We start from the raw sequence: 56,231 nt of genomic DNA, 5'->3' as shown, positions 1-56,231 counted from the left end.
GGCGCGAGGAAATGGATTTGCAGGAAACGCGGATCAGGCATCTTGGCTCTCCTCGGTCGGGGCAAAATCAATGCGTTGGTAATAGGCGCGGGCAAGCTCGTTGCGGTCGCGTCCGTAGTTCAGGCGGGCCAGATCAACCACGTTCATTGACGGATGATTGCGCGCCAGCATGCGGATCGCACGTTCCAGCGCGTCGCGCCTAGCGTCTCCCCGCGCAGCCAAGAGCCGCGCGAGGCGCTGTTCGGAAACGAACGGTCTGTTTGGTGGCCTGAGATCGGCCAGCGGGCTGCCCCCGTCTGCAAGAACGGCACCGACTGGACGTTTCGGATCATGGATCGTCTGCCCCGCGCTGGCCGGCGTCAGGATCGCCACCATGCGGGTGAAGCGCAGCCAACCGGCTTCCTGCCAGCGGGGCAGCTTCAGCCGCGCCACCTGCCGCCAGAATATCGGCGCACCGCCCTCGTCCATGCGCCGGGCCTCGGCCTTCTCGCCAGAATCTGCCGCAGCCAATGCGGCGGCGATCGCCACCGCATTGCGGGCCATGTCGTCAGTGGTCTCAGACATCCATCCCCTCCGGTTGCTTGAAATCCTTCATCGCCTTGCGCAGCCCTGCTTCCAGCGCGCGGCGCGCGCGGACCTCGGCGCGCGGGCGCATGAGCGTGGCGCAGGGAATACCCGGCAGCGCGGCGGCGAACTCGGCCCGCGCGACCTTTGCCAGCCCATCCAGAAAGCTCCGACGCAAGCGCCCGATCCCTTGATCCGTGGTTTCTGCCAATCGCACCCAAAGCTCGGCAAAGAAACGGCGGTCGGCCTCGCGCCGCAGCGCCTCGCAGGCAGGTGCGGAATATTTTGAAAGCTTCGCGCGTGAAGCCTGCCCTTTCCGTTCCGTCTTCAGTTTTTCAGGATCCCCTTCAGTCGAAGCCAGTTGGAGACTGTGGGACAGAGCGCCTGATACGGCTTTGACATCTTCAAGTATCCCCTCGGCCAGGTTCCGCGGGCGGGCTCCGAGCATGTGTCCAACCATCGCCTTCGGCACCGGCACGATGCGGGAGCGGAACCCGTCGGTCTTGGAATTGCCCCGCGAGAACGCCTCGGCCACCAGCAACATCGGCGCCGCTTCTTCCTCCTGGCTCGGTTGGGCGAGCAGCGGAACCTGCCAGTCCCCGCGATAGAGCAGATCGACGAGCAACTCGTGGGTCCAGTCGCGCTCGCCCAGCGTCAGGCTCTTGCCCTCGGTCAGATGGATCGGCGCCCAGGGATCGCCGGTATTGCCCCTGGCCTCCTTCGCGGCCACCCGCGGCCCCTTCGAGGTGCTGCGCTCGGCCGCCATTCGCCCGTCGCGGAGGGTCAGCCGGATTCGGCGGCAGACCTCGATGAACAGCGGATCGAGCGTGTAAAGGTCCAGCGACCGTCCCTCGGGCCAGGGGCAGAGCCAGAGCAGCGCCTTGCCGGCAAGCCCCTCGCGCCCCGCCAGCAGGCGGCGCACATCGCGGGCCCACCAGGCCGAGGGGTCGATCTCGGCAGAGCCGGGGCGTGCCGGGGCAAGTCCCAATAGCACGCGAGATGAGTTCCCCTTGTTCATCCTTGCGATGCCGTTGAGCGTCCCGCCGCCACCACCATACCCCTCCATTGTCTGAAGGCTCATCAGGGCGAATACCCAATCTTGGGCTTCAGCCTGATGCGCTATCTCGCGCTTCAGCTCGTGGTTGCGCGAGGTGATCAGCATGTCGAGCGCATCGGGCGTCGCGACGGCGGACCATTTCAGCCCGCCGGGATCGGGCGGCTGCAGAAACGCGGGGCGGCTGCGGTCCTCGCCGATCAACTGCCACGGAGCGTCGTCGGGGAAATCCGACGTCAGCGCACGAAGCGCGGCGCGCCAGCCGTCTTCCGTCTGTCGGGGTTCGCGCTGCCCCGAGGCATCCAGCGCCAGCACCGCGAGTTGCACGAGGAACATGTGCCAGGCGGGGCGCTGGTGCGGGCGCAGCGCCGGGAAGTCCGCCACCTCGCCCCGCACCATCGCCGCCATCAAGCCGGGCAGGCTGTGCCAATCCCGGTCCGTCTGGATCAGCGGATCGTGCAACAGATCATGCGCCATGCTGTTCCCCCAGTTCCTGCATGAGTCCCGCTGGACCGTAGACCATCACCCTGTCAGAAACGGTCACCCTTATCGGCGGCCCCGGATCGATCTGCACCTCTTCCTCCCCGGTCAGCCCGCGTGACCAGTGCGCCGGCAGCGCCAGCCGGGTGATCGGCGTCCCGAAGGCCCCCCGCGTGCCCTCGGGCAGGGTCAGAATGACGCCGTCCTCGCCCAGCCGCGTTCTTATCCTTTCGTCATCGGGAAAGCTCCGGGGCAGCGGCGCCGTCCGGTCCAGCAGCACCAGACCGGCCGCCCCCATCTCGGCGAGGGCCTTGCCGGTGACGCGCTGGCGGTAGGGTTGCCAGCCCTGCGCCGCAGCAATCCGGTCGAGCGCCTCGGGATGCGTGGCGGCTTCGACCAGAGCGCGGTTCATCGCCGGAATCTTCCAGACCGGGCGCGCCTCGATCTCGGCCAGGGTCGCGGCCAACCCCGGAACATCGACATAGACCCCCGACAGGCTGGGCCCGTTCGCATATGCGCCCAGCCCGTTTTCCGCAGTGCGGGTCAGCGGGTCGAGCCCGTCAGGCGGGCACAGGACGATGGCGCGCGCCGCCTCGAACCCCGGCGGCCGGGGCCGACGATGCCGGTGCAGCCGCCCGATCCGTTGCAGCAGCACATCCATCGGACACAGGTCGGCGATCAGCAGGTCGGCGCAGAGGTCGAGCGATTGTTCGAGTGTCTGCGTTCCGATCACGATGCGCCCGCCGATTGGGCTGTCCTTGCCGATGGCGTCCTCGACCGCGATGTCGAGCAGCGCCCGATCCTCGGCCGCGAACCGGCTGTGATGCAGGGTCGGTTGCCCCTCGACCGCCAGCAGCAGATCGGGTCGGGCGGCATGGCAGGCTGCAAAGGTTTCCTGCGCCCGGATCACCGTATTGCGGATCACCAGCACCCGCGCGCCCCGGTCCGCGGCCTCGAGCGCCAGGCGTGCGGCCTCGTCTCCTGTCCAGCCCCGATGCGCCTCGACATGCACGGCCTTGCCGGAATCGCGATCCGGCGCGACAGCTTGCGGCCCGCGGCTCGTCCATACCGCCGGATAGGGCCGCGCGGTATCGGCGGCCAGATCGGCCGACGCCTCGCTCAACCACCTGCGCCGCGCTGCCGCCCCGAGCGTCGCAGACATCAGCATCGCATGACCGCCGAGCGCCAGATGGCTGCGCACCATCGCAAGCTGCACCTCGGTCATGTAGGCATCCGACGCATGGACCTCGTCGATCACCAGGAGCGCCCGCGACAGCGCGCTTCCGCGCAGATGCGCATATTTCACGCGCAAGCCCCCGAGAGCCACCTGATCGACCGTCCCCACGGCCACCTGCGCGGCGAGATATCGCGCGGCATGTTCGGCTGCCCAACGGGCTGGCCGGGACGCGGTGTCGTCCCAGAGCACCTCGAAACCGGGCAGCCGTCGGCCCGCCGCCTCTCCGGCCAGAAGCTGCCCCGGCACTGCCAGAACGGCCTCGGGCGCGGCATCGAACATCCGTTTCAGCGCCGTGTTGACCCGTCGATGCAGTTGCCGCGCCGCGGCGCGCGTAGGAACGGCGAAATAGAGGGCGTCAACTTCTTCGGCAGCCAACAGCGTGGCAAAGCGCCAAAGCGCAGCCTCTGTCTTGCCCGACCCGGTTTCCGCCTCCAGCAGGACAAGGCGCTCGGTTGCAGGCACGGAGCCGACGGCCTGCTGCGCCGGGCGCGGGGACGGATGGTCCGAGATCAGCGCCCAGCCGGGCGCGCCGCACAGGCGCAGGCTACCCCCGGCGAGCCCGATCGCGGCCACTCTGTCTGCCGCACGCGTTCTGGCGGTCTCCCAGTAATCTCTCCGGAAGGTAGACTCGAACGGAAAGGCCCTCCGATCCGATCCGATCCAGTCGGCAAGCGTCAATAGCCCGCAAAAGAAGTGCACAAGTGGCGGAACGGGCTCCGGTGCCGAGGACGTCATGATCTCGGGAAACCAGTCCAGTAGCGCCCTGCCCATGACGGCCTCTTGAGCCTTCCAATCGTAACCCGCGACCTTTCCCGATGGGAAGGCGACTCTGGCCGTTCCCGGGCTGGGCTTCGGCACCGGCCGACCATGGTGGGCGAACAGCGCGCCAAACCAGTCTTCCAGGCCCGGTGCATTTGACCAACGCAACATATGCGCGATGTTGCCGCCCAATGACTCCGGTGATCCCTGTGTGAGCCATAGCCAGCCGCACTCGAGATGTCCTCGCGGGGTTACGTCGGCCCCCTCTGGCCATCCCTTCGCCTGAAACCCCGGTGCCAGCTTGCCGATGTCATGAAGAAAGACCAGGGCGGCAAGGCAGCGCAACTCCTCCTTGCCAAGAGGCTGCCCGCACGCCGCATTGGCCCGTGCTCGCAAATGAGGCTGTTCGATCAGTTCAAGGAAGACCGCGGCAACATCCGCTGAATGGTGCGCCAGATGATGGAATTCGCATGTGGCATTGTTGCATTTTCCCCAAGCACTTGATCCTTTTTGTGAAAAAATCAAATAGACCCTCACATGCTCTAAATTCACATGCTCCAATTCCACGGGTATTCCTTCAGCATGACAAGGCATTTTTATTGACGGGAGGACGCAGGTGAAGCCTTTCTGACTTCGATACTGCCTCGGGTCGGACCCTGAACCACGCCGGGTTTGGGGGAGCCCCCAGATCTCGAGCAGGTGGAAAATCATGGCGTTGTTGCGCAGCTCACGCCTGAGGCGTGACTTCCCCTTTCCCGTTGATTTCAGGCCACAGGAATGATCTCGGCCGCTCCGAGGACCGAGAAGCGGTTCAGCAATGCTATGCGGATCTGGATTTCGGCGGTCTGGCGGTCGGGGTCTCTTGCCGCGATGCGGTTTCGGACGTGGTATCCCGTCCATCGCTTCCAGAAGGCCCTGCCGTAGTGCCGGGTGGCGCGCAAGGTTTCGTTTCGGGCGATTGCGCCGGGGCAGCCCTCTTGCCACGGTCGGCCGTTCTTGCGGATCGGGATGATCGCGACGGCTTGGCGCTTGATGATGGCGGTGTGGCCGCGGCGCGTGTCACAGGCACCGTCCGCGGTCACGGTCCCGATGTCTTCGCCCTCGGGGATCTGGTCCAGCAGGTCCGGCAAGACCGGACTGTCGCCATCGCTGCTGGGAGTGAATTCCACTGCCCGGATGTCAGACGTGGCGGTATCCATCGCCAGATGGAGCTTGCGCCACTGGCGCCGACCCTGGGCGCCGTGCTTTCTGGCCTGCCATCCGCCGTCACCGAGGAACTTGATCCCGGTGCTGTCGACCAGCAGGGTCAGCGGGCCGTCGACGCGCCGATACGGGATCTGAACGGCGAGCGTCTTCTGGCGTCGACACAAGGTGGTGTAGTCGGGCACCGCCCAGTCCATACATGCGCTGCGGCGTCGCTCTTCATCGAATGACCTGCCACCGGAAAGCTGAGCCATTCATTCGGAGAGTTTGTTCTTGTAGTGTTCGCAGCAACGAGGAGAACAGACGATGCGCAAGGCACGCTTTACCGAAGAACAGATCGTGGGGGTTCTGCAGGAGTATGCGGCCGGGGCGAAGGTCTCGGAGCTGTGCCGCAAGTACGTCATGTCGGACGCCACGCTCTACAAGTGTAAGGCCAGGTATGGCGGCATGACGGTGTCTGACCTACGGCGGCTGAAGGATCTGGAAGCCGAGAATGCCGAGTTGAGGCGTCTCCTGGCCGATGCCATGCCGGACAACGCCGGTCTCAAGGGGCTGCTGGCAGAAAACTCCTGACGCCTGCACACCGCCGGGCGGCAGTGAGGAAACTGATGGAGAAGCATAAGTTCACGGAAAGGCGGGCGTGCAGGCTGGTGGGGATTTCACGGTCGAGCCTCGCCTATCCGCCACGCGCTGCTGAGAGAGAGCGCCTGATCATCTTGTAAGGCAAACACAGGAGGTATGACTATCGCATGTCGGTGATGCCCGAGCCCGGAAAGACGATCAGCCCGATCGGCAGCACGCGGCGATCCGTTCGGCTCCGCGCGGGGCGCCGCCGCACAGCAGCACCATGTCGGCATGCTTGGCGCGCAGCAATGTCTCCATTCCCGACCGATCACCGCTTTGCCGGACCGCCGACCTGCCACGCTGGCTTGACTGGCTCAACAGATCCAGACCACGCTCCACCCTCAACGGGCTCTCACCCCTCTCAAGGGTGAACAAAATCATGAGAACTCACAGCTATCCCAGCAGCGAACAGATGCGCTGCACGGCAAGGGCGTAGCCCTCGACCCCGCAACCCGCGATCACCCCGTCGGCCCGGAGCGAGACATAGGAGTGGTGGCGAAAGCTTTCGCGCTTGTGGATGTTCGAGATGTGAACCTCGATCACCGGCCCGTCAAAGCTGTTCAGCGCGTCGAGAATCGCGACCGATGTGTGGCTGTAGGCGGCGGGGTTGATGACGATGGCCGCCGCGTCCCGGCGTGCCGCGTGGATCTGATCTACGATTTCGCCCTCGTGGTTGGACTGGAACAGCCGCACAGCATGCCCCTGCTCGGCCGCGACCGCGGCGCAGGCCACCTCGATATCGGCCAGCGTGTCATGGCCGTAAATCTCGGGCTGACGCTGTCCAAGCAGGTTCAGGTTCGGCCCGTTCAGGATGTGGATCGTCTTGCCCATCGGAATCTCCTCGGGGCGCATCTTTCCATGCGATGGGGCCAAGCGACAGCCCCAAAAACGCGCGCGCCGCCCGCGGCCCCAAGGCGCGAATTGACAGCGCCGCGCGGCCGGTTAGGCTTTGGCTGCGGTCGGCAGAAGACCGGCCCCGGCCAACAGGGAGAGAAACGATGTGCGATGTCTGCGTGATGAACCGCATCAAGGACCGGATGCTGTCGCGGCGCGGCTTTTTCCGGGCGGCGGCCGGGGCTGGCGTGGCGGCCGCCGCCGGTGTGACGGCTTCGGCCCCCGCGGCGCTGGCGCAGGGTCATGGCGGCGTCACCGACATGACCCATGAACTGCACGAGGGCTTTGCCACCTATTTCGGCGAACAGCAGTTCTTCCCCGAGCAGAAGTTCACCTTTGCCGAACATGGCTTCAACCTGTCGGAATTCCGGGTGAACGAGCATACCGGCACCCATATCGACGCGCCCCTGCATTTCTCGGCCGATGGCGCGGCGGTGAACGAGATCGCGGTGGGTAGCCTGGTCGCACCTCTTTGCGTGATCGACATCGCGGCGCGTGCGGCCGGGGATGCCGATGCCCAGGTCACGCCCGATGACATCCGTGCCTGGATCGCCGCGCATGGCGAGATCCCCGACAATGCCTGCGTGGCGATGCATTCGGGCTGGGCCGCCCATGTCGACGGGCCGAAATTCCGTGGCGCCGATGCCGAGGGCAAGCAGCATTACCCGGGCTTCCATGTCGAGGCCGCGCAGATGCTTCTGGAGGAAACCCGCGCGGGCTCGATCGGGGTGGACACGCTTTCGCTGGATCATGGGCCGTCGGCCGATTTCGCCACCCATTACGCCTGGCTGCCCGCGGGACGCTTCGGCATCGAATGCCTGGCCAATCTGGACAAGGTGCCCGCCGCGGGGGCGACGCTGGTGATCGGCGCGCCCAAGCATCGCGGCGGCACCGGCGGGCCCGCCCGCATCTTTGCGCTGGTCTGATCCGGCGCACCATCCGCAACGAAGGAGGGCCCATGGCCACGGTCAGGATATGGAGCGACGCCGAGGCCGAGGCGGACGCGCACGTCAAGGCGGTGTTCGACGACATCCGCGCCACCCGCAAGACCGATTTCGTGAACAATGTCTGGCGCGCGCTTGCGAACCAGCCCGCGGTTCTGGAATCGACCTGGGCGCAGGTGAAACAGGTGATGACGCGGCCCGGCGCGCTTGACCCGGTCACGCGCGAGATGATCTACATGGCGGTCTCGATCGCGAATGGCTGCGAATATTGCGTGCATTCCCACACGGCGGGCGCGCGGGCCAAGGGCATGACCGACGAGATGCTTGGCGAATTGCTGGCCATCGTCGGCCTTGCCGCGCAGACCAACGCGCTGGTCACGGCGCTTCAGGTTCCCGTTGACCCGGAATTCAAGGCGTAACCCATGGAAAAGGCGATCATCGCGCGCGAGCCGGGCGGCCCCGAGGTGCTGGACTGGGTGGACTGGCCGATGCACGCCCCCGAGGAGGGCGAGGTCCTGGTCCGGCACCGGGCTGTCGGGCTGAATTTCATCGACACCTATTTCCGCTCGGGCCTTTACCCCTGGCCCGGCGACATCCTGATCCCCGGCGGCGAGGCCGCAGGCGTGATCGAGGCGCTGGGGCCGGGCGTCACGGGCTTCGCAATCGGCGACCGGGTGGCCTATACCACGCCGAACGGCGCCTGCTGCACGGCGCGGGCCATGCCAGCCGACCGGCTGGTGCGGCTGCCCGACGCAATCCCCGACGAGATCGCGGCCAGCGTGATGCTCAAGGGGCTGACGGCGCATTACCTGATCCATGACAGCTTTGCGGTGCGCGAAGGCCAGAGCGTTCTGGTCCATGCCGCGGCGGGGGGCGTGGGGCTGCTGCTTGGCCAGTGGCTGGCCGCAAAGGGCGTGCGCGCCATCGGCACGGCGGGCGGGCCGGACAAGGTGGCGATGGCGCATGACCATGGCTATGAGACGGTGATCGACTACAGCGTCGGCGATTTCGTCCCGGCGGTGATGGCGGCCACCGATGGTGCGGGGGTCGATGCTGTCTATGACAGCGTCGGGCGCGACACCTGGCGCGGCTCTCTAGCCTGCCTGAAGAAACGCGGCATGTTCGTCAGTTTCGGCCAGTCCTCAGGCACCCTCGACGAGTTTCGTCTGTCGGATCTTGCCAGGGGCAGCCTGTCGGCCACGCGCCCCGTGCTGTTCGATTTCATCGCCGATCCGCAGGAGCTGCGCCGCCGCGCCGCCGATCTTTTCGCCGCCATCGCAGGCGGCACGCTGACCCCGCAGATCGGCCAGACCTGGCCGCTGGCCGACACCGCCACGGCGCACCACGCGCTGGAGGCGCGGCAGACCACCGGCGCGAGCGTCTTGCTTCCCTGAACCGCCCCCCCGGCGCGCCGCAGGGTGCGGGCGGCCTCCCTGCACGCCCGCCTGCCCGCTCAGAGACAGGCTTCGAACAGCGCGCGCGTGTTGGCCGCGTTCATCTCGACCGGGTTGCCACCCACCGACGGATCGGCCAGCGCCGAGGCCACCAGCACGTCGAGATCCGGATCCGTGACCCCCAGCGCGGTCAGGTTCACTGGAATGCCAAGCTCGGCATTCAGCGCGCCGACGAAGTCGTGGAACCCCTCAAAGCCCCCCGGAATGCCCAGATAGGCCGCCGCAAGACCAAGCCTTTCCTCGACCGCCGGGCGGTTGAAGCGCAGGACGGGCTGCATCACCACCGCATTCGTCGTGCCGTGATGCGTGCCGTAATGCGCCCCGATCGGGTGGGACAGCGCATGGATGGCGCCCAGCCCCTTCTGGAACGCCACCGCCCCCATGGCGGCAGCCGCCATCATCTGCGCGCGGGCCTCAAGGTCCGTGCCGTCGCGACAGGCGCGCGGAAGATACTCCTTGACCAGCCGCATCCCTTCCAGTGCGATGCCCTGGCTCATCGGATGAAAGAAGGGCGAGCAATAGGCCTCGAGGCAATGGGCAAAGGCATCCATCCCCGTCCCGGCGGTGATCGCGCGCGGCATGCCGACGGTCAGTTCCGGGTCGCAGATCGTGACGGCGGGCAGCATCTTGGGATGGAAGATGATCTTCTTCTCATGCGTCAAGCTGTTGGTCAGCACGCCCGCCCGCCCCACTTCGGAGCCCGTCCCGGCGGTCGTCGGCACCGCCACGATGGGCGCGATGCCTGCCGGATCGGCACGGGTCCACCAGTCGCCCACATCCTCGAACTCCCACACGGGACGCGTCTGCCCGGCCATGAAGGCCACGCATTTCCCCAGGTCCAACCCCGATCCGCCGCCGAAGGCCACCACCCCATCATGGCCGCCAGCGCGATAGGCGGCCAGCCCGGCATCCAGGTTCCTCTCGTTCGGGTTCGGGTCCACCTCGGCAAAGATCCCGCGGCCTAGCCCCGCCGCGTCCAGAATGTCCAGCGCCTGCCCCGTGATCGGCAGCGCGGCCAGCCCCCGGTCGGTGACCAGAAGCGGCCGCTTCATGCCCGCAGCGGCGCAGGCATCGGGCAATTCCTTCAGGCGCCCCGCGCCAAAACGGATTGCGGTGGGGTAGGACCAGTTGGCGGTCAGGCTCATGGGTCAGGCTTTCTTGAGGTGGTAGGATTTCGGACGGGTCAGCGCGTGGTAGCCCAGCACCGACAGCCCCGCGCCGCGGCCGGTGTTCTTGCAGCCGGTCCAGCAGAGCGCCGGGTCGAGGTAGTCGCAGCGGTTCATGAACACCGTGCCGGTCTCGATCGCGTCGCCCACGCGGGCCGCGCGATCCGCGTCGCGGGTCCAGAGCGAGGCTGTCAGGCCGAACTCGGAATCGTTCATCATCGCAATGGCTTCCGCATCACCCTTCACGCGCATGATGCCGACCACGGGGCCAAAGCTCTCCTCGCGCATGACGCGCATGGAATGGTCCACGTCCACCAGGATCTGCGGCATCAGGTAGGCGCCGCCATCGGTCGGGAACAGCGCCCGGTCGATCAGCGGTTTCGCCCCGGCAGCCACGGCCTCGTCGGTCTGGGCCCGGACCAGATCGGCGAAGCGGACCTGCGCCATCGGCCCCATCGTCGTCTCGGGGTCGAGCGGGTTGCCCAGCCGGGCCTTGGACACGATCTCGACGCATTTTTCCAGGAACGGCTCATAGACCGACTCGTGGACATAGATCCGCTCGATCCCGCAGCAGCACTGGCCCGAGTTGAACATCGCCCCGTCCATCAGCCCGTCGGCGGCGGCGTCCAGATCGGCATCCTCCATGACATAGCCCGGGTCCTTGCCGCCAAGCTCCAGCCCGAGGCCCGTGAAGGTGCCCGCCGCGGCGCGCTCGATCGCCTTGCCGCCGCCGACCGAGCCGGTGAAGTTGACGAACTGGAAAGCGCCCGCGCCGATCAGCGCGGACGTCGTGTCGTGGGACAGGAAGACGTTCTGCGCCACGTCGCCGGGCACGCCCGCGTCGCGCAGCGCGCAGATGATCCGTTCGCCCACCAGCGGCGTCTGGCTGGCGTGCTTCAGCATCACCGCATTGCCCGCGATCAGCGCGGGCGCGATGGTGTTGATCGCGGTCATGTAGGGGTAGTTCCAGGGCGCGACCACCAGCACGAGGCCATGCGGCACGCGCCGGATATAGCGGGAAAACGCCGCGCTGTCCTCGATCCGGAGATCGGCCAGCGCGTCGGCGGAGATGTCGGCCATGTAGTGCGCGCGTTCCTGAAAACCGCGGAACTCACCGCCATAGCGCACCGGGCGGCCCATCTGCCAGGCCAGTTCCGGCACGATCTCGTCATTCGCCTCGCCGATCAGCGCGACGGCGCGGCGCACGATCTCGGCGCGTTCGGCGATGGGCCGCGCGGCCCAGGCCGGTTGCGCGGCGCGGGCGCGGGCGACGGCGGCGCGCGCCTCGTCCAGCGGCATCAGCGCACGTTCGGCATAGACGCTCCCGTCGACGGGAGAGAGGCATTTCAACGTCTCGGTCATGGGGTCAGGCCCTTTCGAAACCGCGGCGCAGTTCCCAGTCGGTCACGCGGCGGTCGTATTGCGTCTGCTCCCAGCGGGCGGCGTGGACGTAGTGGTCCACCACCTCGTCGCCCAGAGCCGCGCGGAGCATGGCGGATTCGTCGGCGGCCGCAAGGGCATCCCGCAGCGTCCTGGGGATCTCGCGCACGCCCTCGGTGGTGTAGGCGTCGCCCCGGAACTCGTGTTCAAGCTCCAGCCCCTCGTCGATGCCTGCAAGACCGGCCGCGATCTGCACCGCATAGGCGAGATAGGGGTTCAGATCCGCCCCGCCGACCCGGTTCTCGATCCGCACGCCCTTGGTGCCCTCGCCCACCAGCCGGTAGCCCGCGGTGCGGTTGTCGCGCGACCAGACCGCCTTGGTCGGCGCAAAGGTGCCCGCGACGTAACGCTTGTAGCTGTTGATGTTGGGAGCCAGGAACAGCGTGAAGTCACTGGCGTATTTCAACAGCCCGGCCACATAGGCGCGCATCATCGCCGACATGCCATAGGGCTCGTCGGGTTCGAGGAAAAGCGGCGCCCCCTCGAGCGACCACAGCGACTGGTGGACATGGCAGGACGACCCCGCCGGCGCATCGGCATATTTCGCCATGAAGGTCACCGCATGGCCCTGGGCCAGCGCAATCTCCTTGACCACATGCTTGGTGATCGTGTGCGTGTCGGCGGCGGTCAGCGCATCGGCATAGCGCACATTGATCTCGTGCTGCCCGGCCCAAGCCTCGCCCTTGGAGTTTTCCACTGCGATTCCAGAATCGTAGAGGCCGTTCCTGACAGCCCGCATCAACCCTTCCTCGCGGGCGGTGGTCAGAAGATGGTAATCCTCGTTATAGGGGCTGGTGGGCGTCAGCGCACGATAGCCGCTGTCATGCACCTGGTCGAAGCTTTCGCGGAAGACGTAGAATTCCAGTTCTGACGCCATCATCGCCGCCATGCCGCGTTCGGCCAGCCGGTCGATCTGGGCCTTGAGGATCGCGCGGGGGGCGACGGAAATGTCGCGATGGCCCAGATGATCCAGCGTGTCGCAGATCACCAGCGCCGATCCCGGCGCCCAGGGGGCCAGTCGCAGCGTGGCAAGGTCGGGCTTCATCATGTAGTCGCCATACCCCTTTTCCCAGCTTGCGGACTTGAAGCCCGGCACCGGCTCCATTTCCTGATCCACCGTCAGCAGATAGTTGCAGGAATGGGTCTCGTGCACGCCATGCTCCAGGAAATGGCGGGCGTGGAAGCGTTTGCCCATCAACCGGCCCTGCATGTCGATCTGGGCCAGGGTGACGGTGTCGATCTCGCCCGCATCGACCAGCATGGCGAGGGTGTCGAGGGTCAGGGTGCCGGGCATTCGGGCCTCTGTCGGTTGCGCACGGGGAAAGCGGGCGCCCCGGGCGGGGCGCCCCACGGGTCAGCGGCGGGGTTCAGCCGTAGCGATAGGGCCGCCCGGCCTTCTGCATGTCGGAATTGTATCGCTTGAAGATCTCGACAACCTTCGCCTTGGTCTCGGATTCGGCTGCGATCTCGTCCCAGAACGCCTGTGCGGCCGCCTCGACCTGATCCCATTCCTCGTCGGGGATCGAGGTCAGTTGCAGCTTGTCGCCATGCACGCGCAGCGCCGCCTCGCCGCCCCAGTACCACCATTGACGATAGTAATGGGACTGCTCGAAACAGACCTTCATCAGTTCCTGAAGCCGTTCCGGCACCTCGTTCCAGCGATCCTGATTGGCGAAGAAATGGCCGATCCAGGCGCCCGAGATATTGTTGGTCAGAAAATAGTTGGTCACGTCGGCCCAGCCGACCGTGTAATCCTCGGTGATGCCCGACCAGGCGATGCCGTCAAGCTCGCCCGTCTGCACCGCGACCTCGATATCCTCCCAGGGCAGGGTCACGGGGACGACGCCGAACTGCGCGAGGAACCGGCCAGCCGTGGGGAAGGTGAAGACGCGCTTGCCGCGCAGATCGGCCAGGCTGTTGATCGGATCCTTGGTCGCGAAATGACAGGGATCCCAGGCGCCCGCCGAGATGTGCTTGACGCCGACCTTGGAATATTCCTCGGCCCAGATCTCGTTCAGCCCGTACTGGTTGAACAGCACCGGCACATCCAGCGAATAGCGGCTGGCGAAGGGGAAATAGCCGCCGAACACCGTCACCTCGGTCGGCGACGCCATCGAGTCATCATCCGATTGCACCGCGTCGATCGTGCCGCGCTGCATCGCGCGAAAGAGTTCCCCCGTGGGCACAAGCTGATCGGCATAGTAAAGTTCGATCTGCATCTCGTCGCCGGCGATCTTGTTGAAGCTGTCGATGGCGGGCTTGACCACATGCTCGGCCAGCGCGCCGCCCGCATAGGTCTGCATCCGCCAGCGGATCGTCGATTGCGCATGGACGGCGGGCGCGGCCAGGCTTGCCGCGGCACCGACGCCCGCGGTGGTCAGGAACTTGCGTCTCGTGGTCATGTCTTTCTCTCCTTGTTGGCGGGGTATCCCCCGGTTTTGCGTCCCCTTTGCGGGGCTCTGGTTAGAGGCCGTAGACATAATGCGGCAGCCACAGCGCAATGCCGGGGAAGGCCATGATGATCCCCAAGGCCAGCAGCATCACCCCGACAAAGGGCACGATGGACCGGTAAATGTCGCCCAGCCCCACCTCCTTGGGCGCCATCGCCTTCATCAGGAACAGGTTATAGCCGAAGGGCGGCGTCATGTAGGCGATCTGCGTGGTGATGGTGTAGAGCACCCCGTACCAGATCAGATCGAAGCCCAGTGCCTTGACCAGCGGCACATAAAGCGGCGCGACGATCACCAGCATAGCGGTATCGTCGAGGAACGTGCCCATGATGAGAAAGCTCAACTGCATCAGGATCAGGATCGTCCAGGGCGACAGGTGCAGTTGCTGGGTGAACAGGTTGTCGATCGCGCGCACCGCGCCCAGCCCGTCGAACACCGCGCCGAAGGCCATCGCGGCCAGGATGATCCACATGAACATGCAGGAAATCGCCAGGGTCTGCCGCACGGAGTTCTCGAAAACCTCATGCGTCATCCGGCGCTTGGCCAGCGCGGCCAGGAAGGCGGCGATGGCGCCGATGGCCGAGCTTTCGACCAGCGAGGTCCAGCCATTGACGAAGGGCACCATCATCGCGGCAAAGATGCCGACGGGCAGAAGCCCGGCACGCAACAGCCGCATCTTCTCGGCGAAACCGATCTCGGCCCGCTCCTCGGGGGCCAGTGCGGGGCCGAGCGCGGGGTTCATGCGGCAGCGGATGTAGATATAGATGATGAACATCGCCGCCATCATCAGGCCGGGGATCATGCCGGCGAGCCAAAGCTGCCCCACCGGCTGGCGCGCGATCATGGCATAAAGCACCAGCACCACCGAGGGCGGCACAAGGATGCCCAGCGAGGATCCGGCCTGGATCACGCCGGTCACCATCTTCTTGTCATAGCCGCGTTTCAGCAATTCGGGCAGCGCGATGGTCGCCCCGATCGCCATGCCCGCCACCGACAACCCGTTCATCGCGGATATCAGCACCATCAGCGCGATGGTCCCGATGGCCAGCCCCCCCGGCACCGGCCCCATCCAGACATGGAACATCCGGTAAAGATCGTCCGCGATCCGGCTTTCGGACAGCACATAGCCCATGAAGATGAACATCGGCAGCGTCAGCAGCGGATACCAGTTCATCAGCTTGATCGCCGCCGAGAACGGGATGACCGACCCCCCCGTTCCCCACAGCGCCAGCGCCGCGATCCCCGCCACCGCCCCGATCGCGCCAAACACGCGCTGGCCCGTGAACAGCATCATCATCATCGAGGCGAACATCAGAAGGGCGATCAGTTCATAGGACATGGCTCAGATCTCGATGTCCCGAAGATGCGCGATGTCCTTGATCAGTTCAGAGACCGCCTGCAGCAGCATCAGCACCAGGCCCACGCACATCACCGTCTTGATCGGCCAGAGCAGAGGGCGCCAGGCGGTCGGGCTGCGTTCGTTGTATTGCAGGCTGTACAGCAGGCTGTCGATGCCGCCATAGATCAGCAGGCCCAGGAAGAAGATCAGGAACAGCACGGTCACGCTGTCCACCCAGGCGCGCGTCGTCACCGACCAGCGGCCGTAGAACAGGTCCATCCGGACATTGGCGCCCAGTTGCATCGCATAGCCGCCACCCAGCATGTAATAGGCCACCAGCGAAAACTGGGCCATCTCCAGCGTCCAGAGCGAGGGCAGGAAGAAGGTCTTGGAGATCGAGGACCATAGCAGGATCCCCATCATCACGAAGATCCCGTACATCACCACGCGGCCGATGTGATAATTCACCCCGTCGACGATCCGGACATAGGCGCGCATCAGGGCGGTCATGGCGCTGCCCCCTGCCCCATGACGACCAGCGCCTCGGACAGAAGCCCCGCCAGCAGGGTTCCCATCCTCACCTGTGCCGCGTCATCGGCGATCAGGTCGTTGCGAATTTCCAGCATGACATTGACCAGCCCCCTGCCGACCCCGTGCAGCCTGAGTGTATGGGTCACACCATCAACCGGTCCATAGGGTTCGTTCCGGGCCACCACATGACCGGTATGAAAGGGCGCGAGCGCCAGCATCGCCTCGGCCAGTCGCGCATCGCTGTCATGCAGGATGCCGATCTCGACAGCCCGCGGCAGCCCATGCCAGACCGGCGTGAAACTGTGCACGGTGACCAGCGCGGGCGGCACAGGCCGGGCGGCGATGGTGCCGGAAAGGACCGCATGAAAGGGCGCATGGACCAGCCGCGCGCGGTCGTCCCGGTCGGACGCGGACAGATCCGCATTGCCGGGAATGGCGATCACCTCGGTCTTCACCGGCATCGCCTCCGGCGCTCCCGCAGGCCGGTTGCAATCATGCACCAGTCGCGAGACGGTCGCGGCCACCAGTGGCGCGTCCAGAACCGACGCCATCGCCCGCGCCACGCCCAGCGCGCCCGGATCCCAGGCGGCGTGGCTCCACTCGTCACCCGGGGCAAGCCCCAGCCCGCCGAACCGCGCCGGGATCGCGTTCGAGGCGTGCTCGCAGACAAGCACCACGGGCGCATTTCCGGCCGCGTTCTCGACCTGCGGCCGGTAGTCCGGCGCCCCTTCCCTTGCCTCGATCATGCTGACTCCCTGTCGCATGTGAACAGGTTTCTTCACCACCCCCGAAGCTGTCAATTCCTTTCCTGAAACTTTCTCTTCAGAGGCGATCCACCTGACGCTATATTGTGCAGATGGAGGCCAGGCTCGATGTCCGATCCCCAGCAGACCATCGCCGAACGGCTGCATGCCCGGCTCGACGATCTGACCCGCGCCGAGCGGCAGCTTGCGGATTCGATCCTCGAGGCCTACCCGGTTTCCGGGCTTGGCTCGATCACCCAGGTCGCCCAGGCGGCCGAGGTCTCGACGCCGACCGTGGCACGCATGGTGCAGAAGCTGGGGTTCAAGGGCTATGCCGAGTTCCAGGCCGCGCTGCGCGCCGAGCTCGAGGCCAAGATCTCGGGCCCCGTCGCCCGGCGCGAGACCTGGGCCGAGGGCGCGCCCGGCGCGCATATCCTGAACCGCTTCACCGAGGCCGTGATCGGAAATATCCGCCACAGCCTGGGCCAGGTTGACCCCGGCCAATTCGACGCGGTCTGCGACCTGATCGCGGATCCGGCCCGGCGTATCCATGTCGTGGGCGGGCGGATCACCCGGACGCTGGCGGAATACCTCGCGCTGCATCTCCAGATGGTCCGCCCCGGCGTCGTGCCGTTCCAGGGGGAACAGAACGCCTGGGCCCATCCGCTGCTCGACCTCGCGCCGGGCGACGTGCTGGTGATCTTCGATGTCCGCCGCTACGAGAACGCGACGCTCAGGCTGGCCGAGATGGCTGCCGAGCGGGGGGCCGAGATCGTCCTTTTCACCGACCAGTGGCGCTCGCCCGTGCAAAGGCTGGCGCGCGCGGCACTGGTCAGCCGCACGGTGGTGCCATCAGCGTGGGATTCCGCGGTCACGACGCTTCTGCTGGTGGAAACTGTGATCGCGGCGGTGCAGGAACGCCGCTGGCCCGACACCCGCGCCCGGATGGAGGCGCTGGACGAGATGTTCAACCGCACCGGCTTCTTCCGCAAGTTCACCTGACGGTCGGGCGCCCTACCCGCGAAACCCCATCGCCACGACGAATTTCTCGGAACTGTCCGACCGGCTGGCCGGCGGCTTGACATTCGCGACCTTCTCGAAGCGCTGCTTGAGGATCTTCTGCAACTCGCCCTCGGCGCCGCCGGCCAGAACCTTGGCGACAAAGCTGCCGCCCTCTTCCAGAACGTCGAAGGCCAGTTGCGCCGCCGCCTCGCACAGCGCGACGATCCGCAGGTGATCCGTCTGCTTGTGCCCGGAACTCGCCGCCGCCATGTCGCTCATCACCACGTCGGCCTTGCCGCCCAGCCAACCCTTCACCTTGTCGTCTGCCCCATCCTCCAGGAAATCCAGTTGGTGGATCTCGGCCCCCGGCACCGGCTCCACATCCTGAAGGTCGATCCCCAGCACGCGGCCCACCGGTTTGCCGGATTTCTCGCCCAGCGCGTTCACCCGCTTGACCGCCACCTGGCACCAGCCGCCCGGCGCGCAGCCCAGATCGACAACCCGCGCCCCCGGCACCAGGAAGCGGAAGCGGTCATCCAGTTCGAGGATCTTGAACGCCGCACGCCCGCGATAGCCCTCGGCCTTCGCGCGCTTGACATAAGGATCGTTCAATTGTCGCTCCAGCCAGCGCGTCGAGGACAGCCGCCGCCCCTTGGCCGATTTCACCCGCACCTTCAAATCGCGCTGCCCGCGCCCGCTCGATCCCCGCTTTTCCGTCATACCCGCCGCCCGCGCGCCCCCTGTCTTCTTCTTGGTTCAAATACCCGATTGCGACGCCAGCCGCCCCGACCGCGCTGCGGGCAGCGCGCCTCAGAACGGGCCATCCTCCAGCACGCCATCGGCCGACATCTGCGCGTATAACAGCCCCTCGCGCAAGCCCCGGTCGGCCACCGACAGCCGGTCGGTCGGCCAGATCCGCATCAGCGCCTGAAGAATCGCCGCCCCCGACATGATCAGCGCATGCCGGTCGCGCCCGATCCGCGGATCCGTCCGCCGACCCTCTGGCCCGAGATACAGATAGGTGCGGATCACCTGGTCGATCTGCGCGGAAGTCATGCGCAAACCATCGACCTTGGTCCGGTCATAACGCTTCAGCCCCAGATGGCTTGCTGCCACCGTGGTCACGGTGCCGGAGGTGCCGATGATCTGGAACCCCTCCTTCGCCTGCTCGGCGGCATAGGGCGAGAAATCGGCCAGGTTCTCCTCGAAGAACCAGCTCATCAGCGCGAAACGCGCGTGGTCGTCCTCGACATCGTCGAACTGTTCCTTCAGCGTCGCCACCCCCAGCGGCACCGAGATCCAGTCCACCACCCGCGCGGCCGGGAACGGGCTGTCGGCCGGGTGGAACCCGCCATGCAGGCGCATGATCGCCCGCGGCCGGTCATGGCGCGGCACCGCCGACAGGTCGATCCAGACCAGTTCGGTCGAGCCCCCGCCGATATCGACCACCAGCAATTGTTCGGTCCGGGTCGAGACCAGCGGCGCGCAGGACACGACGGCCAGCCGCGCCTCCTCCTCGGGCTTTATGATCTCCAGGTCCAGACCGGTTTCGTGCCGGACATAGGCGATGAACTCGCGCGCATTGCTCGCCCTGCGGCATGCCTCGGTCGCGACCAGCCGCATCCGCACGACCCGGTGCTTTTCCAGCTTGCCCTTGCAGATCCGCAGCGCCTGCACCGTGCGCGCCATGGACGCCCGGCTCAATCGGCCAGACGATTCCAGACCGGTGCCCAGTTGCACCGATTTCGAGAAGCTGTCCACCACATGGAACTGGCTGCCCTTGGGTTGGGCCACCAGCATGCGGCAACTGTTGGTGCCGAGATCCAGCGCCGCATAAAGCGAGGCCGGATCCGGCGGAGCAGGCACGGGGGTCGCCACCGCCTTGGGGAACGCGCCCGCACCCTTCGGACGCCTGGGCGCCATTTGACCGCCCTCCAGATCGAGTTGACCGAAAGGTAGCGATCCGCCCCCCCGGGCGCAATGCCGCAGATGGCCCGGCCGGGCCGGAAACGCGGGCGAGGTCGCAAGCCGGGTCAATCATGTCGAAATCCGGCGCCGCTGCGGCATTTCGCCGGATTACAAGCGGACCAGGCAACAAGGGGAATCGGATGCCGGAACTGACCATCCTCTACTGGCGCGACATCCCTGCCCAGGTGATCGTGGGCAAGGGGCGCAGGGCCGAAAAGCGCATTCTGCCCCCTCGTTTCGAACAGGCCATCGACCGCTGCGCCATGAAGGTGGGCGCGCGCGACAGCGACGCCTACCTCGCCGAGTGGCGGCGCGCGGGTCCGACCCCGCAGGAGGGCGACCCCGCCATGCTGGCCGCGGCCGAAGCGGCGCGGATCGAGGCGGCCTATGACGCTGCGCGGCTTGGCGCGCTGATCGAGGCCGGGGGATGGGAACAGGCGTGAACAGGCTTTGGGAGACGGCAATGGGACTATTTCAGTTCGGCAGACAGGAAACGGCCCGGCCAGCGAGCGGAACGCTGGCAGCGTTCCTGCGCGGCTACTCGATCGAGGTGATGCCGCGGACGCTGGCCGCGCTGCCGGACTTCCGCACACTTCTGCCCAGGGGCACCCGGGTCTATATCGCGCATCTGGACGGCACCGAGATCGCCGACATGATCGGCGCGGCGGCGCGGCTGCGGACCTGGGGCTTCGAGCCGATGCCGCACATCCCCGCCCGCTCGATCCCCGACCGTGCCGCCTTTGCCGATCTTCTGGCGCGCTATCGGGGCGAGGCGGGCGTGCGCGAGGCGCTGGTGATCGCGGGCGGCCGCGCAAACCCGCTGGGTGAATTCCATTCCTCGATGCAGCTACTTGAAACCGGGCTCTTCGACCGCGCGGGGTTCACCCGGCTGCATGTGGCAGGCCATCCCGAAGGCTCGCGCGATATCGACCCCGACGGGTCCGACCGGCTGGTGGCCGAGGCGCTGGCCTGGAAACAGGCGTTTTCCGAACGCACCGATGCGGCCATGGGCATCGTGACGCAATTCGCCTTCGAGGCCGCACCGGTGATCGCCTGGGCCGACCGGCTGCGCGCCGAGGGCATCGCCCTGCCGATCCATCTGGGCGTGGCGGGGCCTGCCAAGCTGCAAACGCTGGTGAAATTCGCCGTGGCCTGCGGCGTCGGCCCCTCGCTCAAGGTGCTGCAACGGCGCGCGCGCGATGTCTCCAAGCTGGTGCTGCCCTTCACGCCGGACGCGTTCCTGACCGACCTCGCCGCCGCCGCCGCCCGTCGCCCCGGGGATTTCCCCATCGCGGGGGTTCATTTCTTCCCGCTGGGCGGGATCGCGACTAATGCCGCCTGGCTGGCCGAGCGCGGCCTTGCCCCCACGCCCGAAAACTGAGGCCCCCATGACCCGCACCGTCCTCGAGTCGAAATCCCGCACCGTCGTCATCGGCTTCGACGAGCCCTTTTGCGTGATCGGCGAGCGCATCAACCCCACCGGCCGCAAGAAGCTTGCCGCCGAACTTGAGGCGGGCGATTTCTCGACCGTCGAGCGCGACGCGCTGGAACAGGTCGCCTGCGGGGCGATGGTGCTCGATGTGAATGCGGGCGTCGTCTACAACTCGAACCCCGATCCGAACCAGACCGAACCGCCGCTGATGCGCCGCATGGTCGAACTGGTGCAGGGGCTGGTCGATGTGCCGCTCTGCATCGACAGTTCCGTGCCCGGCGCGCTGGAGGCCGGCCTTGCCGCCGCCGAGGGGCGTCCGCTGCTCAATTCGGTCACGGGCGAGGAGGAACGGCTGGAGCGGGTGCTGCCTCTGGTCCGGAAATACAACGTCCCCGTGGTGGCGATCTCGAACGACGATACCGGCATTTCCGAGGACCCGGACGTGCGCTTTGCCGTGGCGAAGAAGATCGTCCAGCGCGCCGCCGATTTCGGCATCCCGGCCTGCGATATCGTGGTCGATCCGCTGGTGATGCCGGTGGGCGCGATGGCATCGGCGGGCCAGCAGGTCTTTGCGCTGGTGCGCCGGTTGCGCGACGAGCTGGGCGTGAACACCACCTGCGGGGCGTCGAACATCTCGTTCGGACTGCCGCACCGGCACGGGATCAACGCCGCCTTCCTGCCCATGGCAATCGGGGCGGGCATGACATCCGCGATCATGAACCCGATCCGCCCGGTCGAGATGGAGGCGGTGCGCGCCGCGAATTTCCTGATGAACCACGACCCGAATGGCGGCGAGTGGATCCGCTTTTCCCGCGTGCTGGACCAGGTCGCCGAGGGCACGCCCTTTGCCGACGCCTCGCAAGCCGCCGCCGAGGCGGGCGCAGGCCGTGGCGGGCGGCGCCGACGGCGGGGCTGACGACATGCGCAGGAAACCGGGACGGATCGGCCGATAAAGAGACAGGCATCGGGGACATGAACGACTGCGAACCGCTGGCGATCTTCACCCCCTCGGGCAAACGCGGTCGCGTGCCCGCCGGAACCACCGTACTGGACGCCGCCCGTGCGCTGGGCGTCGATCTCGACTCGGTCTGCGGCGGGCGCGGCATCTGCTCGAAATGCCAATGCGCGCCGCTTTACGGCGCCTTTCCAAAGCACGGCGTCACCGTCGCGCCGGACGCGCTGTCGCCGGTGAACGCGGTCGAGACGCGCTATGACGAAAAGCGTGGGCTGAAACCGGGGCGGCGGCTGGGGTGCCAGGCGCGGATCCTGGGCGATGTCGTGATCGACGTGCCGCCCGAAAGCCAGCTTCACCGCCAGGTCGTGCGCAAGGCCGCCGAGGCACGCGCGGTCGAGATGGACCCGGCCACGCGGCTTCTGCTGGTCGAGGTCGCCTCGCCCGACCTGCACGCGCCCTCGGGCGATCTGGAACGGCTGAACGCCGCGCTCGCCGCGCAATGGGGGCTGCCGCCCGCGCGCCCCTCCCTGCCGGTGCTGGCCCGGCTGCAAGCGGCGCTGCGCAAGGGCGGCTGGCAGGTCACCGTCGCGCTGCACCGGGATCGCGACGATGCGGCCGCGCGCATTCTCGACCTTTGGCCCGGCTTCTTCGAGGGGCCGCTTTACGGGCTGGCGATCGACCTGGGCTCGACCACCATCGCGGCGCATCTGACCGATCTGGCCACCGGCGAGGTGCACGCCTCGGCGGGCGCGATGAACCCCCAGATCCGCTTTGGCGAGGACCTGATGAGCCGGGTGTCCCACGCGATGCTGAACCCCGGCGGCGCGGCTGCGATGACGGCGGCGGTGCGCGTCGCACTGAACGATCTGGCCGACGGGCTGGCGGTTCAGGCTGGCGTCGATCCCCGCCAGATCGTCGAGGCCACGCTGGTCTGCAACCCGGTGATGCACCATCTTGCGCTGGGCATCGACCCGGTGGAACTGGGCCAGGCGCCCTTTGCGCTGGCCAGCTCCGACGCGCTGGACATCGCCGCGGCCGATCTGGGGCTGGTCTCGATCAATCCCGCCGCGCGCGCCTATGTGCTGCCGCTGATCGCGGGCCATGTGGGCGCGGATGCGGCGGCCGTCGCGCTGTCCGAGGCGCCCGAGCAATCCGACGACCTGGTGCTGATCGTCGATGTCGGCACCAATGCCGAGATCATCCTTGGAAATCGCGCCCGGGTGCTGGCCTGCTCGTCCCCCACCGGCCCCGCCTTCGAGGGGGCCGAGATCAGTTCGGGCCAGCGCGCCGCACCCGGCGCGATCGAGCGCGTGCGGATCGACCCCGCGACCGGCGAACCGCGCTTCCGGGTGATCGGCTGCGATCTGTGGTCGGACGCGCCGGGCTTTGCCGAGGCCACAGGCGCGACCGGTGTGACCGGCATCTGCGGTTCGGGCATCATCGAGGCGGTGGCCGAGATGCGGATGGCGGGGCTTCTGGACGGCTCGGGCCTGATCGGCTCGGCCGAGGCGACGGGCTGCGCCCGGATCATCCCCGAGGGGCGGACACATGCCTATGTGCTGCATGACGGGCGCGCGGCGGGCGGGCCGCTGATCGCGGTCACACAGGGCGATGTGCGGGCCATTCAACTTGCGAAATCGGCGCTTTACGCGGGCGCGCGGCTGTTGATGGACCGGATCGGGGTTGATCGGGTGGATCGCGTCGTGCTGGCCGGGGCCTTCGGCGCCCATGTCAGCCCGCTGCACGCGATGGTGCTGGGCATGATCCCCGATGTGCCGCTCGACAAGGTACGCTCGGCCGGGAACGCGGCGGGAACGGGGGCGCGGATCGCGCTGTGCTCGCGCGCCGCGCGGCGGCTGATCGAGGGCAATGTGCGCCGGATCGAAAAGGTCGAGACCGCGGTCGAGCCCCGCTTTCAGGAGCATTTCGTGGCCGCCAACGCCCTGCCCCATGCCACCGATCCGTTCCCCGAACTGGCCCGCGTGGTGCAACTGCCCGAACTGGCGTTCAATGCAGGCCCCGGCGAAGGCGGGCGGCGGCGCAGGCGGGGCTGAGGGGGCTTTCCGCCCCTCTTGGCCTGAAGGCCAATTCACCCCCGAGGGTATTTGGACCACGAAGAAGCCCGCGGCGCGTGGGGCGTGGGGCTTGACGCAGGCCGGGTCTTTGGCTACCTCACGCTGGCCCGGGCGGGTGTAGCTCAATGGTAGAGCAGAAGCTTCCCAAGCTTACGACGAGGGTTCGATTCCCTTCACCCGCTCCATTTCATTCGTGCAGGGCCGGGGACGGAAGATGACCGAGAAACGTGTCTATCTGAACCCGCTCAGTGCCGCCTCCCCCTTGACCCGGGCCCTGGCACCATTCTTTCCCCGTTATCGCTCATTGCTGGCGCTGGAGGCGTATCCCGAACATCTGAGGGGACCGCTGCGCAATCTGGTCATGAGCACTGACCGCAGGATTCTGTTCCTGCGCAACCTGAAATGCGCCTGCACCTCGGTTGCGCAACTCCTTTATTACTATTCCGAGGGGCGGTTCTACCCGCGCTCGATCCACCGGGCGACCCGGGGCGTCTATCTGGCGCGCTACTGGTGGTCGGAGATCGAGCCGGTCTATCAGGCGCATTCGGCCTTCTTGTTCACGCTGACGCGGAGTCCCCAGGCGCGGGCATGGTCGGGATTCACCAATTTCTTCGTGGATGCCAGCAATATCGCCCGGCACAATCACATGGGACCGATGCGTGACCATGGTTACGATCCGGCCCACGGCGAAAGCTACAATTTCGATGTGTTCCTCGATTACATCGAGCACAGCCTTGCGATCGACCCGTTGCAGACCAGCGCCCATTTTCGTCCGCAGGTCTTCAACATCGCCTTTGGCGAGATCCCGTATGACCACATCGGCAAGGTCGAGACGCTGGCCGACGATCTGCGCGTCATCTTCGAACGGGCCGGCGCGCCCGGTTTCCCTCCCAAGGAGTTGATCGAACAGAGGTTCAACCGCTCCGAAGCGCCGCGAACCCCGCTGACCCCTGCGCAGCGACGCAGGGTGCGAACGATCTTCGCGCGGGATTACGAGGCTTTCGGATATGACGACTGAACTGCATCTGGGCCCCGCGCCCGATCGGTTGCGGCCGGTGCGCAGCCCTGCCCCCTCAGCCCTGCCCGGTGCCGGTGTCGCGTTTCCAGACCGCAGCGGCGATCTCTTCACGGCTCAGGCCCTTTTCTTCCAGCGCCTTGATGTCCTGGAACATCTGCTCCGCCTCGAGGACCAGCGCGCAATTCTCGCACAAGGCGCCGGATTTCGATCCGAACAGTCCCAGGGACTTTCCACATTCTCGACAATTTGCCATATGTTTCAGACTCCGCAATCGTCCCGCAGCCTAGGCCAAACTGATTAACGAAGCCTTCCCTCTCTCTCGGAACTCTCTGCCTGCCCGGCGACGAATGCGACAAGGGCGCGCGTCGAGCCATCAAGCCCCCCGCCCGCACATTCGCCTGCAAGCACGGGCGCCAGCGCGGTCGCCAGTTCCTTGCCAAGCTCCACCCCCCACTGGTCGAAGGAATTGATCCCGAGGATCACGCCCTCGACGAAGACCCGATGCTCGTAAAGCGCCACGATCCCTCCCAGCATCTGCGGGGTCAGTTGCGGATAGATCAGCGTGGTCGAAGGCCGGTTGCCCGGAAAGACACGGTGATGGGCCTGGCGGTCCAGTTCCGCGCCGGTGAAACCAGCCCGCGCCGCGATGGCGCGCGCCTCGTCAAGGCTGCGCCCGCGCATCAGCGCGGCGGATTGCGCCAGCGCATTGGCCAGCAGCAGGCGATGATGATGCGCCAGTTCGGGTTCGTGCCCGCGCGCGGCGACAAGAAACTCGCAGGGCACGACCTGCATGCCCTGATGCAGCAACTGGTAAAACGCGTGCTGGCCGTTGGTGCCGGGCTCGCCCCAGACCACGGGGCCGGTGGGGCGCAGGGGGCTTGTGCCCTCCATCGTCACGCCCTTGCCGTTGGATTCCATTTCCAGCTGTTGCAGATAGGCGGGCAGCCGCGCCAGGCGCTGGTCATAGGGCAGCACCGCGCGGGTGGGATGGCCCAGCACCTGCGCATGCCAGATCCCGACCAGCGCCAGCAGGACGGGCAGGTTCCCGCCCGGCGGCGCGCTGCGGAAATGGGCATCCATCGCCGCACCGCCCGACAGGAAATCGTCGAAGCGATCGGGCCCGATGGCCAGCATCAGCGACAGCCCGATCGGCCCCCAGACCGAATAGCGCCCGCCCACCCAATCCTCGAAGCCGAAGACCCGCTCGGCCGGGATGCCGAATGCCGCCGTCCGCTCCTGCGCCGAGGACAGCGCGACGAATTGCGCGGCCGGATCGGCCACGCGCCCCGCCATCCAGTCCCGCGCGGTCGCGGCATTGGTCATCGTCTCGATGGTCGTGAAGGTCTTGGAGGCGACGATCACCAGCGTCGTTTCCGGGTTCAGGCCCTTCAGCGTGTCGGCGACATGCGCGCCGTCCACGTTCGAGACGAAATGACAGCGCGGCCCGTCATGGTAGGGCGCCAGCGCCTGCACCGCCATGGCCGGGCCCAGATCGGACCCGCCGATGCCGATATTGACCACATCCGTTATCGCGCCGCCCTGCCCCGCGAATTGCCCGCCGCGGACCATTTCGGCAAAGGCGCGCATCCGCACCAGCGTCGCGCGCAGCTCCGGCATCACGTCGCGCCCATCGACCTGAACCGACCCGGCGGGGTTTCGCAGCGCCGTGTGCAGCACCGCCCTGCCCTCGGTCTCGTTGATCTTCGCACCGGTGAACATCGCCTCGCGGCGGGCCGCAAGGCCGACGGCTTCGGCAAGGTTCAGCAGCAAGTCCAGCGTCTCGGCGTCGATATTCGTCTTGGAATAGTCGAACAGCATGTCGCCCTCGCGCGCCGAAAAGGCGGCGGCACGGCCGGGATCGTCGAACAGCGCCGAAATCGGCCGGTCGGCCACCGCGCGCGCCCTGACGTCAAGCGCCTCCCAGATCCTGTCCATGTCCATCCTTGGTTATTCCGCCCAGTGGATCGTGGCCGACCCCAGCACCGCACAAACCGGCGCCAGCAGCGGATCGTCGATCTCGACCGCCCGTTCCAGCGCCGCGCGCTTGGCGGTCCCCGTGATCAGGATATGCACGACAGTCGCCCCGCGCAGCGCCGGGCCGGTCAGGCTCACGCGCGGTTCGGACTGGCCCGGGGCGGTGATCTGCATCACCGGGGGGGCATCCGGGCGAAGCGCGTCCTCAAGCTCGGGCGCGCCCGGAAACAGCGAGGCCACATGCATGTCCGCCCCCATCCCCAGCACGAGAATATCCAGCGGCAGCGCGCGCCGCACCCGCTCGGTCAGACCGGCCATGCCGTCGGCACCGGGGCGCAACCCGATCATCCGCGCCTCGGCCGCCACCCCGGTCAGCAGCCGGGACCGGATCATCCCCTCGTTCGAGCGGGGATGATCCGGCGGCACCAGCCGTTCATCGGTCGGCAGCACCCGCACCCGGTTCCAGTCCAGCGAACTGGCGCAGAGCGCGTCGTAAAGCGGCCCCGGCGTGGTGCCGCCCGGCAATGCGATGCTGGCCTGCTCGGCATGGAACAGCACGGTGTTCAACTCCCCGGCCAGCGTGTTGGCAAGGTCGATCATCATCATCTCGGAATCGGGATAGCTCATCAGTTTCATGGCCGTATCTCCCGCCATCGCCGCCCGTCGCGATGCATCAGCATCAGCGCATCCTCTGGTCCCGAACTGCCCGGATCATAGGGCTGAGGCCGGTCGCCGCGCGTCTGCCAGGCGGCGATGACGGGATCGGTCCAGGCCCAGGCGGCCTCGACCTCGTCGCCCCGCATGAACAGCGTCTGGTTGCCCCGGATCACATCCATGACCAGCCGCTCATAGGCATCCGCGATATCCTCCGCCCCCGGTCCCAGCGCCTGGGCGAAGGACATGTCCAGCGGCACCTCGATCAGCCGCATTCCGCCCGGCCCCGGCTCCTTGATCGTCACCTTCAGCTTGATCCCCTCGTTCGGTTGCAGCCGGATCACCAGCACGTTCGATTTCTGCCCCTCCTGCTCGCCGAAGATCGAATGCGGCGGATCCTTGAAGGTGATCGCGATTTCCGAAGTCCGCGCGCGCAGCCGCTTGCCGGTGCGCAGGTAGAACGGCGTGCCCTTCCAGCGCCAGTTCGACACATGCGCCTTGAGCGCGATGAAGGTTTCGGTGGCGCTCTCGGGCGTCTCGACATCGTCGAGATAGCCCGCCTGCCCGTTGCCCGCGATATACTGCCCGCGCACGATGTCGCCCGGTTCGACCGCGTCGAGCGCGCGGATCACCTTGAGCTTCTCGTCCCGAACCGCGTCCGGTTCAAAGGCATAGGGCGGCTCCATCGCGATCAGGCACAGAAGCTGCATCATGTGGTTCTGCACCATGTCGCGCATGGCACCCGCCTTGTCGTAATAGCCCCCCCGCCCGGCCACGCCCACGGTTTCGGCCACGGTGATCTGGATGTGATCGACATATTGCGCGTTCCACAAGGGCTCGAACAGCATGTTGCCGAAGCGCACGGCCATCAGGTTCTGGACCGTCTCCTTGCCGAGGTAATGGTCGATCCGGTAGATCTGCTGCTCGTCGAAATGGGCGGCCAGCGTGGCGTTCAGCGCCCGCGCGCTGGCAAGATCGTGGCCGAAGGGCTTTTCCACGACGATCCGGCAACCCTCGCGGTTCATGCCGTGGCGATGCAAGCCGCGCGCCAGATCGCCGAACAAGCCCGGCCCGACCGAGAAATAATAGGCCTGCACCGCGTCCGGGCGGATCCTCGCGGCCAGTTCCGACCAGCCGTCCTCGGCCGTGGCATCCAGCCGGACATGGCAGAGCCGCGCAAGAAACCGGTCAAGCGCCGGGCCGTCGATCCGGTCGGCGGGCACATGATCCAGGATCGTTCGCCGGATGTCCGCCCGCCAGGCGTCGTCGTCGATCGCCGAGCGTGCAACGCCGATGACCTGCGCGGCGTCGGGCAATTGCCCGGCCAGGTCGCGCCGATACAGCGCGGGAAGGATCTTGCGCCGCGCCAGATCGCCGGTCGCACCGAAGATGACGAGGTCGAAAGGGTCGACCGGAATCACGCGTGAGACCATCTGAAACCTCGCCGGAACGCTAACGGGGGCGCACCATATCGGCATCCGCGCACCCCACCCTCTCTAGCATGCCACGTCCCTCATTGTAGAGCGAACCATAGTTTCCACATTTCAGGCCCACAAATCACTGAAATCCTTATCCTTCCCCGCGGCCCCTCTGATCCGGCAAGCATCGTTTTCACCGGATGGAACAATCGGTTTGGTCGGATACGCGCGAATGTGCCATTTCTGTAGTGGAATCGGCCGTTTTCGTGCCCTTGAGCGCACGTCGCGCGGGCCTGTCGCCACCCCGAAACGGTCCCCGTTGCGTGCGATGCAATCCTCACATCCGGGCGACGGACGCCGAGCGCGGCGGGATCCCGAACGGACCGAGGGCAAGGTCTACCGCACCCGCGATTCCGCCCGCGCCGATGGTCTTGGAGTCCCACAGCGCCTTCATCTCCGAGAAGGACACTCCGGGCAGCACCCCGATCAGCGCGTCGGGCTGGCCCGCGCGGTCGGACACATATTTCACAAAGAGCAGGGTAAGGACATAGTCCTTGCAGAGCGAGGCATCCATCCCGCCCCGGAACTGGTCGCAGCTTTCCCAAAGGGACCGGTAGATGTCGCTTTTCCTGATCGCCATTTGCTGTCCTGCACCGCCGAATGTTCTGATTTGGCCAGGCACCAGGGGGGTGGCCCCAAGGGAACAAGCGCGAAACCATTGGGAGTTCAATGGCTCTCAGGACGACGCAAATCGTTGTAATCGCGCGCCTGGCGAAACCGATTCTTCCATCAGGGAAGCACAATCGCGCGTTCTGTGAAAACTGTGGCTCCCTCTGCACTCATGCAACGGGCCTGCATCTCAGGCTTCCAGTTCGGCATCCCAGTAGAGAAAGTCGATCCAGGTCTCGTGCAGCAGGTTCGGTGGGAACTTGCGCCCGATGTCACGCAGTTCTTCCGCGCCCGGCCGACGCGGGGCGCGGCACAGGCTCATCCCCGCCTGTCGCAGGCTTTTCGAACCTTTCTTCAGGTTGCAGCGCGAACAGGCGGCGACGACATTCTCCCAGCTTGTGATCCCGCCGCGGGCCCGCGGCACGACATGGTCGAAGGTCAGATCGCCCCGGGTGCCGCAATACTGGCAGGAAAACTCGTCCCTCAGAAAAAGATTGAAGCGCGTGAAGGCCACGCGCTTCTGGGGTTTGACGAAATCCTTGAGAACCACGACCGAGGGTATTCGGATCTCCCGCGAGGGGCTGCGCACCACCTTGTCGTATTCTGCCACGACATCGACCCGGTCAAGCACCGCCGCCTTGATCGCCTCCTGCCAAGGCCAGAGCGACAGCGGATAGTAGGAAAGCGGACGGTAATCGGCGTTCAGCACCAGCGCAGGATGATTTCTTAAACTGCCAGGTTCGCGAACGAAACTACTTCTGAAATCCCCGTCCATCTGCGACTCGGCCTCCGCCCCGACTGCCTGCCCGGCTGCGGAGCGGGACGCGCCCGCCCCTGCCTGTATGTGACTATATATGGCGTTTCCCGCCTGACAAGCCCCGCAACATGAAGTGGCCCGCCATGGACTGCCTAGCGCCATCGGGTAACGGCGATGTGACGCCATCCGCCACCCTGCCCGCGCCCCCCCAACCACCCCGGCGCCAGCACCGCGGCTTTCCGATTGCAGCCGTCGCCCCGCGCCGCTATATCCCGTGGCGAAGCACCCGTAGCTCAGCTGGATAGAGCGCTGCCCTCCGAAGGCAGAGGTCACAGGTTCGAATCCTGTCGGGTGCGCCACCCAGAAATCCCATGGACACCGACATATTGGCCCGCGTCAGGGTGGCTTTCCCCCTTTGGAAACCGGCCTGTCACGTTCTGGTCACGGCAACGGGTTTTCGATCTGGCCACCATGCAGGAATCGGAACCGGAAATGGCAGACACGACGACGACGCGCTATGCGCATCGCATCCGGCCGCCCCGAGGTCGCCGCCGTGGGACTATGACCGCCTGAGCACCAGAAGGGCAATCAGCGCCGCCAACCCCAGCCCGGCCGTCAGCCAGATTGCCGAAAGCCCCCAGGCCGTCAGCGCCGCCCCGAAGATCAGCGGTGCCGCCGCCTGAAGGATGCGGGCCGGGGCGTTCAGCCAGCCAAGCCGCTGGCCATACCCGGCCGCCCCGAACAGCGCCAGCGGCAGCGTGCCCTTGGCGATGGTCAGGATCCCGTTGCCCGCCCCGTGCAGCAGAGCGAAGACATAGGCGGCCGGGCCGCCGAAGGTCACCAGCGCCACGGCGGCGACCGGATGGGCCGCCGCGGCCATGCGGGTGGAGAAAAGCGGGTGGAACCGGCGCAGCAGGCCGAACTCCAGCAGCCGCGCCGCCACCTGCGCCGGGCCGATCAGCGCCCCGGCCGCGATGGCAACCGCAGTGCTGGCCCCGGCGGCCTGCAACAGCCCCGGCAGATGCGCGGCCATGGCGGTTGAGTTGAACCAGGTCACGGCAAAGACGAAGGCCAGCAGCACAAGCGCCAGGCGCGACGGCGGCGGCCCGGCCTCGGTGGGGGCGGTCGCGCCGGTGAAGGACCCGGTCCCTTTCGGCAGCAGGGCGTTCAGCGGCAACGCAAGGCACAGATGGATCAGCGCCCAGCCCAGACATGCCTCGCGCCACCCCCACAGCGCCAGCATCAGCCCCGACAGCGGCCAGCCGACGGTGCTGGCGAAGCCCGCGATCAGCGTGATGCCGGTGATCGGCCCGCGGGCCTCCTTGCCATAAATGCCCGCCAGCGTGGCAAAGCCCGCCTCGTAAAGACCGATGCCCATGCCCAGCCCGATGATCGCCCAGCCCGCGAACAGCAGGACGGGCGAGGGCGCCACGGCCAGCAGCACCAGCCCGGCGGCAAAGATCAGGTTCGATGCCATCAGCACGCCGCGCCCGCCCGCGCCGTCGATCCGCGCCCCGGCCCAGGGCCCGACCATGGCCGAGACCACCATCGCCATGGAAAAGGCACCGAAGACCCAGACCGGCGACAGGCCAAGGCTGTCGGCCATCGGCACCGCCAGAACCGCGGGGATGTAGTAGCTCGACGCCCAACTGACCGTCAGAGATGTGCCAAGCGCCGCTACGATCAGGCCACGCCGTTCGGGCGGGAGCCTCGATATCATGCGGATGTCCGCCGGTGGCGCGGCGCGGCGAAACGGCGCCCCTTCATGGCATGACCCGGAACTGAAACAGCGGCCCCGGGGATCGGCCCCGAAGCAACCCGGACCCGCGGGGTCCGCCAGTCCCGGCAACGGATCCGGCAAAGGCCGACATGGACGGGGCAATCCACATGGTTGAACACTTCGTGGCCCAGCCTGTCCTGACGGACAAGGCGCGCATTTTGGCCAGGGGCGGCAGGCGCGCGGGCCTGCGGACAGGGCGTGATCATGCCACAAATATAACCATTAAACCGGTTTTGTAAATTATTCGTGGGCATCGGTGGCGCCTGCCGTCCGGGTTCGGCACGAGGCTCCGGCAAGGCCGACCAGGACGGCCGGAGCCCCGAAACTCCCCCACCCGGTCGGCGCCCGCGGTGACCTCGCGTTCGAGCGCCGTCAGGTGCAACCTGGAGCTGGCGAACGACCGCCCGCAGCGGTGGGCTGAGAGCCGACGCGAAACCCTGCCCCGGCCAATCCCTTCCGGGTCCGACGCCACGCGAACCGCTTTCATCGGTGCAGCGGCTATGGCAGTGTGCGCCCGCCGTCCTCTCCGACCCTGCCCCCGCGATGCCCCGTGATTCCTCTCCCCTGTCGCCGCGCCGTTCCGTTGGACGGACTCTGCCGTGCATCCTCATCTGATCCGTCGCTGGCTGCGCGAAGACTGGCTTCTGGTCCTTCTGCTCGCCTTGCTGCCTGTGCTGCTGGTCATGGTGCCCGTGGCGCCGACCCGGCTCGCGGCGCTCGTGGACTGGAAGACGATCGCGGCGCTGGCGGGGCTGATGGTGCTCAGCCGCGGGCTGGAGGTCAGCGGGCTTGTCGACCGGGCCGGGCGGGCGCTGATCATCCGGCTGCGCACGGAGCGGCGGCTGGCCGCGGCGCTGGTGGTGTTCGCGGCGCTCCTGTCTGCGGTCGTGACGAATGACGTGGCGCTTTTCGTCACGGTGCCGCTGACGCTGGGATTGGCCCGGGCGACGGCGCTGCCGGTGGGGCGGCTGGTGATCTTCCAGGCGCTTGCGGTCAACGCGGGCTCGGCGGCCTCGCCGGCGGGCAACCCGCAGAACCTGTTCCTGTGGCAGGTCTCGGGTGCAGGCTTCGGTGAATTCTTGCTGGCGATGCTGCCGCTGGCGGTCGCGATGCTGGCGATCCTGCTGGCGCTGGTGCCGCTGGGCTTTTCCGCCCGGCCCGTCACGGTGTCGCGCACGGACAGCCCGCTGCCCCTGCAACAGGCGCTCGGGACAGTCTCGCTGGTGGCCTATCCGGTGTTTCTGGGGCTGGTGAACGCGGGATTTGCGGTTGCGGCGGCGGTCGTCCTGCTCGGGCTGTTCGCGCTCGCCTTCCGGCAGGTGCTGCGGGGCCTCGACTGGCCGCTTCTGCTCATCTTCGTGCTGATGTTCGTCGATCTGGGCCTGCTCGCGCATCTTCCGGCCATCGCCACCGCGGTGCCCGCGGCGCTGGAACTGCCGGGTGGCGCCTACATGCTGGGCGCGGTCCTGTCGCAGATCATGTCCAACGTCCCCGCCGCGATCTTCCTCGCTCCCTTCACCGACGACTGGCGTGCGCTGGCCTGGGGTGTCAGCGTCGGCGGCTTCGGCCTTGCCATCGGGTCGCTCGCCAATCTCATCGCCCTGCGGCTCGCCCGCCAGAAAGGTCTCTGGATACGGTTCCATCTTTGGTCTCTGCCAATGCTGGCCCTCGCCTTCGCCGCCGGGGCGTTGCTGCGCGCATCCTGATCGCCACCGCCCCCAGGAGTCGCCCGACCCCGGCGCGATCTCGGCAATGCTGGCATGGCCGCTGGAACCTGACACCTCGCCGCGATGCAGAAACGAATCAGGCCTTGCCCCGCCCCGAGACCAGACCTGCCCGCAAGGTGCCCATGGGCATGAACCGCCCGACCGTGACGCGACGGATTCGCCGGACCGCGCGTTGCACATCGACATTAAGCGCACAACTGCGTCAGCCCGGCGCGATTTCTCTGGCCAGCGTGCCCCGTCCTGCGGCAGCCTTCCGGGCGGGAGAACGACGAAACGGGAGGAAACACATGCTTGATTCAACCACGACGGATTCCACGCGCGCGGTCCTGTCGGCCTTTGGCGAGGCGCTGGAACAGGGCGATATCGACCGCGCGGTGGGGATGTTCGCCGATGAATGCTACTGGCGCGATCTTGTGACATTCACATGGAACATCAAGACCGTAGAGGGCAAGGAACAGGTCGCCGACATGCTGCGCCACCAGCTTGCGACGACCAGGCCGCGCGGCTGGGACCTGGCCGAGCACGAGATCCCGACCGAAGCGGACGGCATCACCACCGCCTGGATCACCTTCGAGACCGATCTTGCGCGCGGCTATGGCCTGATGCGGCTGAAGGACGGCCGGATCTGGACGCTGCTGACCAGCATGGTCGAACTCAAGGGCCATGAGGAACCCAGGGGCTTTGCCCGGCCGCTGGGGGCCAGGCATGGCGCGGGCAAGCACCGCACCACCTGGAAGGAGGAGCGCGAGGCCGAGGAACGCGACCTTGGCTATACGAAACAGCCCTATGTGCTGATCGTGGGCGGCGGGCAGGGCGGCATCGCGCTTGGCGCGCGGCTGCGCCAGCTGGGCGTGCCCACCATCATCGTCGAGAAGAACGACCGCCCCGGCGACAGCTGGCGCAACCGCTACAAGTCGCTCTGCCTGCATGACCCGGTCTGGTACGACCACCTGCCCTACATCAAGTTCCCCGAGAACTGGCCCGTCTTCAGCCCCAAGGACAAGATCGGCGACTGGCTGGAAATGTATACCAAGGTGATGGAGCTGAACTACTGGACGCGCACCACCTGCAAATCCGCCAGGTATGACGAGGCCGCCAAGGAATGGACCGTCGTCGTGGACCGCGACGGGCAGGAAGTCACGCTGAAGCCGAAGCAGCTGGTGCTGGCCACCGGCATGTCGGGCAAGCCGAACATGCCCGCCTTTCCGGGGATGGAGAAGTTCCGCGGCGACCAGCACCATTCCAGCAAGCATCCCGGCCCCGATGCCTATCGCGGCAAGAAATGCGTGATCGTCGGCTCGAACAACTCGGCCCATGACATCGCCGCGGCGCTGTGGGAGCATGATGCCGATGTGACGATGGTGCAGCGGTCCTCGACCCATATCGTGCGCTCGGACACGCTGATGGAGATCGGGCTGGGCGGGCTTTATTCCGAGGAAGCCGTGCAGAACGGCATGACCACGGAAAAGGCCGACCTGATCTTTGCCTCGATCCCCTATGCGATCCTGCACGAATTCCAGATCCCGCTCTACGAGCAGATGAAGGAACGCGACAAGGCCTTCTACGACGGGCTGGAAAAGGCCGGGTTCCAGCTGGACTGGGGCGCCGATGGCTCGGGGCTGTTCATGAAATACCTGCGCCGCGGCTCGGGCTATTACATCGACATCGGGGCGAGCCAGCTTATCATCGACGGTCAGATCAAGCTGGCCCATGGCCAGGTGCGCGAGGTGGTCGAGGACGGGCTGATCCTGGAGGACGGCACGAAGCTTGAGGCCGATCTGATCGTCTATGCCACGGGCTACGGCTCGATGAACGGCTGGGCGGCGGACCTGATCGGGCAGGACGTGGCCGACAAGGTGGGCAAATGCTGGGGCCTTGGGTCCGACACGCCCAAGGATCCCGGCCCGTGGGAAGGCGAGCAGCGCAACATGTGGAAGCCGACCCAACAGGAAGGGCTGTGGTTCCATGGCGGCAACCTGCACCAGTCGCGCCATTACTCGCAGTTCCTTGCGCTGCAACTCAAGGCCCGGATGGAGGGGCTGCCGGTCGAGGTCTACGGGCTTCAGACGGTGCATCACCTCGGCTGACACGAGGCGCGCCCGGGTCCCTGCGACCCGGGCCGACCCATCGGAAAGGAGACAGAGATGACCGACAAGACCATGCGCGCCGCCGTCTGGTACAAGGCCCGCGATCTGCGCGTCGAGGACGTGCCCATCCCCGCGCTGACCGATCCGCATGCGGTGCGCGTCAAGGTGGCCGCCTGCGGCATCTGCGGCAGCGACCTGCACGAATATGCCGCCGGGCCCATCTTCATCCCCGTCGATGCCCCGCATCCGATCAGCGGCCAGCAGGCGCCCATCGTCATGGGCCACGAATTCGCCGGAGAGGTGGTCGAGGTGGGCAGCAAGGTGACCCGCGTCAAGCCGGGCGACCGGGTGGCGATCGAGCCGATCCTGTCGCCCAACCGCGACGGCGCCTATCTGATGGAGCGCTACAACCTGAGCCCGCTTCTGGGCTTTCACGGGCTGTCGGGCGGCGGTGGCGGGTTTTCGCAATTCACGGTGGTCGGCGAGCACATGCTGCACCTGATGCCGGACGATCTGTCCTGGGAACAGGGCGCGCTGGTGGAACCGGCCGCCGTCGCGCTGCATGCGGTGCGCCAGAGCGGGCTGAAGGCGGGCGACAGCGCCGCGGTCTTCGGCACGGGGCCGATCGGGCTGATGGTGATCGAGGCGCTCAAGGCCGCCGGGGCGGCCAGCATCCATGCCGTCGAAACCTCGGACGTGCGGCGCGCCAAGGCGCAGGATCTGGGCGCGACGGTGCACACCCCGGCCGATGGCGACGTGGTCGAGGCGATCCACGCGGCCTCGTCGGGCGGGGTCGATTTCGCCTTCGAGGTGACGGGCGTTCCGTCGGTGCTGTCGCAATGCATCGACGCGACCCATCCCGGCGGCGAGGTCGTGATCGTCAGCATCTGGGAAAGCAACGCGTCCTTCCAGCCCAACACGCTGGTCATCAAGGAACGCACGATGCGCGGGATCATCGCCTATCGCCATGTCTACCCGGCGGTCATGGCCCTGATGCAGCGGGGCTATTTCCGGGCCGAGGATCTGGTGACCGACCGGATCGCGCTGGATGACGTGGTCGAAAAAGGGTTCGAGAAGCTGCTGAACGACAAGTCCCAGATCAAGATCATGGTTACGCCGCCGGACTGAAGGCGCCGACCACCGCGCCGCCCCCGCCGGTCATGCGATGGCGGCGCGCCCGGGTCAGGGGGGGACCGACACGGCGCGCAGGTCGGATCGACGCCGGGTCGCAACCGGGCGTCACCACGCCCGAATGGCCGCCATCACGCCTCCCGTCTGGCCTTGCCGTTCCGGGCGAGCGCAGCCGGATCAACCCAGAGATGCAAGCCCCGGGAAGGTTTCAAGCAGCCAGTAGCTGAACGCGCTGAACGCCCCTGTCACCAAGGCCAGACCGACCACCAGCAGCAGCGCTCCCATCGACCTTTCGATCAGCTTCATATGGCGCTTGAGCCGGTTCATCAGGCCCATGGATCGTTCGATGAACAGCGCGGCCAGGATGAAGGGCACGCCCAGCCCCGCCGCATAAACCCCCAGCAACAGCGTGCCCCGGGCCACATCCGCCTCGGAGGCGGCAAGCGACAGGATCGCGCCCAGTTGCGGGCCGATGCAGGGCGTCCAGCCAAAGGCGAAGGCGAGCCCCAGAAGATAGGCCCCCAGGGCAGAACCGCCCCGGTCGCCCGCATCCAGCCGCGCCTCGCGGTCGAGGATGGGGATTCGGAAAACGCCCAGGAAATGCAAGCCGAACACGATGACCATCACGCCCGCCGCGCGCGCGAACCAGTCCTGGTTCTGCAGGAAGAACGCGCCAAAGGCCGAGGCGGTGAAACCCAGCAGCAGAAAGACCGTGGACAGCCCCATAACGAAGAACAGCGCGGGCGCCAGCGCACTGCGCCGTGTCCCGGTCCGGCCGGTCAGTTCGCCCATGCTGATCCCGCCCATATAGGCGAGATATGGCGGCACGATGGGCAGCACGCAGGGGCTGACAAAGCTCAGAACGCCAGCGGCCAGCGCCACCAGGATCGCGGGCAGAAGCCCAGCGTCGATAAGCTCGATTCCGAACATCCCGCCTCCTTGTCCGGTTCGGGCTTACCCCAAACCGGATCATTGGTCACGCCACCCGGCCTCACAAAGCCGTGGACAGGACGCCGCAAGCGTCTTACGCACGCGAAGATGGTGGTAGCACTTGAGATAGACGCGCTGGGGTTGCGTTGCCCTCTGCCCGTGCTGAAGGCGCGCAAGGCGCTTGCGCAGATAGCCCCCGGCGGGGTGTTGCGACTTTGGGCCGACGATCCCATCGCGATGATCGACATCCCGCATTTCTGCCGCGAGGCGGGACATGAATTCATCGCCATGGAAGAACGCGATGGCGCGCAGCTTTACCTGATCCGGAGAGGCTAGAAAGCCCGGCCCCCAAGGGGGGACCGAGCCATTTCTGTTGTCCTTACCGGCCCAGCGACCACCAGCCGCGCTTGCGCGACGCAGGCTCCGCCTTGGCGGAATCGTCCCCTTGCTCGACCAGTTCGGGCGCCGGTGCGGGCTGCACCTCTGCCTCGACCTCGGGCAGGGCCTCGGCTTCGGTCTCGGGCCGAATGTCGGATGCAGCCTCTGCCGCCTCTGGCTCCGGCATCGCCGCGGCCCCGGCCTGAACGTCGGACGCGGCCTGCGCCGACTCCGGCTCGGGCATCGCCTCGGCCTCGGCATCCTCCGCCATGGGCTCGGCTGCGGGCTCTGGTTTGCTTGCCCGGGACCCGCGCGAACGTCGGCTGCGGCCTTTCTTGGGCGCTGTCTCGGTCTCACCCGCGTCCTCAGCCGCATCCGCCAGCGGCACAGCCTCAGCCTCGTCGGCCGCCGCCTCTTCCAGCCGCGCCTCCTCGTCGGTCTGCCCGGGCTTCTTGCGCCGACGGCGGCGGCGGCGCTTCTTGGGCTTGTCCTCTTCCCCGGCAACCGTCACGGCCGCGGGCGCGGCCTCGGCTTCGGCTGTCTCGACCTCCTCGGCCAGATCGGGCATGTCGGAGGTATCGACCGAGATGACCGGCGCGCTGACCTCGGGCACCGCCCTTGTGGCCGTCTTGAACCGCTCGATCGAGAAATCGGGCGAGATCAGGAACGGATCGGCCTCGACCCGCACCGACAGGCCATAGCGCGCCTCGATCTGGGCGATATGCTCGCGCTTCTGGTTCATCAGGTAGTTGACGATGCCGATCGGCGCCTTCAGCAGCACCTCGCGCGAGCGGGCGCGCACGCCTTCCTCCTCAAGCTGGCGCAGGATCGCCAGCGCAAGGTTGTCGTCGGACCGGATCAGCCCGGTGCCGTGGCAATGCGGACAGGGCTGGGTCGTCGCCTCGATCATGCCGGGGCGCAGCCGCTGGCGGCTCATCTCCAGAAGGCCGAAGCCCGAGATCCGGCCGATCTGGATGCGGGCGCGGTCGCTCTTCAGCTTGTCCTTCAGGCGCTTCTCGACGGCGGCGTTGTTTTTGCGCTCTTCCATGTCGATGAAGTCGATGACGATCAGCCCGGCAAGGTCGCGCAAGCGCAACTGCCGCGCCACTTCCTCGGCGGCCTCCAGGTTGGTCTTGAGCGCGGTTTCCTCGATCGAGCCCTCTTTCGTCGCCCGCCCCGAGTTCACGTCGATCGCCACCAGCGCCTCGGTCACCCCGATCACGATATAGCCGCCCGATTTCAACTGGACCGTCGGGTTGAACATCGAGGACAGGTAGCTTTCCACCTGGAAGCGCGCGAAAAGCGGCATCTGCTCGGTGTAATGGCGCACGTTCTTGGCGTGGGACGGCATGATCATCTTCATGAAGTCCTTGGCCACGCGGTAGCCGCGCTCGCCCTCGACCAGCACCTCGTCGATCTCGCGCGAGTAAAGATCGCGGATCGAGCGCTTGATCAGGTCGCCTTCCTCGTAGATCGGCGCGGGCGCGATGGATTTCAGCGTCAGCTCGCGGATCTGTTCCCACAGCCGTTGCAGGTATTCGTAGTCGCGCCGGATCTCGGACTTGGTCCGCTGCGACCCCGCCGTGCGGATGATGAGGCCGGCGCCCTCGGGCACCTCAAGTTCGGCCGCGATTTCCTTCAGCTTCTTGCGATCCGCGGCATTGGTGATCTTGCGCGAGATGCCGCCACCGCGGGCGGTGTTGGGCATCAGCACGCAGTAGCGGCCCGCAAGGCTCAGATAGGTCGTGAGCGCCGCGCCCTTGTTGCCGCGCTCTTCCTTGACCACCTGGACCAGCATGATCTGCCGGACCTTGATGACCTCCTGGATCTTGTAGCGCCGCAGTCGTGGCTTGGGTCGGCGGATCTCCTCGGCCACATCCTCCTCGGCGATCGACTCGATCTGGTCATCGCGCTCTACAAGGTCGGTGCTGTTATCCTCGCCCTCCTCGCCCGCCGTCTCGGACGGTGAGGCGTCGGTATCTGCCGCGGCCTCGCCCGATTTGCGCGCGGGCTTGCGCCGACGCCGACTCGGACGGCGGGGCTTGGCCGGATCGGCGGCATCCTCGACCGGCGGGGCGGCCACGTCTTCCTCGCCCAGATCGACGACATCCATACCGGGAATGCTGGCGGGTTCGCGGGTTTCGACCGGATCGTCACTGCGGGCCGAAGCCGCCATCGTGGCGGACGGCTTAGTGTCGTCCCCGGTCTCTGCCTCGGGCTCCGGCGAATCGCCTTCCGGTTGCACCTCCGCATCGGCCTCGGAGGCGGACTCGACCTCCACCGCCTCGTCCTTCTGCGAACGGCGCGACCGGCTGCGCCGCTTGGGACGGGGCTTGTCGCCGCCCTCGTCCTCGTCCATCGCCTCGGCGAGCGCGCGTTCCTCGGCCAGCAGCGCCTCGCGGTCGGCCACCGGGATCTGGTAATAATCCGGATGGATCTCCGAGAAAGCCAGGAAACCGTGGCGGTTGCCGCCGTAATCCACGAAAGCCGCCTGAAGCGAGGGCTCGACCCGGGTGACTTTCGCTAGGTAGATATTGCCGGCGAGTTGCCGCTTGTTGACGCTTTCGAAGTCGAAATCGTCAACCCTGGTTCCGTCCACCACCACCACGCGGGTTTCTTCCGCGTGGGTGGCGTCGATGAGCATTTTCTTTGCCATATCAATTCTTTGCACCACGGCGGGCCGCCTGCCCCCGGGGGGGCCAGACGGTGCGGTGGGTGTCTTGTTGGGGCGTGGGCGCGCACACCGGGTCGGCGGGCGGCATCTGGCCTGCCCGTCCCGTGCCCTGACTGTTCGGCGCACTCCATCGCGGTTCGTCTCCGATGCCGCATGGGATCGCGGCACCCGTTGGTTAAACCCGGCGCCCCTCGCGGGCCCGGGGATGCGGTGGGTTCTTGCCGAACCCGATCGGCCTGTTTCGTGCTGGTCCAGGACATATCGCCGCGGGACGCGCGAAAAACAGCGAAACTCATTCCTCGCTCGGGCACGTCCCTCCGGACGGGCCGACGCCCGGCGACATTAGCGGCACTTGACCGCCAAACACAATGCCTTTTTCCGCCGCAATCCGCCTCAGAGATAGTCGGACCGGCTGAGTCCGTACTTGGCCATCTTCTCGTTCAGCGTGCGCCGGGGCAGGCAAAGCTCTTCCATCACGCCCGCGATCGAACCCTTGTGGCGGCGCATGGTGTTGTCGATCAACATGCGCTCGAACGCCTCGACATACTCCTTAAGCGGCTTGCCTTCGGTCGTCATCACCGGCCGCGTCGCCTCGTTGTCGGCCATCAGGAGGCTGGCGATCGTCCCCGATCCGCGGCGGCTTTGCAGCACCGCGCGTTCGGCGATGTTGATGAGCTGGCGGATATTGCCGGGCCAGGGCGCCTGCATCAGTTGCGCCGCCTCCTGGGCACTGACCTCGGGCGCGTCGCAGCCATATTCCTCGGCGAACTGCTCGGAAAGCCGGGTGAACAGCGTCAGGACATCCTCGCCCCGGGCCCGCAGGGGCGGCAGGGTGATCTTCATCGCCGCAAGGCGGTAATAGAGATCCGGGCGAAGGACATCCTCGACGGTCTTGTCCTGTTCCTGAAGGTTCGAAACCGCGATGATGCGCGTCTCCGCCGGGTTGCCCTGATCGTTGATGAAGGTCAGAAGACGCGCCTGCAAGGACGGCGACAACGCCTCGACATCCTCCAGACAGAGCGTGCCGCCACGCGCGTCCTCGACCGCGGGCAGCGCACCGCCCTCCTCGACCGGACCGAACAGCCGGGCCGACAGCGCGTCGGGGTCGCAGGCAGCGCAGGCGATCTGCACGAATCTCTTGCCCGCCCGCGGCCCGACCGCATGCAGCGCATGCGCCACCAGCGTCTTGCCGGTGCCGGTCTCGCCGTCGATCAGCACATGACCGTCGGCCTGGCCCAGATCCAGGATATCCTCGCGCAGCCGCTCCATCACGGGGGACGAGCCCATCAGCTTCTTGACCAGCACCGAGCCGTCGCCCAGTTCGCGGCGCAGCGCCCGGTTGTCCAGCGTCAACCTGCGCGACTGGCTCGCCCGCTTGGCCAGTTCCGTCATCCGGTCGGGATTGAACGGCTTCTCCATGAAGTCATAAGCGCCGATCCGCATCGCCTCGACCGCCATCGGCACATCGCCATGGCCTGTGATCATGATAACGGGCAGCGTGGAATCGAGGCTCATCAGCTTTTTCAGGAACGATATCCCGTCCATGCCCGGCATCTTGATGTCGGTCACGACGACACCCGGGAAATCTGGGCCGATCTCCTTCAGCGCATCCTCGGCGCGCGCAAAGGTGGCGGTCTCGAACCCGCTCAGCGCCAGCCACTGGCTGATCGACTGGCGCATGTCCTGTTCATCGTCGACAATGGCGATCTTCATGGCCTGGGGCATCGTTCCTCGCTACTCCGCAGCTTCCATGTCCTGGCTCAATATGGGAAGCTGGACCTCGAATACAGCCCCGCCCTCGTGCCCGTTGCGTGCCGTAAGCCGCCCGCCGAGGTCGTTCACGATCCCCGACGAGATCGCTAGGCCCAGCCCGACGCCGTCGCCGGGCTGCTTGGTGGTGTAAAACGGTTCGAAGAGCCGGTCCGGATCCTCGATCCCGTGGCCGTTGTCGCGCACCGTCAGCATCGCCGTCTCTCCCGCCGAAAGGATCACGTCGATCTGCGGTTCCGCCGTCTCGCGCGTGGCGTCCAGCGCGTTGCGCAGCAGGTTGATGATCACCTGCTCCAGCCGCACCCGGTCGGCCATCACCGTCACAGGCTGGCGCGGCATGGTCCGGGTGATCGTGACCTTGCGGCGCTTGAGCTGCGGCTCCATCATCGACAGCGCACCCGACACGCAGGACCGCACATCCAGCGGCTCGAACGCGTCGCCGCCCTTGCGCGCATAGCTCTTGAGCTGGCGCGTGATCGCGCCCATCCGATCGATCAGATCGTCGATGCGCTGGAACGAGGACAACGCCTCCTCGGGACGCTTGCGCTGCAGCAGGAGTCGCGCGCCCGCCAGATAGGTCTTCATCGCGGCCAGCGGCTGGTTCAGTTCGTGGCTGACCGAGGCGGACATCTCGCCCAGCGCGGCAAGCTTGGAGCTTTGCGCCAACGTCTGCTCGACAACCTCCAGGTTCTTCTCGGCGCGCTCGCGTTCGGCGATCTCGCGCTGAAGGCGCGCGTTCAGCGCGCGCAGTTCCGCGGTCTCGCGCTGGAACACCCGCGAGCGCGACTGTGCCCGGCGCGACAACAGGTAGAAGGTGCCCGCCAGCAGGATGGCGAAGCCCATGATCTCCAGAGCAAGCACCGCGTTCACCCGCTCGCGCACCGAGACATAGGTCGTGAAGGACAGGATCCGCCAGCCGCGGAACGGGATGCGTGCCTCGTTGCGCATCACCGCCTCGCCCATCAGATAGGCATCGGGCGGCAGCGCGCCCCAATCGGCCGTCGCCTGCAACGCGCGCCGAATCGCCGAGGGCGGCGAGCGCACCGCCAACGCCTCATCCACCGTGCGCCCGCGCCAGCGCGGCTCGGTCGACAGGATGATCTGTCCCTCGCTGTCGGTGACGATGATCGCGTCCGCAATGCCCGCCCAGCTCTTCTCGAACTTGGCCAGATCGACGCCCACCACGATCACGCCCGCCCTGCGGCGGTCTGCGGTGATCGCGCGCGAATAGGTGAAGGCAAAGCCCCCCGGCTCGGTGCGCGAGGTGATGAAGACGGTCTCGTTCGAGCGTTGCGCCTCGACGAAGAAAGGCGCACTGCGCAGATTGGTGCCGATCTGTGCGCGATCCGTCGCCGCCACCACCCGTCCGGAATTGTCCAGAAGCATCAGCGAGGCCGCGCCGATCTCGTCCACATAGGAAATCAGCCGCTGCGAGCTTTGCGAGAAATCGCCGCTGTCGAGCGCCTGGATCAGCAGCGGATCGCGCGACAGCAACAACGGCACGACCGAGGCGCGCTGCAGCTCGCTGACCACGCTGCCCGAATACAGCGCCAGCCGGACCTGCGCGCGGTTGCGGGTGTTCTCGGTAAACCGCTCGGTCAGCCAGGTATTGGTGACCCAGACCGTCGCCACGGCAACCGCCACCAGCAGCAGCAGCGCGAAGCGCTTGCCCCATTCGCCCGTCCCTCGCGGGCGGACGATCCTCGACTGGCGAAAGGTGCCCAGCATGGCAACAGGTTACGCCCTGGCGCGGGCGCGCTCAAGCGCGCCCCGCTCAGGCCAGCGCCAGCGCGCCGACAAGCGAGCGGAAAAGCGCCGCCCCGTCCGTGCCGCCATGGGCAGGCTCGGCGGCGCGTTCAGGATGCGGCATCAACCCGAGAACCCTACGATTTTCCGACAGGATCCCGGCGATGTCGGCGACCGATCCGTTCGGATTGTCACGATAGGTGAACGTGATCCGGTCTTCGTCCCGCAACCGCGCCACCAGATCGGCATCGGCGACGTAATTTCCGTCGTGATGGGCGATGGGAATGGTGATCCCCTGCCCCTTGGCATAGCCTGCGGTAAAGGCGCTATCGACGGTTTCCACTGTCAGGTCAACGGGTTTGCAGACGAATTTCAACCCGGCATTGCGCATCAGCGCGCCGGGCAGGATGCCGGTCTCGGTCAGAACCTGAAAACCGTTGCAGATGCCCAGCGCATAGCCGCCCCGATGCGTGTGCTCGATCACCGCCCGCGTGATCGGCGAACGCGCGGCGATCGCCCCGCAGCGCAGGTAATCCCCGAAGGAGAACCCGCCGGGGATGCCGACGACATCGACGCCCTCAGGCAGCGCGTCGTCCTTGTGCCAGACCATGCTGACCTCGGCGCCCGCGTTGCGGAAGGCCACCGCCAGGTCGCGGTCGCAGTTCGATCCCGGGAAGACGAGAACGGCAGCTTTCATGGCGGTCTCCCTCGGCCTCAGCCGATCTCGATGTCGTAGCGTTCGATCACCGTGTTCGCGAGCAGCTTCTCGCACATCTCGCGCACCTGCGCCTCGGCCGCGGCGCGGTCGGTCCCGGCAAGGTCCAGGTCGATCACCTTGCCCTGGCGCACCTCGCCCACCCCCTCGAAGCCCAGCGCGCCCAGCGCATGGGCCACGGCCTGCCCCTGCGGGTCGAGAACGCCGTCCTTGAGCATCACATGAACGCGGGCCTTCATCTGTCGTCCTTCCCTGGCTGGACCGGGCCCCGGGCGGCACAGCCGCCGCGGGTCCGTCGGTTCGGATCATCTGCGCCTGTTCTTGCCGCGGGCGCCGTCGCGTGTGGGATCATGTCCGGGGCGGGTTTGTGATGACACAAGCCGGACACGCTTTCCCTTTCAATTTATGAGGGTAGGCTTCGTCGCATGGGTGACATTGGTGGGCAACACCCCAAGCCGCTTGGCAACCTCGGTATAGGCGTCGGTCAGACTGCCCAGGTCGCGGCGGAACACGTCCTTGTCCAGATGCTGGCCGGTCTTGATGTCCCACAGCCGACAACTGTCAGGGCTGATCTCGTCGGCGACGACAAGGCGCATGAAATCGCCATCCCAAATCCGGCCGATCTCGATCTTGAAATCCACCAGCTTGATCCCGACCGCCATCATCACGCCCGACAGGAAATCGTTCACCCGCAGCGCCAGCGCCACCATGTCGTCCAGATCCTGCTGGCTGGCCCAGCCGAAGGCGATGATATGTTCCTCGGTCACCAGCGGATCGCCCAGCGCATCGTCCTTGAAGTAGAACTCGACGATCGGACGGGGCAGCGGCGTGCCCTCGTCTATGCCCAGCCGCTTGGACATCGACCCGGCCGCGGTGTTGCGCACCACAACTTCCAGAGGGATGATCTCGACCTGACGGACAAGCTGCTCGCGCATGTTGAGCCGCTTGATGAAATGGGTCGGCACGCCGATCGCGTTCAGCCCGGACATGAAGAATTCGGACAGGCGATTGTTCAGAACCCCCTTGCCCTCGATCACGTCATGCTTCTCGGCGTTGAAGGCGGTGGCATCGTCCTTGAAATACTGCACCAGCGTCCCGGGTTCCGGGCCCTCGTACAGGATCTTCGCCTTGCCCTCGTAGATCTTCTTGCGCCTTGCCATGGATACTCCGAATCCGGACGGCGCGGGAGACGGCCGCCCCGCGCACTTGTGCTGCGCTTTTAGGGCAAGCGCAGGCATGCCGCAAGGCGGCGCTGGGCAGGCCTTGCGCACCGTCCGGCGCCGCAACAGGGCAACGACACATTCCAGCAACATCCGGGCAAGACTTTCGTATGCATTGACCTCTGCCGCCACAGGAGCCAAAAACACGCAAGGGTAGAATGATGATCGCCCAATAACTACCGAGGCGTGCCTTTTCAAGGTCTTCTGCAGGCCGGAAGGAAACCGATGGACCGGTCCGTGATAGACCACGCCGCCCCTGTGCGCACCATCGCGCGCGAGAGCATCCCGGCCAGCCCGGAACGGGTGTGGCACACGCTCACCGATTTCGAACGCTGGCCGAACTGGAATACTGCCTTTCGCCGCGTCAGTACCGATGGTCCGCTTGCGGATGGCACCGCATTGATCTGTACCAACGCGCATGGGCTGATGCTGCGCGCCCGGATTGCCCGGCTGGAACACTACACCAGCATCGGCTGGATTGCACAGGCGGGCGCGGTGCAGGCCGGGTATCTGCTGACACTGGTGCCGCACGGCGGCATGACCCTTGCCACCGTCGAGGCCTCCGTGGCCTCGGGCCTCGCAAGGCTGATGCCCGGATTCACCGAACGCGCGCTCAATGCCGGATTGCGCCGCGGGCTGGCAGCGCTGCATTGCGAGACCGTGCGGCCGGCCCGGTGATCGGGCCACGCGATCTGGCCCGGTCAGGGCGAAGAACCGCGCCCGAAAGGCAGGCTGCCCCTAGGCACAGGATCGTTCTTCCCTTAAATGGCTTTCGAAAGCGGAATCCCAGGAGGGCCAGACCCCAATGACCACCTTCGAAGATCGCGAGAATGCCTTCGAGAACAAGTTCGCCCATGACTCCGAACTTCAGTTCAGGGCCGAGGCCCGGCGCAACAAGCTTCTGGGCCTCTGGGCGGCGGAGTTGATGGGGATGTCGAACGATGCCGCGCTCGACTACGCGCGAGAGGTGGTCAAGGCCGATTTCGAGGAACCCGGCGACGAGGACGTCTATCGCAAGCTGGCCGGTGACCTTGGGACAAGGGCGGACGAGGCCACGATCCGCGCCAAGATGGCCGAACTGATGGCGGTCGCGAAAGAGCAGATCATGACGGAAAGCTGAGGCGCCGGAGCCTCGGCGGACGGCCGACGCCGCAGGTGGGCGCCCGTCCCTTCGATCGCGACAGGCGGCCCCTTCCGGCGGGCCGTCTCACCGTTTCCAGAAGGACGTGACCCATGACCGACCCGCTTTCCCGGCTGCTGGCTTCGCGCGACTGGCTGATGGCGGACGGCGCCACGGGAACCAACCTGTTCAACATGGGACTTTCCTCGGGCGAGGCGCCAGAGCTCTGGAACGCCGACCGGCCCGATGCGATTCGCGCGCTCTATCGCGGCGCGGTTCAGGCGGGATCGGACATCTTCCTGACCAATTCCTTCGGTGGCAACGCCGCACGGCTGAAACTGCATGACGCGCAGGGACGGGTGGGCGAGTTGAACCGCATTGCCGCCGAACTGGGCCGCGAGGTGGCGGATGCCGCGGGCCGGACGGTCGCCGTCGCGGGGTCGATGGGGCCGACCGGCGAGATCATGGAACCGATGGGGCCGCTGTCCTTCGCCTCGGCGGTCGAGATCTTCCACGAGCAGGCCGAGGCGCTCAAGGCGGGCGGCGCCGATATCCTCTGGGTCGAGACGATCAGCGCGGCCGACGAGTACAAGGCCGCCGCCGAGGCCGCAAGGCTGGCAGAGATGCCCTGGTGCGGCACGATGAGCTTCGACACCGCGGGCCGCACCATGATGGGCCTGACCGCAGCCGATCTGGTCGAACTGGTGGAGCGGCTCGCCTGGAAACCCGTTGCCTTCGGTGCGAATTGCGGCGTCGGCGCGTCGGATCTGCTGCGCACGGTGCTGGGCTTTGCCGCGGCCGGATCGGAACGGCCGATCGTCGCCAAGGGCAATGCGGGCATCCCGAAATACCATGACGGGCATATCCATTACGACGGCACGCCCGAACTGATGGCCGATTACGCGGTGCTCGCGCGCGATTGCGGGGCACGGATCATCGGCGGCTGCTGCGGCACCACGCCCGACCACCTGCGGGCCATGCGCGCCGCGCTGGAAACCCGTCCGCCCGGCCCGCGTCCCACGCTGGATGAGATCACCGCGCGGATGGGCGGCTTTTCCTCGGCCTCGGACGGTTCGGGCGAGACCGACGCCCCCGACCGTCCCCGGCGGCGCAGGCGGGGCTGACGGGTAGCCCGTCGCCCCCGCCGGACACGCCTGGACGCGATCGGGCCGGGCGAGAGCGGCAACCGCCGGACCGTCCCGCGACCCCGTGGCGGACGGTGCCTGCCCATCCGCCCGCCGCCGCCCTAGAACAGCGCCACCACCAGGCCGACCCCAACCAGCGCAAGCACCAACGCGCTGCTCGGGGGCTCGGTCCGGTCGTGCTTCCAGAAGGCGGCCATGGCGCCAAGCGCCCCCAGCACGCAAAGATCGGTGGCGAGCGCGAAACTCATTGCGTCGACCTCCAGGCGTCGAGCGCAGGGTTCGACCCCGCCACAGGCCCCGGGTTCGACACCGGTGCCGGACCCGGATCGACCGGTGCCGCAGCGGTGGCGGGCGCAGCGGGCTGCCGCGGCGCTGCGGTTGCGGATTTTCCAAGCTGGTCCAGAGCGCGCAGGTTCTCCAGAACCGTGGGGCTACGCGCCATGGTCTCGGCGATCGAGCGCTGGAACTCCTGCCCCTTGGCCTGGTAGCGCGAGCCGAAATAAAAGCTGATGATCGCTCCCAGAAGCCACCACAGCGGCTCGGGCACCAGCGCGATCCCCTGCATCCGCGACGAGAACCAGATCGGATCGACCATCGCCGAGACCAGCAGGAACACCGTCCCCAGCGCCAGGAACGGGCGCGGCAACCGGTTCATGCCATCCACCAGCCGGTCGAACAGGCAGCGCTGGGGATGGGCGAATTCATGGCCGAACTGCTCCAGCGCGGCACGCTGCAGATCCGCCGCGCGCTGGTCGGCGGCCTCGGCATTCACGCGAAAGACCTCGGCCGTCTCGGTGATGACGTTGCGCCCGACCCCGAACAGCATGTTGGCCAGCCCGAATTTCAGCCCCATTTCGACGTCCTTTCCCGGTGTTCGGCCTCGCTCAGGTGATAGCGGACCGAGATGAATTCCTCTGCACGGACGATCCAGCCGCCCTTGCCGCCATCGCGGCGCCGGGCGAACTTGCGGCTGGCGGGCCGATTATCGGCGATGGCGTAGTAGTAATTGCGCCGGGCGATGCCATAGGCGTCCACGATATGCTCGGGGGCTGCGGCGGCGGCGGTTTCGGCGGCGCGCGCGGTCTGCGGCCCGATCACGCCATCGACGGCGATCCGCTGGCCCATGTCGTTGAACAGCCGTTGCAGGATCTTCACCGCGTTTCCGCCCGCGTTCACATACATGTCGAAGACGGACGCATGCAGCAGCCCGGGCAGCGTGTGGATGCGCGGACGGCGGAAATAATGCTCGATGAAGATCGTGACCGCATCCTCGCGGGTCAGCGCGCGAACATCCGCCTCGGTCACCCTGCCGTCGCCGGTCTTGTCGATCCCCAGCGTCCTGAGCGTGCCCAGCGTCACCCCGTAATTCGTGGCCCCCCCGGGATCGTCGGGGTCATTCACAAAGCCGCCCTCCCGGGCGACGATTTCCTCGGCAAGCTGCTTGACGGTGCGCATGAAGACCCCCCGTTCGTCAATCGAAGCGGGGGGCATATTGCGTCAGGCGGGGTTAATGCGGCCCGAGACCACCGTGCGCTGGTGCAACGCCTCGGGGCGAGGGTTCAGGTGCCGCCGGGCGCGTCGCCCTCGGCATGGCGGTAGACGCCCTGTTCCTTCAGCGCGTCCACGACCTCGCGCGGCATGTAGCTTTCGTCATGCTTGGCCAGGATCTCATGCGCCACGAACACACCGTCGATCAGCCGACCGGTCCCCACCATGCCCTGATTCTCGGCGAACAGGTCGGGCAGCACGCCGGTATAGGTGACAGGGACCGCCGCCCCGCCATCGGTCACGGAAAAGCGGATCGTCTCCCCCTGCCCGCGCTGCAGGCTGCCTTCCTCGACCAGCCCGCCGATGCGGAACACCTCGGTCGGCGCGGGCGGCTCGGCCACGATCTGGCTGGGCGAGCGGAAGAAGTTGATCCCGTCCCGCATGGCATAGCCGATCAGCGCCGTGGAAATACCCAGCGCCACAAAGGCCACCAGGATGATCTGTATCCGTCTTTGCTTCTTCAGTCCGCGCATCGTCCCTCTCCGTCAGGGGAAGCAGGGCGCCAGCATTAGCCCCGTTTCCTCCGCGATCCCCAGCATCAGGTTGGCGTTCTGCAGCGCCTGCCCCGACGAGCCCTTGGTCAGGTTGTCGAGCGCGGCGAACACCACCGCCCGGCCCGGCCGCCTGTCCCCCACCACGCCCAGATGAACGAAGTTCGCCCCCCGCACATGGCGGGTCGAGGGATGCTCGCCGAATGGCAAAACCTGTAGGAACGTCTCATCTTCATAGGCCATTGCCAAGGCAGAATGGATGGCCTGCGGATCACCTTTCAGCCAGCAGGTCGCAAGAATGCCCCGGTTCGCGGGAATCAGGTGCGGCGTGAACTGCACCTCGACCCTGCGCCCGGCCGCCTTGCTGAACTCCTGGTCGAACTCGCCCAGATGGCGATGGGTGCCGCCGACCGCATAGGCATGGAACCCCTCGGACAGTTCGGCATGCAGCAGGTTCTCCTTCAGCGCCCTGCCCGCCCCCGAAACCCCCGCCTTCAGGTCGATCGCGATATCGTCAAGGTCGATCACGCCCGCCCGGATCAGCGGGACCAGCGCATATTGCCCGGCCGCCGCGTTGCATCCCGTGCCCGCGACCAGACGGGCGGCGCGGATCTCGTCGCGATAGAACTCGGTCAGCCCATAGACCGCCTCGGCCTGCAATTCGGGCGCGGCATGGGGCTTGCCATACCATTTCTCGTACGCCGCCGGATCGCGCAGCCGGAAATCCGCCGACAGGTCCACGATCTTCAGGCTGCGCGGCAGCGCCCGGATCACCTCCTGACTGGTGGCATGGGGCAGCGCGCAAAAGCACAGATCGACCGCGGCGAAGTCGATCTCCTCGATCCGCACCAGGTCGGGCAGGTCCAGATGGCGCAGATGCGGAAACACCGCAGCCATGGGCTGGCCCGCCTTGCGCTCGCCCGACAGCGCCACGATCCGCATGCCGGGATGGGTGGCGATCAGCCGGACAAGCTCGGCCCCGGTATAGCCCGAGGCGCCCAGGATGGCGACGGAATGGGTCATCTTGCGCTCCCCGCTGGTGACGGATGGGGTTCTAGACGCGACGGGCCACGCCCGCAATCACGCGGCACGGAATTCGATGCGGCGGCGCAGGAATTGCGTGGCCTTGTTCGACACCGCCGCCGGATCGCCCGTGGTCAGGAACATGGATTCGCTGCCCGGCCCCAGCATGCCGGGATGGCGGTCCAGGTAATCGGCCAGGCTTTCGGCCACCAGATTCGCCTGCGAATAGACCCGCACCTCGGGGCCCAGCGCATCCTGAAAGGCGCGCTCCATCAGCGGATAATGCGTGCAGCCCAGGATCGCGGCCTCGGGATGCGGCATCCGCCGTTTCAGCGCCTCGACATGGCTGCGCACCAGCGCCTCGGCCAGCATCTCGTCGCCCTGCTCGATCGCATCGACCACACCGCCGCAGGGCTGGGCCTCGACATCGACACCGATGGCACGAAAGGCCAGTTCCCGCTGGAACGCGCGGCTCGCGACCGTCGCGGGCGTGGCAAACAGCGCCACATGCTTGATCGCCACCTCGCGCGGGGGGGAATTGTCGCCCCATTGCCGTTCGGTCAGCGCCTCGATCAGCGGGACAAACACACCCAGCACGCGCTTGTCCTTCGGCACCCAGCTTTCCTGCATCCGCCGGAGTGCGGCGGCCGAGGCCGTGTTGCAGGCCAGGATCACCAGATCGCATCCCGCCTCGAACAGCCGGCTCACGCCCGCCGTGGTCAGCCGGTAAACGTCCTCGGCATCGCGCACCCCGTAGGGCGCATGGGCATTGTCGCCGAAATAGACGAAGGGCACGTCGGGCAGCCGCCGCGCGACGGCATCCAGCACCGTCAACCCCCCAAGACCGGAATCGAACACACCCACTGCCATGGCCTGCCTCTTGCGCTGTGCGTGGCGCCCGGGCAGGGCCGCCGGAAGGGCGGCGCCCGGGGCTGTTTTCCCACTCATAAGTCGAGTTGTGACGGAAATCCATCGCCCGATGCGCGCGGCTGACCCACCCGCTATTCAGCCGCCTGCCGCAGCGCCATGCCCCCCGCCCGGAACGCGGCCAGCAATGCCGCGCGCCGTTCCGCCGCCTCGGCCTCGGCCTTCGCCTTGACCGGGCCGAAGCCCTTGACCGACAGCGGCAGTTCCGCCAGCGCCAGCGCCGCCTCAAGACGGTCCGGCGTCAGCCCCGCAATCACCTCGGCCATGTCCGCCTCGTAAGTCCGGATCGCCGCCCGCTCGCGTCGCCGCTCGCCCTGCCAGCCGAACGGGTCCAGCGGCGTGCCCCTAAGCCGCCGCATCCCCGCCAGCATGCGAAAGACCCGCTCCATCCGCGGACCATAGCGCCGCTTGGCGGGCCGCCCGTCCGGCCCCTTGGCGCCAAGGAAGGGCGGCGCCAGCAGATAGCTTATCTCGAAATCGCCCGAAAACTCGGCCCGCGCCCTGGCGGCGGTTTCCAGATGCAGCCGCGCGACCTCGTATTCGTCCTTGTAGGCCAGCAGCTTGTGATACCCTTTCGCCACCGCCTCCTTCAGGCGCGGATCTGCCACCCGCCCGACAAGACGGCGATAGCGCCGCGCCAGCCGGGCCGACTGATAGGCCGCCAGATGCGCCTCGCGCAGGGCGATCCTCTCGGCCAGCGTCCGGGGCTGCGTCTCCGGGGTGGCGATGGCACGTTCTGCCGCGTCGGGATGCGCCGCCGCCCAGCGCCCGATCTCGAAGGCCCGCCGGTTGCCCGCCGCATCGGCGCCGTTCAGCTCGATCGCCCGCAGGATCGCCGCCAGCGACAGGGGCACCAGCCCGCGCTGCCAGGCCGCCCCGGTGACGATCATGTTGGCATAGATCGTGTCCCCCATCAGCCGATGCGCAAGTTCCGTCGAATCAATCAGTTGCAGCCGGTCCCTCAACCGCGCCCGCAAGGCCAGTTCCAGCCGGTCCGAGGGCACGCGGAAGCCGGGATCGCGGGTAAAGGCGCCGGTCACGATGTCATGGGAATTGACCACCGCGCCCGTGCGCCCCGTGGTCATCAGCCCGATGGTCTTCGCCCCCGCCGTCACCACCAGATCGCCGCCGATCACCGCATCGGCCTCGCCCGTGGCCACCCGGATCGCCGAGATATCGCCGGGCCGCTCGGCGATGCGGCAATGGACATGCACCGCGCCGCCCTTCTGGGCAAGCCCCGCCATCTCCATCATGCCCGCGCCCTTGCCCTCGACATGGGCGGCCATGGCAAGGATCGCGCCGATGGTCACGGCCCCGGTGCCGCCGACCCCGGTAACGACCATGTTCCAGGTCCCCTCGATCGCGGGCAGCACGGGGTCGGGCAACTCGCCGATCTCGATCTCCCGCGCCTCGCGCCGCAGCGCCGCGCCCTTCAGCGTGACAAAGCTGGGGCAGAACCCCTTGAGGCACGAGAAATCCTTGTTGCAGGCCGACTGGTCGATGGCCCGCTTGCGGCCGAACTCGGTCTCGACCGGCACGATGGCCACGCAATTCGACTGCACCCCGCAATCGCCGCAGCCCTCGCAGATGTCCGTATTGATGAACACCCGCACATCCGGGTCGGGAAAGGCGCCCTTCTTGCGGCGGCGGCGCTTCTCGGCGGCGCAGGTCTGGATATAGACCATGGCCGTCACCCCCTCGATCCGGCTCAGCCGCTCCTGCACCGCCATCAGCTCGGCACGCGGATGCAGCGGCACACCGGGCGGGAAGGCTTTCGGGTCGACCGCCTCCTTCTCGTCATGCACGACCTCGACGCGGCGCACCCCCGCCGCGATCAGCTCCGCCACGATCTGGCTGGCCGTCAGCCCGCCATCGTTGCCCTGCCCGCCGGTCATGGCGACCGCATCGTTGTAGAGGATCTTGTAGGTGATGTTCACACCCGCCGCGACGGCGGCATGGATCGCCAGCCGCCCCGAATGGTTGTAGGTGCCGTCGCCCAGGTTCTGGAACACATGGCCGCGGGTCGAGAACGGCGCCTCGCCGATCCAGTTCGCCCCCTCGGCGCCCATATGGGTGTAGCCGGATGTCTCGCGATCCATCCACATCGCCATGATGTGACAGCCGATCCCGGCATAGGCGCGCGCCCCCTCGGGCAGCCGGGTCGAGCTGTTATGCGGACAGCCCGCGCAGAAATAGGGCAGCCGCGCGGCCAGATCCTGCGCATTGTCCGCCCGCCGCGCCGCGCGGATCCGCTCCAGCGCGGCCACCAGCCCGTCGGACCCGCGCCCCTCCTCGATCAGCACCTCGCCCAGCTTCTCGGCGATCAGCACCGGATCCAGCGCATAGCGGGTCGGGAACAGTTCCTCGCCCCGGTCGTTCTTCCAGCCATAGATGCGCCGACCCCGGCGGTTGTGAAAGATCGCCTCCTTGGCCTGCACCTCGATGAGTTTCCGCTTTTCCTCGACCACCACGATCAGGTCCAGCCCCTCGGCGAACTCGGCGAACCCCTTCATGTCCAGCGGGAAGGTCTGGCCCACCTTGTAGGTGCTGATCCCCAGCCGCTCGGCCTCGGCCTCGTCGATGCCCAGAAGCCCCAGCGCATGCACCAGGTCCAGCCAGTTCTTGCCCGCAGCGACCAGTCCGATCTTCGCACCCGGTTTCCCCCACACCCGCCGGTCGATCCGGTTGGCATGGGCGAACGCCTCGGCCGCGAAGCGCTTGTGGTCGATCATGCGCGCTTCCTGCGCGACCCAGTGATCGCCAAGACGGATGTTCAGCCCGCCCTCGGGCATCGGGAAATCGGGCGTGACGAAAGCCATCCGGTCCGGGCGGCCATCCACCACGGATGTCACCTCGACCGTGTCCTTCATCAGCTTCAGCCCGACCCAGACGCCCGCAAAACGCGACAGCGCATAGCCGTAAAGCCCGTAATCGAGGATCTCCTGCACCCCCGCGGGCGACAGCACCGGCATGTAGACATCGACCATCGCCCAGTCCGACTGGTGACAGGTGGTC

At 67.0% G+C, this 56,231-nt stretch carries 52 protein-coding genes, 2 tRNA genes and 2 pseudogenes (2 of these 56 only partly in view); 19 read left to right on the top strand and 37 right to left on the bottom strand.

Going from position 1 to position 56,231, the window contains the following annotated elements; genetic code table 11:
* The 6 genes and pseudogenes from cas7e to EV216_RS03895 form a co-directional block, all read right to left on the bottom strand.
* Window positions 1-95 carry the 5' end (the start) of a type I-E CRISPR-associated protein Cas7/Cse4/CasC gene (gene cas7e, locus EV216_RS03915; protein ID WP_243641957.1) on the bottom strand. It extends 1,168 nt beyond the left edge of the window, so the window shows 95 of its 1,263 coding nt (coding positions 1-95); it begins with the start codon at window positions 93-95; its stop codon lies off the left edge, out of view.
* Entirely contained in the window at window positions 34-543 is a 510-nt protein-coding gene (locus EV216_RS03910) for a type I-E CRISPR-associated protein Cse2/CasB (protein WP_165899137.1), read from the bottom strand. The genes cas7e and EV216_RS03910 overlap by 62 nt, the downstream gene beginning before the upstream one ends.
* Window positions 544-556: 13 nt before the next feature.
* On the bottom strand, window positions 557-2,095 hold the full coding sequence (locus tag EV216_RS03905; RefSeq protein ID WP_132693759.1) for a CRISPR-associated protein Cse1: 1,539 nt from the start codon (window positions 2,093-2,095) through the stop codon (window positions 557-559).
* A complete protein-coding gene (cas3, locus tag EV216_RS03900; protein ID WP_243641956.1) occupies window positions 2,085-3,908 on the bottom strand; it encodes a CRISPR-associated helicase Cas3' in 1,824 nt (607 codons plus the stop codon). Before cas3 ends, EV216_RS03905 begins: the two co-directional genes overlap by 11 nt.
* A gap of 123 nt (window positions 3,909-4,031) precedes the next feature.
* A pseudogene (locus tag EV216_RS18855) lies at window positions 4,032-4,688 on the bottom strand (HD domain-containing protein); the annotation flags it as partial.
* Between the two features lie 170 nt (window positions 4,689-4,858).
* A pseudogene (locus EV216_RS03895) lies at window positions 4,859-5,500 on the bottom strand (IS5 family transposase); the annotation flags it as partial.
* 103 nt (window positions 5,501-5,603) lie between these two features.
* Between EV216_RS03895 and EV216_RS03890 the strand changes: the two are divergent.
* Window positions 5,604-5,870, top strand: coding sequence for a transposase (locus EV216_RS03890; protein WP_132693757.1), 267 nt, complete (start codon window positions 5,604-5,606; stop codon window positions 5,868-5,870).
* Window positions 5,871-6,314: 444 nt separating this feature from the next.
* Here EV216_RS03890 and aroQ read toward each other — a convergent pair whose 3' ends face one another.
* A complete protein-coding gene (aroQ, locus tag EV216_RS03885; RefSeq protein WP_132693756.1) occupies window positions 6,315-6,752 on the bottom strand; it encodes a type II 3-dehydroquinate dehydratase in 438 nt (145 codons plus the stop codon).
* A 167-nt stretch (window positions 6,753-6,919) separates the two neighbouring features.
* On the opposite strand from aroQ, the gene EV216_RS03880 reads away from it, so the two are divergent.
* From EV216_RS03880 to EV216_RS03870, 3 genes are read left to right on the top strand one after another with little or no spacing between them, the layout of a single operon-like run.
* A complete protein-coding gene (locus EV216_RS03880) occupies window positions 6,920-7,741 on the top strand; it encodes a cyclase family protein (protein ID WP_132693755.1) in 822 nt (273 codons plus the stop codon).
* Between the two features lie 32 nt (window positions 7,742-7,773).
* Complete coding sequence (locus tag EV216_RS03875; RefSeq protein WP_132693754.1) at window positions 7,774-8,178, top strand: carboxymuconolactone decarboxylase family protein; 405 nt, start codon at window positions 7,774-7,776, stop codon at window positions 8,176-8,178.
* 3 nt (window positions 8,179-8,181) lie between these two features.
* Window positions 8,182-9,153 (top strand): quinone oxidoreductase family protein, encoded by a 972-nt coding sequence (locus tag EV216_RS03870; protein ID WP_132693753.1) that lies wholly within the window; start codon window positions 8,182-8,184, stop codon window positions 9,151-9,153.
* A 59-nt stretch (window positions 9,154-9,212) separates the two neighbouring features.
* Here the strand turns inward: EV216_RS03870 and EV216_RS03865 are convergent, their stop codons facing one another.
* From EV216_RS03865 to EV216_RS03835, 7 genes are all read right to left on the bottom strand, one after another.
* Window positions 9,213-10,358: an iron-containing alcohol dehydrogenase gene (locus tag EV216_RS03865; protein ID WP_132693752.1), complete on the bottom strand. Its 1,146-nt coding sequence runs from the start codon at window positions 10,356-10,358 to the stop codon at window positions 9,213-9,215.
* 3 nt (window positions 10,359-10,361) lie between these two features.
* Window positions 10,362-11,741 carry an aldehyde dehydrogenase family protein gene (locus tag EV216_RS03860; protein ID WP_132693751.1) on the bottom strand — a complete coding sequence of 460 codons (1,380 nt, stop codon included), beginning with the start codon at window positions 11,739-11,741 and terminating at the stop codon, window positions 10,362-10,364.
* A 4-nt stretch (window positions 11,742-11,745) separates the two neighbouring features.
* On the bottom strand, window positions 11,746-13,113 hold the full coding sequence (locus tag EV216_RS03855; RefSeq protein WP_132693750.1) for a glutamine synthetase family protein: 1,368 nt from the start codon (window positions 13,111-13,113) through the stop codon (window positions 11,746-11,748).
* A 73-nt stretch (window positions 13,114-13,186) separates the two neighbouring features.
* On the bottom strand, window positions 13,187-14,221 hold the full coding sequence (locus tag EV216_RS03850) for a TRAP transporter substrate-binding protein (RefSeq protein WP_132693749.1): 1,035 nt from the start codon (window positions 14,219-14,221) through the stop codon (window positions 13,187-13,189).
* Between the two features lie 61 nt (window positions 14,222-14,282).
* Window positions 14,283-15,608: a TRAP transporter large permease gene (locus EV216_RS03845; protein WP_132693748.1), complete on the bottom strand. Its 1,326-nt coding sequence runs from the start codon at window positions 15,606-15,608 to the stop codon at window positions 14,283-14,285.
* A 3-nt stretch (window positions 15,609-15,611) separates the two neighbouring features.
* A complete protein-coding gene (locus EV216_RS03840; RefSeq protein ID WP_132693747.1) occupies window positions 15,612-16,118 on the bottom strand; it encodes a TRAP transporter small permease subunit in 507 nt (168 codons plus the stop codon).
* Entirely contained in the window at window positions 16,115-16,885 is a 771-nt protein-coding gene (locus tag EV216_RS03835) for an N-formylglutamate amidohydrolase (RefSeq protein ID WP_132693746.1), read from the bottom strand. Before EV216_RS03835 ends, EV216_RS03840 begins: the two co-directional genes overlap by 4 nt.
* A gap of 126 nt (window positions 16,886-17,011) precedes the next feature.
* On the opposite strand from EV216_RS03835, the gene EV216_RS03830 reads away from it, so the two are divergent.
* On the top strand, window positions 17,012-17,884 hold the full coding sequence (locus tag EV216_RS03830) for a MurR/RpiR family transcriptional regulator (protein WP_132693745.1): 873 nt from the start codon (window positions 17,012-17,014) through the stop codon (window positions 17,882-17,884).
* A gap of 12 nt (window positions 17,885-17,896) precedes the next feature.
* Here the strand turns inward: EV216_RS03830 and EV216_RS03825 are convergent, their stop codons facing one another.
* The gene (locus EV216_RS03825) at window positions 17,897-18,604 is read right to left on the bottom strand and encodes an RlmE family RNA methyltransferase (protein WP_132693744.1); all 708 of its coding nucleotides are present in this window, start codon (window positions 18,602-18,604) and stop codon (window positions 17,897-17,899) included.
* A 90-nt stretch (window positions 18,605-18,694) separates the two neighbouring features.
* A complete protein-coding gene (locus tag EV216_RS03820; RefSeq protein WP_132693743.1) occupies window positions 18,695-19,807 on the bottom strand; it encodes a Ppx/GppA phosphatase family protein in 1,113 nt (370 codons plus the stop codon).
* Window positions 19,808-19,992: 185 nt separating this feature from the next.
* On the opposite strand from EV216_RS03820, the gene EV216_RS03815 reads away from it, so the two are divergent.
* The 6 genes from EV216_RS03815 (at window position 19,993) to EV216_RS03790 (ending at window position 25,332) form a co-directional block, all read left to right on the top strand.
* Entirely contained in the window at window positions 19,993-20,295 is a 303-nt protein-coding gene (locus tag EV216_RS03815; RefSeq protein WP_132693742.1) for a virulence factor, read from the top strand.
* A 20-nt stretch (window positions 20,296-20,315) separates the two neighbouring features.
* On the top strand, window positions 20,316-21,233 hold the full coding sequence (locus EV216_RS03810; RefSeq protein ID WP_132693741.1) for a methylenetetrahydrofolate reductase: 918 nt from the start codon (window positions 20,316-20,318) through the stop codon (window positions 21,231-21,233).
* A 7-nt stretch (window positions 21,234-21,240) separates the two neighbouring features.
* Window positions 21,241-22,200 carry a methyltetrahydrofolate cobalamin methyltransferase gene (locus tag EV216_RS03805; protein WP_132693740.1) on the top strand — a complete coding sequence of 320 codons (960 nt, stop codon included), beginning with the start codon at window positions 21,241-21,243 and terminating at the stop codon, window positions 22,198-22,200.
* 56 nt (window positions 22,201-22,256) lie between these two features.
* Window positions 22,257-24,293, top strand: coding sequence for an ASKHA domain-containing protein (locus tag EV216_RS03800; protein WP_132693739.1), 2,037 nt, complete (start codon window positions 22,257-22,259; stop codon window positions 24,291-24,293).
* Between the two features lie 132 nt (window positions 24,294-24,425).
* Window positions 24,426-24,499, top strand: a tRNA-Gly gene (locus EV216_RS03795).
* 29 nt (window positions 24,500-24,528) lie between these two features.
* The gene (locus tag EV216_RS03790) at window positions 24,529-25,332 is read left to right on the top strand and encodes a sulfotransferase family 2 domain-containing protein (protein ID WP_132693738.1); all 804 of its coding nucleotides are present in this window, start codon (window positions 24,529-24,531) and stop codon (window positions 25,330-25,332) included.
* 55 nt (window positions 25,333-25,387) lie between these two features.
* Here EV216_RS03790 and EV216_RS03785 read toward each other — a convergent pair whose 3' ends face one another.
* The 6 genes from EV216_RS03785 to EV216_RS03760 all read right to left on the bottom strand — a co-directional run bounded on the left by EV216_RS03785 (window position 25,388) and on the right by EV216_RS03760 (window position 30,822).
* Window positions 25,388-25,585 carry a hypothetical protein gene (locus tag EV216_RS03785; RefSeq protein ID WP_132693737.1) on the bottom strand — a complete coding sequence of 66 codons (198 nt, stop codon included), beginning with the start codon at window positions 25,583-25,585 and terminating at the stop codon, window positions 25,388-25,390.
* Between the two features lie 44 nt (window positions 25,586-25,629).
* Window positions 25,630-27,267, bottom strand: coding sequence for a glucose-6-phosphate isomerase (gene pgi, locus EV216_RS03780; protein WP_132693736.1), 1,638 nt, complete (start codon window positions 27,265-27,267; stop codon window positions 25,630-25,632).
* 12 nt (window positions 27,268-27,279) lie between these two features.
* Window positions 27,280-27,942, bottom strand: coding sequence for a 6-phosphogluconolactonase (gene pgl, locus EV216_RS03775; RefSeq protein WP_132693735.1), 663 nt, complete (start codon window positions 27,940-27,942; stop codon window positions 27,280-27,282).
* The gene (zwf, locus tag EV216_RS03770; protein WP_132693734.1) at window positions 27,939-29,393 is read right to left on the bottom strand and encodes a glucose-6-phosphate dehydrogenase; all 1,455 of its coding nucleotides are present in this window, start codon (window positions 29,391-29,393) and stop codon (window positions 27,939-27,941) included. Before zwf ends, pgl begins: the two co-directional genes overlap by 4 nt.
* Before the next feature lie 322 nt (window positions 29,394-29,715).
* Entirely contained in the window at window positions 29,716-30,018 is a 303-nt protein-coding gene (locus EV216_RS03765) for a type I restriction-modification system subunit M N-terminal domain-containing protein (RefSeq protein ID WP_132693733.1), read from the bottom strand.
* Between the two features lie 219 nt (window positions 30,019-30,237).
* Window positions 30,238-30,822: an HNH endonuclease gene (locus EV216_RS03760; protein WP_165899135.1), complete on the bottom strand. Its 585-nt coding sequence runs from the start codon at window positions 30,820-30,822 to the stop codon at window positions 30,238-30,240.
* Between the two features lie 264 nt (window positions 30,823-31,086).
* Between EV216_RS03760 and EV216_RS03755 the strand changes: the two genes are divergently transcribed.
* Window positions 31,087-31,163, top strand: a tRNA-Arg gene (locus EV216_RS03755).
* A 200-nt stretch (window positions 31,164-31,363) separates the two neighbouring features.
* Here the strand turns inward: EV216_RS03755 and EV216_RS03750 are convergent.
* A complete protein-coding gene (locus tag EV216_RS03750; protein WP_132693731.1) occupies window positions 31,364-32,524 on the bottom strand; it encodes an MFS transporter in 1,161 nt (386 codons plus the stop codon).
* A 659-nt stretch (window positions 32,525-33,183) separates the two neighbouring features.
* Between EV216_RS03750 and EV216_RS03745 the strand changes: the two genes are divergently transcribed.
* The 3 genes from EV216_RS03745 to EV216_RS03735 all read left to right on the top strand — a co-directional run bounded on the left by EV216_RS03745 (window position 33,184) and on the right by EV216_RS03735 (window position 37,526).
* Entirely contained in the window at window positions 33,184-34,290 is a 1,107-nt protein-coding gene (locus tag EV216_RS03745; protein WP_132693730.1) for an SLC13 family permease, read from the top strand.
* Window positions 34,291-34,598: 308 nt separating this feature from the next.
* A complete protein-coding gene (locus EV216_RS03740; RefSeq protein ID WP_132693729.1) occupies window positions 34,599-36,398 on the top strand; it encodes an NAD(P)/FAD-dependent oxidoreductase in 1,800 nt (599 codons plus the stop codon).
* Window positions 36,399-36,455: 57 nt separating this feature from the next.
* Window positions 36,456-37,526 carry a 2,3-butanediol dehydrogenase gene (locus EV216_RS03735; RefSeq protein ID WP_279388184.1) on the top strand — a complete coding sequence of 357 codons (1,071 nt, stop codon included), beginning with the start codon at window positions 36,456-36,458 and terminating at the stop codon, window positions 37,524-37,526.
* Window positions 37,527-37,706: 180 nt separating this feature from the next.
* On the opposite strand, the gene EV216_RS03730 is transcribed toward EV216_RS03735, so the two are convergent.
* Entirely contained in the window at window positions 37,707-38,459 is a 753-nt protein-coding gene (locus EV216_RS03730) for a cytochrome c biogenesis CcdA family protein (RefSeq protein ID WP_132693728.1), read from the bottom strand.
* 108 nt (window positions 38,460-38,567) lie between these two features.
* Between EV216_RS03730 and EV216_RS03725 the strand changes: the two genes are divergently transcribed.
* The gene (locus tag EV216_RS03725) at window positions 38,568-38,795 is read left to right on the top strand and encodes a sulfurtransferase TusA family protein (RefSeq protein ID WP_132693727.1); all 228 of its coding nucleotides are present in this window, start codon (window positions 38,568-38,570) and stop codon (window positions 38,793-38,795) included.
* 43 nt (window positions 38,796-38,838) lie between these two features.
* Here EV216_RS03725 and EV216_RS03720 read toward each other — a convergent pair whose 3' ends face one another.
* From EV216_RS03720 to purC, 6 genes are all read right to left on the bottom strand, one after another.
* Window positions 38,839-41,493 carry a ribonuclease E/G gene (locus EV216_RS03720; RefSeq protein WP_132693726.1) on the bottom strand — a complete coding sequence of 885 codons (2,655 nt, stop codon included), beginning with the start codon at window positions 41,491-41,493 and terminating at the stop codon, window positions 38,839-38,841.
* A gap of 411 nt (window positions 41,494-41,904) precedes the next feature.
* A complete protein-coding gene (locus tag EV216_RS03715) occupies window positions 41,905-43,236 on the bottom strand; it encodes a sigma-54-dependent transcriptional regulator (protein WP_132693725.1) in 1,332 nt (443 codons plus the stop codon).
* 9 nt (window positions 43,237-43,245) lie between these two features.
* On the bottom strand, window positions 43,246-45,009 hold the full coding sequence (locus EV216_RS03710; RefSeq protein WP_132693724.1) for a sensor histidine kinase: 1,764 nt from the start codon (window positions 45,007-45,009) through the stop codon (window positions 43,246-43,248).
* Between the two features lie 46 nt (window positions 45,010-45,055).
* Window positions 45,056-45,724, bottom strand: a complete 669-nt coding sequence (gene purQ, locus EV216_RS03705) for a phosphoribosylformylglycinamidine synthase subunit PurQ (protein WP_132693723.1) — start codon at window positions 45,722-45,724, stop codon at window positions 45,056-45,058.
* A 17-nt stretch (window positions 45,725-45,741) separates the two neighbouring features.
* Entirely contained in the window at window positions 45,742-45,981 is a 240-nt protein-coding gene (purS, locus tag EV216_RS03700; protein ID WP_132693722.1) for a phosphoribosylformylglycinamidine synthase subunit PurS, read from the bottom strand.
* Between the two features lie 159 nt (window positions 45,982-46,140).
* The gene (gene purC, locus EV216_RS03695; RefSeq protein ID WP_132693721.1) at window positions 46,141-46,902 is read right to left on the bottom strand and encodes a phosphoribosylaminoimidazolesuccinocarboxamide synthase; all 762 of its coding nucleotides are present in this window, start codon (window positions 46,900-46,902) and stop codon (window positions 46,141-46,143) included.
* A 297-nt stretch (window positions 46,903-47,199) separates the two neighbouring features.
* Here purC and EV216_RS03690 point away from each other — a divergent pair, with 297 nt between their 5' ends.
* The 3 genes from EV216_RS03690 (at window position 47,200) to bmt (ending at window position 49,206) form a co-directional block, all read left to right on the top strand.
* On the top strand, window positions 47,200-47,640 hold the full coding sequence (locus EV216_RS03690; protein ID WP_165899134.1) for an SRPBCC family protein: 441 nt from the start codon (window positions 47,200-47,202) through the stop codon (window positions 47,638-47,640).
* 127 nt (window positions 47,641-47,767) lie between these two features.
* Window positions 47,768-48,082, top strand: coding sequence for a DUF1476 domain-containing protein (locus tag EV216_RS03685; protein WP_132693719.1), 315 nt, complete (start codon window positions 47,768-47,770; stop codon window positions 48,080-48,082).
* 113 nt (window positions 48,083-48,195) lie between these two features.
* Window positions 48,196-49,206 carry a betaine--homocysteine S-methyltransferase gene (bmt, locus tag EV216_RS03680; RefSeq protein ID WP_132693718.1) on the top strand — a complete coding sequence of 337 codons (1,011 nt, stop codon included), beginning with the start codon at window positions 48,196-48,198 and terminating at the stop codon, window positions 49,204-49,206.
* Window positions 49,207-49,328: 122 nt separating this feature from the next.
* Here the strand turns inward: bmt and EV216_RS18140 are convergent, their stop codons facing one another.
* The 7 genes from EV216_RS18140 to EV216_RS03650 form a co-directional block, all read right to left on the bottom strand.
* Window positions 49,329-49,475: a hypothetical protein gene (locus tag EV216_RS18140; protein WP_165899133.1), complete on the bottom strand. Its 147-nt coding sequence runs from the start codon at window positions 49,473-49,475 to the stop codon at window positions 49,329-49,331.
* On the bottom strand, window positions 49,472-50,080 hold the full coding sequence (locus EV216_RS03675) for a holin family protein (RefSeq protein ID WP_132693717.1): 609 nt from the start codon (window positions 50,078-50,080) through the stop codon (window positions 49,472-49,474). Before EV216_RS03675 ends, EV216_RS18140 begins: the two co-directional genes overlap by 4 nt.
* Window positions 50,071-50,682, bottom strand: a complete 612-nt coding sequence (locus EV216_RS03670) for a holin-associated N-acetylmuramidase (protein WP_132693716.1) — start codon at window positions 50,680-50,682, stop codon at window positions 50,071-50,073. The genes EV216_RS03675 and EV216_RS03670 overlap by 10 nt, the downstream gene beginning before the upstream one ends.
* A gap of 104 nt (window positions 50,683-50,786) precedes the next feature.
* Window positions 50,787-51,248, bottom strand: a complete 462-nt coding sequence (ccmE, locus tag EV216_RS03665; RefSeq protein ID WP_132693715.1) for a cytochrome c maturation protein CcmE — start codon at window positions 51,246-51,248, stop codon at window positions 50,787-50,789.
* A gap of 12 nt (window positions 51,249-51,260) precedes the next feature.
* Entirely contained in the window at window positions 51,261-52,289 is a 1,029-nt protein-coding gene (gene argC, locus EV216_RS03660; RefSeq protein ID WP_132693714.1) for an N-acetyl-gamma-glutamyl-phosphate reductase, read from the bottom strand.
* 57 nt (window positions 52,290-52,346) lie between these two features.
* Window positions 52,347-53,159 (bottom strand): glutamate racemase, encoded by an 813-nt coding sequence (locus tag EV216_RS03655; protein WP_132693713.1) that lies wholly within the window; start codon window positions 53,157-53,159, stop codon window positions 52,347-52,349.
* 131 nt (window positions 53,160-53,290) lie between these two features.
* On the bottom strand, window positions 53,291-56,231 hold the 3' portion of the coding sequence (locus EV216_RS03650) for an indolepyruvate ferredoxin oxidoreductase family protein (RefSeq protein WP_132693712.1). Its footprint extends 458 nt past the window's final position; only the last 2,941 of its 3,399 coding nucleotides appear in the window; the start codon falls outside the window, past its right edge — the gene reads right to left on this strand; its stop codon occupies window positions 53,291-53,293.

The sequence above is a fragment of the Rhodovulum steppense genome, from assembly GCF_004339675.1.
In the GTDB taxonomy this organism is placed as follows: domain Bacteria; phylum Pseudomonadota; class Alphaproteobacteria; order Rhodobacterales; family Rhodobacteraceae; genus Rhodovulum; species Rhodovulum steppense.
This window is presented reverse-complemented; position numbering and strand designations above follow the sequence as displayed.

Coding starts and splice junctions, on each gene's coding strand:
- EV216_RS03855 (WP_132693750.1), bottom strand. CDS start 13,113: ATGCCCGGCACCCTGACCCTCGACACCCTCGCCATGCTGGTCGATGCG.
- argC (WP_132693714.1), bottom strand. CDS start 52,289: ATGACCCATTCCGTCGCCATCCTGGGCGCCTCGGGCTATACCGGGGCC.
- EV216_RS03845 (WP_132693748.1), bottom strand. CDS start 15,608: ATGTCCTATGAACTGATCGCCCTTCTGATGTTCGCCTCGATGATGATG.
- purC (WP_132693721.1), bottom strand. CDS start 46,902: ATGGCAAGGCGCAAGAAGATCTACGAGGGCAAGGCGAAGATCCTGTAC.
- EV216_RS03785 (WP_132693737.1), bottom strand. CDS start 25,585: ATGGCAAATTGTCGAGAATGTGGAAAGTCCCTGGGACTGTTCGGATCG.
- aroQ (WP_132693756.1), bottom strand. CDS start 6,752: ATGGGCAAGACGATCCACATCCTGAACGGGCCGAACCTGAACCTGCTT.
- EV216_RS03860 (WP_132693751.1), bottom strand. CDS start 11,741: ATGACCGAGACGTTGAAATGCCTCTCTCCCGTCGACGGGAGCGTCTAT.
- EV216_RS03710 (WP_132693724.1), bottom strand. CDS start 45,009: ATGCTGGGCACCTTTCGCCAGTCGAGGATCGTCCGCCCGCGAGGGACG.
- EV216_RS03865 (WP_132693752.1), bottom strand. CDS start 10,358: ATGAGCCTGACCGCCAACTGGTCCTACCCCACCGCAATCCGTTTTGGC.
- EV216_RS03790 (WP_132693738.1), top strand. CDS start 24,529: ATGACCGAGAAACGTGTCTATCTGAACCCGCTCAGTGCCGCCTCCCCC.
- EV216_RS03870 (WP_132693753.1), top strand. CDS start 8,182: ATGGAAAAGGCGATCATCGCGCGCGAGCCGGGCGGCCCCGAGGTGCTG.
- EV216_RS03880 (WP_132693755.1), top strand. CDS start 6,920: ATGTGCGATGTCTGCGTGATGAACCGCATCAAGGACCGGATGCTGTCG.
- EV216_RS03655 (WP_132693713.1), bottom strand. CDS start 53,159: ATGGCAGTGGGTGTGTTCGATTCCGGTCTTGGGGGGTTGACGGTGCTG.
- EV216_RS03750 (WP_132693731.1), bottom strand. CDS start 32,524: ATGATATCGAGGCTCCCGCCCGAACGGCGTGGCCTGATCGTAGCGGCG.
- ccmE (WP_132693715.1), bottom strand. CDS start 51,248: ATGCGCGGACTGAAGAAGCAAAGACGGATACAGATCATCCTGGTGGCC.
- EV216_RS03910 (WP_165899137.1), bottom strand. CDS start 543: ATGGCCCGCAATGCGGTGGCGATCGCCGCCGCATTGGCTGCGGCAGAT.
- zwf (WP_132693734.1), bottom strand. CDS start 29,393: ATGGTCTCACGCGTGATTCCGGTCGACCCTTTCGACCTCGTCATCTTC.
- EV216_RS03835 (WP_132693746.1), bottom strand. CDS start 16,885: ATGATCGAGGCAAGGGAAGGGGCGCCGGACTACCGGCCGCAGGTCGAG.
- EV216_RS03715 (WP_132693725.1), bottom strand. CDS start 43,236: ATGCCCCAGGCCATGAAGATCGCCATTGTCGACGATGAACAGGACATG.
- EV216_RS03825 (WP_132693744.1), bottom strand. CDS start 18,604: ATGACGGAAAAGCGGGGATCGAGCGGGCGCGGGCAGCGCGATTTGAAG.
- EV216_RS03850 (WP_132693749.1), bottom strand. CDS start 14,221: ATGACCACGAGACGCAAGTTCCTGACCACCGCGGGCGTCGGTGCCGCG.
- EV216_RS03670 (WP_132693716.1), bottom strand. CDS start 50,682: ATGCGCACCGTCAAGCAGCTTGCCGAGGAAATCGTCGCCCGGGAGGGC.
- EV216_RS03890 (WP_132693757.1), top strand. CDS start 5,604: ATGCGCAAGGCACGCTTTACCGAAGAACAGATCGTGGGGGTTCTGCAG.
- EV216_RS03730 (WP_132693728.1), bottom strand. CDS start 38,459: ATGTTCGGAATCGAGCTTATCGACGCTGGGCTTCTGCCCGCGATCCTG.
- pgl (WP_132693735.1), bottom strand. CDS start 27,942: ATGAAACTGATGAGCTATCCCGATTCCGAGATGATGATGATCGACCTT.
- purQ (WP_132693723.1), bottom strand. CDS start 45,724: ATGAAAGCTGCCGTTCTCGTCTTCCCGGGATCGAACTGCGACCGCGAC.
- EV216_RS03675 (WP_132693717.1), bottom strand. CDS start 50,080: ATGGGGCTGAAATTCGGGCTGGCCAACATGCTGTTCGGGGTCGGGCGC.
- EV216_RS03720 (WP_132693726.1), bottom strand. CDS start 41,493: ATGGCAAAGAAAATGCTCATCGACGCCACCCACGCGGAAGAAACCCGC.
- purS (WP_132693722.1), bottom strand. CDS start 45,981: ATGAAGGCCCGCGTTCATGTGATGCTCAAGGACGGCGTTCTCGACCCG.
- EV216_RS03685 (WP_132693719.1), top strand. CDS start 47,768: ATGACCACCTTCGAAGATCGCGAGAATGCCTTCGAGAACAAGTTCGCC.
- EV216_RS03820 (WP_132693743.1), bottom strand. CDS start 19,807: ATGGCGCCCAGGCGTCCGAAGGGTGCGGGCGCGTTCCCCAAGGCGGTG.
- EV216_RS03800 (WP_132693739.1), top strand. CDS start 22,257: ATGAACGACTGCGAACCGCTGGCGATCTTCACCCCCTCGGGCAAACGC.
- EV216_RS03805 (WP_132693740.1), top strand. CDS start 21,241: ATGACCCGCACCGTCCTCGAGTCGAAATCCCGCACCGTCGTCATCGGC.
- pgi (WP_132693736.1), bottom strand. CDS start 27,267: ATGGACAGGATCTGGGAGGCGCTTGACGTCAGGGCGCGCGCGGTGGCC.
- EV216_RS03905 (WP_132693759.1), bottom strand. CDS start 2,095: ATGGCGCATGATCTGTTGCACGATCCGCTGATCCAGACGGACCGGGAT.
- EV216_RS03735 (WP_279388184.1), top strand. CDS start 36,456: ATGACCGACAAGACCATGCGCGCCGCCGTCTGGTACAAGGCCCGCGAT.
- EV216_RS03830 (WP_132693745.1), top strand. CDS start 17,012: ATGTCCGATCCCCAGCAGACCATCGCCGAACGGCTGCATGCCCGGCTC.
- EV216_RS03765 (WP_132693733.1), bottom strand. CDS start 30,018: ATGGCGATCAGGAAAAGCGACATCTACCGGTCCCTTTGGGAAAGCTGC.
- EV216_RS03815 (WP_132693742.1), top strand. CDS start 19,993: ATGCCGGAACTGACCATCCTCTACTGGCGCGACATCCCTGCCCAGGTG.
- EV216_RS03740 (WP_132693729.1), top strand. CDS start 34,599: ATGCTTGATTCAACCACGACGGATTCCACGCGCGCGGTCCTGTCGGCC.
- bmt (WP_132693718.1), top strand. CDS start 48,196: ATGACCGACCCGCTTTCCCGGCTGCTGGCTTCGCGCGACTGGCTGATG.
- EV216_RS03760 (WP_165899135.1), bottom strand. CDS start 30,822: ATGGACGGGGATTTCAGAAGTAGTTTCGTTCGCGAACCTGGCAGTTTA.
- EV216_RS03840 (WP_132693747.1), bottom strand. CDS start 16,118: ATGACCGCCCTGATGCGCGCCTATGTCCGGATCGTCGACGGGGTGAAT.
- EV216_RS03875 (WP_132693754.1), top strand. CDS start 7,774: ATGGCCACGGTCAGGATATGGAGCGACGCCGAGGCCGAGGCGGACGCG.
- EV216_RS18140 (WP_165899133.1), bottom strand. CDS start 49,475: ATGAGTTTCGCGCTCGCCACCGATCTTTGCGTGCTGGGGGCGCTTGGC.
- EV216_RS03810 (WP_132693741.1), top strand. CDS start 20,316: ATGGGACTATTTCAGTTCGGCAGACAGGAAACGGCCCGGCCAGCGAGC.
- EV216_RS03725 (WP_132693727.1), top strand. CDS start 38,568: ATGGTGGTAGCACTTGAGATAGACGCGCTGGGGTTGCGTTGCCCTCTG.